At 42.0% G+C, this 57671-nt stretch carries 54 protein-coding genes and 2 pseudogenes (1 of these 56 running past the window's edge); 44 read left to right on the forward strand and 12 right to left on the reverse strand.

Features of this window, described 5'->3' with window-relative positions:
- Positions 1–219, forward strand: a 219-nt coding sequence (locus tag V7K49_RS18050; RefSeq protein WP_335206701.1) for a hypothetical protein, incomplete at its 5' end; no start/stop codon positions are given.
- Here V7K49_RS18050 and V7K49_RS18055 read toward each other — a convergent pair.
- The gene (locus V7K49_RS18055) at positions 216–2633 is read right to left on the reverse strand and encodes a sucrose synthase (protein WP_335206703.1); all 2418 of its coding nucleotides are present in this window, start codon (positions 2631–2633) and stop codon (positions 216–218) included. The genes V7K49_RS18050 and V7K49_RS18055 overlap by 4 nt on opposite strands.
- An 811-nt stretch (positions 2634–3444) precedes the next feature.
- Between V7K49_RS18055 and V7K49_RS18060 the strand changes: the two genes are divergently transcribed.
- Positions 3445–4677, forward strand: coding sequence for a cysteine desulfurase-like protein (locus V7K49_RS18060; RefSeq protein WP_334874707.1), 1233 nt, complete (start codon positions 3445–3447; stop codon positions 4675–4677).
- A gap of 134 nt (positions 4678–4811) precedes the next feature.
- Here V7K49_RS18060 and V7K49_RS18065 read toward each other — a convergent pair whose 3' ends face one another.
- Both V7K49_RS18065 and V7K49_RS18070 read right to left on the reverse strand, forming a co-directional pair.
- Positions 4812–6068 carry a molybdopterin molybdotransferase MoeA gene (locus V7K49_RS18065; protein WP_335206705.1) on the reverse strand — a complete coding sequence of 419 codons (1257 nt, stop codon included), beginning with the start codon at positions 6066–6068 and terminating at the stop codon, positions 4812–4814.
- A 443-nt stretch (positions 6069–6511) separates the two neighbouring features.
- Positions 6512–7129: a PEP-CTERM sorting domain-containing protein gene (locus V7K49_RS18070; RefSeq protein ID WP_335206706.1), complete on the reverse strand. Its 618-nt coding sequence runs from the start codon at positions 7127–7129 to the stop codon at positions 6512–6514.
- 352 nt (positions 7130–7481) lie between these two features.
- Here V7K49_RS18070 and V7K49_RS18075 point away from each other — a divergent pair, with 352 nt between their 5' ends.
- From V7K49_RS18075 to V7K49_RS18155, 17 genes and pseudogenes are all read left to right on the forward strand, one after another.
- Complete coding sequence (locus V7K49_RS18075) at positions 7482–8039, forward strand: RDD family protein (protein WP_334874713.1); 558 nt, start codon at positions 7482–7484, stop codon at positions 8037–8039.
- Between the two features lie 43 nt (positions 8040–8082).
- Positions 8083–8277, forward strand: coding sequence for a 50S ribosomal protein L33 (gene rpmG / locus V7K49_RS18080; protein WP_162397071.1), 195 nt, complete (start codon positions 8083–8085; stop codon positions 8275–8277).
- Between the two features lie 2 nt (positions 8278–8279).
- On the forward strand, positions 8280–8495 hold the full coding sequence (gene rpsR, locus V7K49_RS18085; RefSeq protein ID WP_012411240.1) for a 30S ribosomal protein S18: 216 nt from the start codon (positions 8280–8282) through the stop codon (positions 8493–8495).
- Positions 8496–8730: 235 nt separating this feature from the next.
- A complete protein-coding gene (locus tag V7K49_RS18090) occupies positions 8731–10776 on the forward strand; it encodes a ribonuclease catalytic domain-containing protein (RefSeq protein WP_334874715.1) in 2046 nt (681 codons plus the stop codon).
- A gap of 59 nt (positions 10777–10835) precedes the next feature.
- A pseudogene (locus V7K49_RS18095) lies at positions 10836–10994 on the forward strand (2-isopropylmalate synthase); the annotation flags it as partial.
- 61 nt (positions 10995–11055) lie between these two features.
- Positions 11056–11253 (forward strand): 50S ribosomal protein L35, encoded by a 198-nt coding sequence (rpmI, locus tag V7K49_RS18100; RefSeq protein WP_334874723.1) that lies wholly within the window; start codon positions 11056–11058, stop codon positions 11251–11253.
- Between the two features lie 19 nt (positions 11254–11272).
- Complete coding sequence (rplT, locus tag V7K49_RS18105) at positions 11273–11629, forward strand: 50S ribosomal protein L20 (RefSeq protein WP_069069781.1); 357 nt, start codon at positions 11273–11275, stop codon at positions 11627–11629.
- A gap of 12 nt (positions 11630–11641) precedes the next feature.
- Positions 11642–12457 carry a transporter substrate-binding domain-containing protein gene (locus V7K49_RS18110; protein WP_335206708.1) on the forward strand — a complete coding sequence of 272 codons (816 nt, stop codon included), beginning with the start codon at positions 11642–11644 and terminating at the stop codon, positions 12455–12457.
- Between the two features lie 133 nt (positions 12458–12590).
- Positions 12591–13115, forward strand: coding sequence for a tetratricopeptide repeat protein (locus V7K49_RS18115; RefSeq protein ID WP_335206710.1), 525 nt, complete (start codon positions 12591–12593; stop codon positions 13113–13115).
- A gap of 230 nt (positions 13116–13345) precedes the next feature.
- On the forward strand, positions 13346–15328 hold the full coding sequence (locus tag V7K49_RS18120; protein ID WP_335206711.1) for a primary-amine oxidase: 1983 nt from the start codon (positions 13346–13348) through the stop codon (positions 15326–15328).
- A 119-nt stretch (positions 15329–15447) separates the two neighbouring features.
- Positions 15448–16017, forward strand: a complete 570-nt coding sequence (locus V7K49_RS18125) for a peptidylprolyl isomerase (protein ID WP_334874731.1) — start codon at positions 15448–15450, stop codon at positions 16015–16017.
- A 485-nt stretch (positions 16018–16502) separates the two neighbouring features.
- Entirely contained in the window at positions 16503–18029 is a 1527-nt protein-coding gene (gene bchB, locus V7K49_RS18130) for a ferredoxin:protochlorophyllide reductase (ATP-dependent) subunit B (RefSeq protein WP_335206712.1), read from the forward strand.
- Between the two features lie 219 nt (positions 18030–18248).
- Positions 18249–18650 carry a hypothetical protein gene (locus V7K49_RS18135; RefSeq protein ID WP_335206713.1) on the forward strand — a complete coding sequence of 134 codons (402 nt, stop codon included), beginning with the start codon at positions 18249–18251 and terminating at the stop codon, positions 18648–18650.
- 233 nt (positions 18651–18883) lie between these two features.
- On the forward strand, positions 18884–19240 hold the full coding sequence (locus V7K49_RS18140; RefSeq protein ID WP_335206714.1) for a hypothetical protein: 357 nt from the start codon (positions 18884–18886) through the stop codon (positions 19238–19240).
- Positions 19241–19285: 45 nt separating this feature from the next.
- On the forward strand, positions 19286–19636 hold the full coding sequence (locus tag V7K49_RS18145) for a hypothetical protein (protein WP_335206716.1): 351 nt from the start codon (positions 19286–19288) through the stop codon (positions 19634–19636).
- Between the two features lie 249 nt (positions 19637–19885).
- Positions 19886–20245, forward strand: coding sequence for a hypothetical protein (locus V7K49_RS18150; protein ID WP_335206718.1), 360 nt, complete (start codon positions 19886–19888; stop codon positions 20243–20245).
- Between the two features lie 344 nt (positions 20246–20589).
- On the forward strand, positions 20590–23718 hold the full coding sequence (locus tag V7K49_RS18155) for a plasmid replication protein, CyRepA1 family (protein ID WP_335206719.1): 3129 nt from the start codon (positions 20590–20592) through the stop codon (positions 23716–23718).
- A 544-nt stretch (positions 23719–24262) separates the two neighbouring features.
- Here the strand turns inward: V7K49_RS18155 and V7K49_RS18160 are convergent.
- Positions 24263–24547, reverse strand: a complete 285-nt coding sequence (locus tag V7K49_RS18160) for a DUF2470 domain-containing protein (protein ID WP_334874745.1) — start codon at positions 24545–24547, stop codon at positions 24263–24265.
- Between the two features lie 258 nt (positions 24548–24805).
- On the opposite strand from V7K49_RS18160, the gene V7K49_RS18165 reads away from it, so the two are divergent.
- Entirely contained in the window at positions 24806–25561 is a 756-nt protein-coding gene (locus V7K49_RS18165; RefSeq protein ID WP_335206720.1) for a metallophosphoesterase family protein, read from the forward strand.
- 78 nt (positions 25562–25639) lie between these two features.
- Here V7K49_RS18165 and V7K49_RS18170 read toward each other — a convergent pair whose 3' ends face one another.
- Positions 25640–26503, reverse strand: a complete 864-nt coding sequence (locus tag V7K49_RS18170) for a M48 family metallopeptidase (RefSeq protein ID WP_335206721.1) — start codon at positions 26501–26503, stop codon at positions 25640–25642.
- Positions 26504–26895: 392 nt separating this feature from the next.
- Between V7K49_RS18170 and V7K49_RS18175 the strand changes: the two genes are divergently transcribed.
- Entirely contained in the window at positions 26896–27429 is a 534-nt protein-coding gene (locus V7K49_RS18175) for a DUF4330 domain-containing protein (RefSeq protein ID WP_334874751.1), read from the forward strand.
- A 96-nt stretch (positions 27430–27525) separates the two neighbouring features.
- Here the strand turns inward: V7K49_RS18175 and V7K49_RS18180 are convergent, their stop codons facing one another.
- The gene (locus V7K49_RS18180; RefSeq protein WP_335206723.1) at positions 27526–28518 is read right to left on the reverse strand and encodes a metal ABC transporter solute-binding protein, Zn/Mn family; all 993 of its coding nucleotides are present in this window, start codon (positions 28516–28518) and stop codon (positions 27526–27528) included.
- A gap of 543 nt (positions 28519–29061) precedes the next feature.
- Between V7K49_RS18180 and V7K49_RS18185 the strand changes: the two genes are divergently transcribed.
- The 6 genes from V7K49_RS18185 to V7K49_RS18210 all read left to right on the forward strand — a co-directional run bounded on the left by V7K49_RS18185 (position 29062) and on the right by V7K49_RS18210 (position 33959).
- Complete coding sequence (locus V7K49_RS18185; RefSeq protein ID WP_335206724.1) at positions 29062–29397, forward strand: hypothetical protein; 336 nt, start codon at positions 29062–29064, stop codon at positions 29395–29397.
- Between the two features lie 245 nt (positions 29398–29642).
- Positions 29643–29993, forward strand: coding sequence for a YtxH domain-containing protein (locus V7K49_RS18190; RefSeq protein WP_334874757.1), 351 nt, complete (start codon positions 29643–29645; stop codon positions 29991–29993).
- Between the two features lie 11 nt (positions 29994–30004).
- A complete protein-coding gene (locus V7K49_RS18195) occupies positions 30005–30544 on the forward strand; it encodes a DUF948 domain-containing protein (RefSeq protein ID WP_335206725.1) in 540 nt (179 codons plus the stop codon).
- A gap of 359 nt (positions 30545–30903) precedes the next feature.
- Positions 30904–31713 (forward strand): TPM domain-containing protein, encoded by an 810-nt coding sequence (locus tag V7K49_RS18200; protein ID WP_334874761.1) that lies wholly within the window; start codon positions 30904–30906, stop codon positions 31711–31713.
- Positions 31714–31816: 103 nt separating this feature from the next.
- On the forward strand, positions 31817–32446 hold the full coding sequence (locus tag V7K49_RS18205) for a precorrin-8X methylmutase (RefSeq protein ID WP_273762167.1): 630 nt from the start codon (positions 31817–31819) through the stop codon (positions 32444–32446).
- Positions 32447–32546: 100 nt separating this feature from the next.
- On the forward strand, positions 32547–33959 hold the full coding sequence (locus V7K49_RS18210) for a right-handed parallel beta-helix repeat-containing protein (protein ID WP_335206726.1): 1413 nt from the start codon (positions 32547–32549) through the stop codon (positions 33957–33959).
- Between the two features lie 208 nt (positions 33960–34167).
- Here the strand turns inward: V7K49_RS18210 and V7K49_RS18215 are convergent, their stop codons facing one another.
- From V7K49_RS18215 to V7K49_RS18225, 3 genes and pseudogenes are all read right to left on the reverse strand, one after another.
- Positions 34168–34854, reverse strand: coding sequence for a phosphate ABC transporter permease (locus tag V7K49_RS18215; RefSeq protein ID WP_335206728.1), 687 nt, complete (start codon positions 34852–34854; stop codon positions 34168–34170).
- A 39-nt stretch (positions 34855–34893) separates the two neighbouring features.
- Complete coding sequence (dapB, locus tag V7K49_RS18220; protein WP_335068636.1) at positions 34894–35730, reverse strand: 4-hydroxy-tetrahydrodipicolinate reductase; 837 nt, start codon at positions 35728–35730, stop codon at positions 34894–34896.
- Between the two features lie 752 nt (positions 35731–36482).
- Positions 36483–36632: pseudogene (locus V7K49_RS18225) on the reverse strand (transposase); the annotation flags it as partial.
- 313 nt (positions 36633–36945) lie between these two features.
- Here V7K49_RS18225 and psbP point away from each other — a divergent pair.
- From psbP to V7K49_RS18260, 7 genes are all read left to right on the forward strand, one after another.
- Positions 36946–37491, forward strand: a complete 546-nt coding sequence (gene psbP, locus V7K49_RS18230) for a photosystem II reaction center PsbP (RefSeq protein ID WP_335206730.1) — start codon at positions 36946–36948, stop codon at positions 37489–37491.
- Positions 37492–37641: 150 nt separating this feature from the next.
- Positions 37642–38235, forward strand: coding sequence for a Maf family protein (locus V7K49_RS18235; RefSeq protein ID WP_335206731.1), 594 nt, complete (start codon positions 37642–37644; stop codon positions 38233–38235).
- Positions 38213–38455: a hypothetical protein gene (locus V7K49_RS18240; RefSeq protein ID WP_335206734.1), complete on the forward strand. Its 243-nt coding sequence runs from the start codon at positions 38213–38215 to the stop codon at positions 38453–38455. Before V7K49_RS18235 ends, V7K49_RS18240 begins: the two co-directional genes overlap by 23 nt.
- A gap of 3 nt (positions 38456–38458) precedes the next feature.
- The gene (locus tag V7K49_RS18245) at positions 38459–39196 is read left to right on the forward strand and encodes a phycocyanobilin:ferredoxin oxidoreductase (protein ID WP_335206736.1); all 738 of its coding nucleotides are present in this window, start codon (positions 38459–38461) and stop codon (positions 39194–39196) included.
- Positions 39197–40122: 926 nt separating this feature from the next.
- Positions 40123–41562: an HlyD family efflux transporter periplasmic adaptor subunit gene (locus tag V7K49_RS18250; protein WP_335206737.1), complete on the forward strand. Its 1440-nt coding sequence runs from the start codon at positions 40123–40125 to the stop codon at positions 41560–41562.
- Between the two features lie 644 nt (positions 41563–42206).
- A complete protein-coding gene (gene devC, locus V7K49_RS18255) occupies positions 42207–43361 on the forward strand; it encodes an ABC transporter permease DevC (protein ID WP_334874780.1) in 1155 nt (384 codons plus the stop codon).
- Positions 43362–43487: 126 nt separating this feature from the next.
- Positions 43488–44198 carry a DevA family ABC transporter ATP-binding protein gene (locus V7K49_RS18260; protein ID WP_335206739.1) on the forward strand — a complete coding sequence of 237 codons (711 nt, stop codon included), beginning with the start codon at positions 43488–43490 and terminating at the stop codon, positions 44196–44198.
- A gap of 140 nt (positions 44199–44338) precedes the next feature.
- On the opposite strand, the gene V7K49_RS18265 is transcribed toward V7K49_RS18260, so the two are convergent.
- On the reverse strand, positions 44339–45160 hold the full coding sequence (locus V7K49_RS18265; protein WP_334874784.1) for a hypothetical protein: 822 nt from the start codon (positions 45158–45160) through the stop codon (positions 44339–44341).
- A 105-nt stretch (positions 45161–45265) separates the two neighbouring features.
- Here V7K49_RS18265 and V7K49_RS18270 point away from each other — a divergent pair, with 105 nt between their 5' ends.
- The 8 genes from V7K49_RS18270 (at position 45266) to recG (ending at position 53551) form a co-directional block, all read left to right on the forward strand.
- Positions 45266–46063, forward strand: coding sequence for an HAD family hydrolase (locus tag V7K49_RS18270; RefSeq protein WP_335206740.1), 798 nt, complete (start codon positions 45266–45268; stop codon positions 46061–46063).
- Positions 46064–46113: 50 nt separating this feature from the next.
- The gene (locus V7K49_RS18275; RefSeq protein ID WP_335206741.1) at positions 46114–46842 is read left to right on the forward strand and encodes a Uma2 family endonuclease; all 729 of its coding nucleotides are present in this window, start codon (positions 46114–46116) and stop codon (positions 46840–46842) included.
- Between the two features lie 21 nt (positions 46843–46863).
- On the forward strand, positions 46864–47025 hold the full coding sequence (locus V7K49_RS18280; RefSeq protein ID WP_335206743.1) for a hypothetical protein: 162 nt from the start codon (positions 46864–46866) through the stop codon (positions 47023–47025).
- A 174-nt stretch (positions 47026–47199) separates the two neighbouring features.
- Positions 47200–47367, forward strand: coding sequence for a hypothetical protein (locus V7K49_RS18285; RefSeq protein ID WP_334874788.1), 168 nt, complete (start codon positions 47200–47202; stop codon positions 47365–47367).
- Between the two features lie 454 nt (positions 47368–47821).
- Complete coding sequence (gene rpsB / locus V7K49_RS18290) at positions 47822–48616, forward strand: 30S ribosomal protein S2 (protein WP_334874790.1); 795 nt, start codon at positions 47822–47824, stop codon at positions 48614–48616.
- A 227-nt stretch (positions 48617–48843) separates the two neighbouring features.
- Entirely contained in the window at positions 48844–49788 is a 945-nt protein-coding gene (gene tsf / locus V7K49_RS18295) for a translation elongation factor Ts (RefSeq protein ID WP_334874791.1), read from the forward strand.
- Between the two features lie 265 nt (positions 49789–50053).
- Entirely contained in the window at positions 50054–50923 is an 870-nt protein-coding gene (locus V7K49_RS18300; protein WP_335206745.1) for a hypothetical protein, read from the forward strand.
- A gap of 84 nt (positions 50924–51007) precedes the next feature.
- Positions 51008–53551, forward strand: coding sequence for an ATP-dependent DNA helicase RecG (recG, locus tag V7K49_RS18305; RefSeq protein ID WP_335206746.1), 2544 nt, complete (start codon positions 51008–51010; stop codon positions 53549–53551).
- Between the two features lie 238 nt (positions 53552–53789).
- On the opposite strand, the gene V7K49_RS18310 is transcribed toward recG, so the two are convergent.
- Positions 53790–54365 carry a hypothetical protein gene (locus tag V7K49_RS18310; RefSeq protein ID WP_335206747.1) on the reverse strand — a complete coding sequence of 192 codons (576 nt, stop codon included), beginning with the start codon at positions 54363–54365 and terminating at the stop codon, positions 53790–53792.
- 344 nt (positions 54366–54709) lie between these two features.
- Here V7K49_RS18310 and V7K49_RS18315 point away from each other — a divergent pair, with 344 nt between their 5' ends.
- The gene (locus V7K49_RS18315; RefSeq protein ID WP_442948675.1) at positions 54710–55948 is read left to right on the forward strand and encodes a tetratricopeptide repeat protein; all 1239 of its coding nucleotides are present in this window, start codon (positions 54710–54712) and stop codon (positions 55946–55948) included.
- A gap of 232 nt (positions 55949–56180) precedes the next feature.
- Here the strand turns inward: V7K49_RS18315 and V7K49_RS18320 are convergent, their stop codons facing one another.
- On the reverse strand, positions 56181–57146 hold the full coding sequence (locus V7K49_RS18320) for a glycosyltransferase family 2 protein (protein WP_335206748.1): 966 nt from the start codon (positions 57144–57146) through the stop codon (positions 56181–56183).
- Positions 57147–57661: 515 nt separating this feature from the next.
- Between V7K49_RS18320 and V7K49_RS18325 the strand changes: the two genes are divergently transcribed.
- Positions 57662–57671 carry the beginning of a cation diffusion facilitator family transporter gene (locus tag V7K49_RS18325; RefSeq protein WP_335206750.1) on the forward strand. The gene runs 977 nt beyond the window's last position, so the window shows 10 of its 987 coding nt (coding positions 1–10); the start codon lies at positions 57662–57664; its stop codon lies off the right edge, out of view.

Consider the following 57671-nt stretch of genomic DNA (forward strand, 5'->3'; position numbering starts at 1 on the left):
GATGAACGAGTATCAAAGGTGGATGAACGGAGTTCCGAGGTGGATGAACGAGTATCAAAGGTGGATGAACGGAGTTCCGAGGTGGATGAACGAGTATCAAAGGTGGATGAACGGAGTTCCGAGGTGGATGAACGAGTCTTTGAGAGAGATGAATCAGTCTCTAATTCTCCTTGTCCCCTTGTCTTTTTGTCCTCTCATCCCCTACTCCCCATTCCCTAAGCACCGTGCCCCATGTGCTTTTCCAAAATCTTTTCGGCTCTAGGTTTATAAATGAGATGAAATAAGGCTTCCATATAGCGATCTCTGGCTTCGTTATTTTCTGGAGCAACAAAGTTCCAGAAACTAAACATTTTAGCTAACAATAGTAATTGATTGCTATGTAAACGCCAATTATATCTATTATGAATTCGCTGACTCATCCGTTCTGAGACTTCGTGCCAATGTTCAGGATGAGTATCGCATTGCTCAACGAAGTCTAAAATTTTCTTTGCTGTTCCTTCTAAATCTGTAGGATTAACATTAAATCCATTCTCTTGGTTCTCGATAATTTCTAAAGAGCCACCAAATTGAGTGGCGAAAGTTGGCAAGCCGGAAATCATCGCTTCCAAAATGCTCCGCCCGAAGGATTCAAAGAGAGCAAAATGGACATAAATTCCCTGAGAGTCTGCAACTACCCGGTAAGCTTCGCCGAGGTCGCAAGTCGGGATACGCATCCCTATCCAGCGAATATTACCATAGAGATGATATTGATCAATGATGTCGTGAAGTTTTTGAATTTCTTCTGCTTCTTCTGGGTTTGTAGCTTCATGCGGATGCAGTTTACCACTTAAGAGGATCAGGTTACAATGCTTTTGCAACGCCTGACTTTGACCAAAGCATTCAACTAACCCAGTGAGATTTTTGATTGAAGTGACGGAAGCAGCAGCAAAAATTGGTCGCTTATCAGGGTTCTCTAAGTGACCTAATATTTGGGGATCTTCGCGGATAAAGAGTAAGTCGTGAATTTGGGTGCCAAGGTTAATATCTCGGTCTTCTTTTTGGCTATAGGGAAAGAAAATATTCTCATTTACTCCCGGCGGTACCAAGTTGAATTTAGGACTAAACAAATCAATCCCATCAACCACATGATACAACTGCGGCATTGTAAACCACTTGTACGACTCGTATTGACCTATGGTGTCGGGTGTGCCGACAATTTCTTGGTAGGACGATGTGATGATGAAGTCAGCTGCATTCATGCTGATTAAATCGGCGGTGAATTGGGCCGAGAAGTGATATTGGTCTTCTAAATCTTGCCAATATAAATTACTAAATAGATATTTAGGTTTGTCCAAAGAATGGGCAATGTTGCACTGGGTAACTTTCATCCGGCGAGATAAAAGAAAGGCTACTAAGTTCCCATCGCTGTAGTTACCAACAATCAGATTAGGTTTGCCTTTGAATTGAGCTAGTAATTCTTTTTCTGCATCTAGAGCAAATGTTTCTAAATAGGGCCAAATCTCAAATTTAGAAATCCAATTGTTAGTGATTTCTGGATTGAATTCACCAAAAGGAACGCGCAATATCCAAGCATTTTCAGTATCTTGGACTTTTTCTAAGCGCAGGTTGCAAAATGTCTCTTCACAGTTAGGGATTAACCGGGTAAGAATAATCACATGTGGCTTAATGCCCAGCAGGTCCAGTCCAGCGAGTTTGATTTCTTCACGCAGTTTGTTTTCTAAGCTGCGAGCTTGTTCGAGGACGTAGACAACTTGACCGAGTGTTTCATCTCTTCCTAAAACATCTTCCTGTCCAACCCAGCCGTGGATGGAAATGAGGACGACGCGAAAGACGGCGGGGACACGGGCGACAAATGTTTCTAAGATGCCAGGTTCTGGAGAGAAAATGAGTCGGTCGAGCAGTTCTAAGGTTTGGGAGACTCGCACCGCAGTGTTACCCCAACCAGGCTCAAAGCCGAGTTTTTGGAGGTCAAAGCGGAATTTTTCATAGGGTTCATTAGGTTCAAGCTCACTCAGGAATTTGAGCGCTTGCTTAATTTGTTTGGCTAGCTGAATACCAGATGAAATGCGATTGTTCAACAGTAGGCGAATACCATCGTATTCCAGCCGATGTAAAGCTTGAAATAATATTTCTAACCAATGTTCGGGGTCAGTCAACAATTGACTGCACAGGTAACGGTTGAGGAAAGCAAAACCTTGACCAATATTTCTGGGGTCGTCGATTCTTGGGGAACCCTCGTAAAAGGGGTGGAGGTCAATTTCGAGAATGTGGTGTTGGTAGCGGTTGACTAAGCGATCTCTTACATCTAGCAGCGCTTGGGGTGTCATCTGCTCAAAACTATCAAAATCGGCTGTCAGTTGCCAAACTTGCTGGTTAGCAATCTTGGACCGAACCACGAACCAGGTACTTTCCTCTTCGAGAATTATTTCGTGGGTGTACTGGATCAGTTTGCCAACAGAAGAAGAGTAGTAAAAATAGGCTGGCTTTTGGGATTGATCACAGTAATCAGCAAAGAGGAGCAAAATCTCATTTCTTAGGAAGTAACGCTTACCTGAAGCATTCAACGTATAAATTAACTGATGTAGAGCAGTTTTTTCATCACTGTTGAAGACAGCTTGAACGAGTTCATGCATGATGACGAATTCCAGAACTTTAGCTAGGTCACGACCTCATTTTTATCTCCAGTATTGTGAGGCACATTTCCGTCTGTAATGGTATATAACCGTGAAAACCCCTCGCATCTAGCTCTGGGATGAAATGCTGCGAAGACTTCAAATTTATAGGATTAGGGAGTGGGGAGGTAGGAGGTTTAGTGTAATAGACCTCTTGCATAAATCAAAAATAAGAACCCCACCCCGCCAAAGCTACGCTTTGTCTCCCCTCCGCTTGGTACTACCGTGTATACACAAGTCTGAAATAAGTTTACTCAGCTGGTTTTTCGCGTCAGTTTTACCCCACCCTAACCCTCCCCTTAGAAAGGGGAGGGAACTAGATTCCTGTTTCCCCCCAATCTTCGGGGGGATTAAGGGGGGTAATTTGACTTGTGTATAACACGGTAGCCCCTTGGTAAGGGGAGGGGTTAGGGATGGGGTGTTAGGGACTTTTGCAAGAGGTCTAATTTGTCCAGCGATCGCTAACTCATGATTAATCTTTCTAACAATTATAGGACTTACGCAAAAAACCTCTCAAACTCTCATTCCTCCGTGTACTCTGTGTCTCTGTGGTTCGTTCTTCCATGACCCGTGCATAAGTCCTGGATTAATAACATGATTTAAGCTAGACAAATTAATTGAGTTCCCAAGTATACCCCCTCTAGAGAGATTATTGCAGAGCAAAAAGGCTGGCAAAACAAACTGTAAACACCAAAAGAGAATGTAGATGCTCTCTGGGCGACTCGCCAAAAGGTAGGCTAGGGTAAATAACATTCTCTAAAAAACTTATACTATGCTCCTGAATCTTGATAAAGTTCGCCAATATTTTCCTGCCCTAGCTGGTGAATGGACTTTTTTTGATAATGCTGGCGGCTCACAAACCCTAAAAAAAGTAGTAGATAGGATTAGCGAATTTCTCTTGAGTTCTGATGTCCAGTTGGGAGCTTCTTATGCGGTTTCTGAACTTGCAGGAGAACGATTAGCTCTAGCAACGAAGGGAATGGCTACTTTGATTAACGCCAATTCTTTTAAAGAAGTGGTCATGGGCCCATCTACTACAATGATGTTGAAAGTTCTCTCAATTTCTCTGGGTCAAACTTTCACCCCTGGTGATGAAATTATTGTTACTAATTGTGACCATGAGTCCAATATTGGTGCTTGGGTTGCTCTTGAAAAACAAGGAATGAAGGTTAAAGTGTGGCAAATTCGCCCAGACACCTTAGAACTTCATTTAGCAGATTTAGAACTCTTGATGAACCAGCGCACCAAACTAGTAGCCTTGACTCATGCTTCTAATGTTTTGGGAACCATCAACCCGATCAAAGAAATTGCTGCATTTGTCCACGATCGCAACGCGATGATTTGTGTAGATGGTGTAGCTTATGCACCCCACAGATTAGTTGATGTCCAAGATTTAGATGTTGATTTCTATACTTTGAGTTCTTATAAAGTCTATGGGCCACATCATGCCTTACTTTATGGGAAAGAAGAACATTTATTAAGATTGCCTAGTCTTAACCATTATTTTATTGAACAGACAGATATACCTTATAAATTTCAGTTAGGAAATGTCAATTTTGAATTAAGTTATGGAATGTTAGGTTTATGTGATTATCTAAGTGAGTTAGCACAACTGCACTACGGCAATCAAACTGCACCTGATTTGAGAAATCAAATGGTGCAAGCGTTTGATTTAATTAGCATCCATGAAGAAAAGATTAGCGATCGCCTCCTAAATTACCTCAACAGTAAGTCTAATGTGCGAGTGATTGGTCAATCAAAAGCTGATCGCCGATTCCGTGTACCAACTATATCTTTTGTAGTAGATGGAATGAATAGCTCAATCATTCCGGCAAAAATTGACCAACATTACATTGGAATTCGCTACGGGGACTTTTATGCTAAACGGCTGATTGAATACTTGGGGTTAGCATCGCAAGGTGGAATAGTCCGGGTAAGTATGGTGCATTACAACACCCTTGAGGAAGTTAACAGCTTGATTGAGGCTTTTGAGCAGATATTTTAACTACAGCAGATTTAAAGTAGGTGAAGTACAAAAATACCCCACCTGCGCTGTCGCGCACCCTCCCCTTGGCAAGGAGAGGGTTGGGGAGGGGTGTACTTAATTTACTTGCAAAGTGCTGTATTATTTTGACCTACTTACCCGTTAACAAGCTGCAAAACTTGCACCTCTTCTTGTGGAGAAATTAATGTTTTACCCATTGGCAGAACAGCTAAAGCATTGGTTTGAGCTAAATTAATTAAATTGCCGGAACTATTACTACCACCAGCTTTGTGAAATTCGTAAACCCCATCAATTAAATGCAATTTACCCCAAAGGTAAGTTTCACGCTTACCATCCGATCGCAACTCGTCATGCGATCGCACTTTCAAAAATACTGGTTCCCAACCTTCAGTAATTCCCGAAAGTTTCTTGATTGCTGGTAGCACAAACCGCCAAAAAGTTGCTAAAACAGAACCAGGGTTTCCTGGTAAACCAAAATAGAGGGCTGAGACGCGATTAATCGCGTCTCTACTGGGGAAAGTCGCGACAGTAAGGGGTTTCCCTGGCCTCATTTCCACAGCCTGAATGTGGATTTTTGCTTCTAGTGAGTCTAGAATTTTGTCCACATAATCATAATCTCCCACTGAGACACCACCAGAAGAGAGAACTATATCAGCGATCGCAATGGCGTGGGCAATGACTTTTTCAAGAGCAACTGGATCATCCTTCACAATACCTAAAATTAACGGTTCTGCCCCACTCTCCTTTACCAAAGCTGCCAGCGTATACTGATTAGAATCCACAATTTGCCCTGGTTGCAGCTGTTTCTCAACTGTCATCAGCTCATCACCAGTCGAAAAAATTGCCACCCGCGGACGGCGGTAAACACTTAATTGCGGACATTGTGCTGCTGCCAATACGGCAATTTCTGGGGCATTTAACTTAATTCCTGCTGGTAGTAGTTGTGTTCCAGCTTGATAAAAAGATGCTTTGTATCTGACAAATTCTTGGGGTTTTGGTGCAGCCAGGATAAATACGCGGTTTTCTTCCCGCCGTGTATTCTCTTGCATGACTACAGTATCCGCACCTGCTGGGATCACCGCACCTGTGAAAATCCGCGCGGCTTGCCCTAGTTGAATCGTAGACTTGGGCTGATACCCAGCCGGAATATTTTCAACAATTTCTAAAACGGCTGGTTGTTCGGCGTTAGAGTGCTGTACATCTTGATAGCGAACTGCGTAGCCATCCATTGCCGAATTATCCCAATGGGGAAAATCTAGCGGACTGGTGACAGGTGTTGCCAAAATCCGACTATCGGCTGCCAATAAATCGACAACTTCTGTATCTCGTTGATGATCCAACGGTTGGACTAAATTTAAAATAATTGCTTGTGCATCGCTGACTGGTAGCATAGCGATCGCCTCCGACTTTTTACCTTAATCTCTGTAAAGTAACATTAATCAATTTTAGATTTTAGTCGCACCTTTGGTGCGCTGGAAGCGCAACTTGGATTTTGGATTGAAGGATTCAAAATTAAAATCTGGTTTCACAGCCACCGTTATTTCAACTATGGAAAAATCTAAAATTCCTTTCCGAGCAATCCTACCTTTAGCTATGGGATTAATCTAAAATCCCAAATCCCAAATTGATTGACTTTTCACTTTATGTGGAAAATTCAGAAGTTTACCTACCTTTAAGACAAGGGGCAAAATCCCCAAATCTTGTTAAGGGACTTCCAGTTAAAAAAAACATCCCATCGTAGGGGCGCAAGGCCTTGCGCCCCTACAAATGTACAAATAATTTTGGATAATTTATTTTTTGTCAGTCCCTAATTGTGATAATAGCTGGATTTACGTCAAGCTGTGCTAGCTTTTTTATGCTTGAGGGTAAATCCTAAACTACACACTGCTAGTAAACCTACAATTATGCTTCCTTCGGGGACTTTGGATACCTGAACTGAATTGTTACTTAAATTTAGTATTTGCTCTTTGCCTGCTGCATCTCTCTTGATCAAATGAAATTCTTTAGCTAGAACCTGATCACTAAAGTTTTCATCTATGAGTGCGAGATTATTATTAAGCCATGTGTCACCAGGAAGGCTATTATCCTTGCCAACATCAAAGGGACCAATTTGCTGGGTAGTGCTATCAAAGTTGAATCTCAAATACTTGTAGTTAGATACACCACTAACCACTGGAGTGAAACTATTTATGAGAGTACTCAATGGATCAAAGAAGGAAATTGAGAGAGACTGCAAGTTCTTCGTCGCCCCTAAACCTGCTTCAGAAATGACGCTTGGAGCAGTTGTTGTATCATAGTTAAATGAACCTTTAGCTGAATAACCGGTGTCTCCTTTCCAGTTAAAGTTGAACTCAGCAGCATCAGCTAGGTCGTTAGTGGTTATGGCGATCGCTAATACTAAACTAGTAGTCGTCACTATCCTAAAAGCTGTTTTAGTAAACAGATGTTTCATGGATACAACTTCCAAATTAATTAAAATTAAGTTTCTACAACAATACAATATTTCCCAAAAACAGAATTAAAGCTTAAGTCATTCTGGGATTAGCAGTACGCTCCTACTGTATCTTGCATCCATGACGCGTAGCGGCTATTCTCCGAGAACGCCAAAGGCGAATCGGCAGGGGATGAGAACCCCTATAGCTGCTTAATCCTATTCTTGAGTCGTGCAGTTGGCAGTTTCATAAATATTATGCTGGCTGGTTTTTGTTCGTTTACAACGCAGCAAGTAGCCAAGTCATCATCTTAATATAAAAAACAGGAGCAATCATTATTCCCCAACCCCTAAATAAAAATACCTATTTTGTATGACAATCGAACGAGTTCCCCAAAAACACTATCCCAAGGCTGGTATTGGGCGGCGAGGTATGGCATTGGGACTTGATTTCCTTGGTGTCTGGTTAGTCAGTTCGCTACTGGGAGGCAGCGATATCGGGATTCAATTTGTTGAAATCTTAGTTTTCGTAATACTTTGGCTAGTTTTGCGGGTGCTACTGGTATACAACAATCAAGGGCAAAGTTTAGGGCGTTGGGCGTTCGATTTAAAGGTGTTGTCAGTCGAAGATGGGCAAGTGATGGGCAGAATTCCAGATTTGCTCTCACTGCTGAAGCGAGAGGCAATCATCGGCTTGGGTGCCCTTTTAGTGTCAATTGCCCTGAGCAATATTAGAGCCAATCCCACTGCTATACTGCTAGTACTTCCCTTAGCAATTGATTGTGGGACTGCCTTCTATGATGCCCAAATGCGGCAGGCTTTACACGATCGCTACTGCGGAACTTTCATAGTTTCGTCGCGTCGTGGCTACTCGCTCGATATAAAAGTCAAAAGATTAGTTGAAAATATGCGGCGGAATGTGAGAAGATAGTCATTTGTGTTAATTCTCTTCAGGCTTCACTGTTTGTAAGATTATGGCTAAGAGTAAAGGTGCCCGCATAATTGTGACACTAGAGTGTACCGAGTGTCGGACAAATTTAGATAAGCGTTCTGCTGGTGTTTCACGTTATACCAGTACCAAGAATCGCCGCAACACTACAAATCGGCTAGAACTGAAAAAGTTCTGCACCCACTGCAATAAACATACCGTTCACAAGGAAATTAAATAGAGATGAGTTATTTCCGTCGTCGTCTTTCTCCGATCAAGCCAGGAGAACCAATCGATTATAAAGATGTTGATTTATTGCGTAAGTTTGTCACAGAGCGGGGTAAAATACTGCCACGTCGGATAACTGGGCTGACATCTCAGCAACAGCGAGAGTTGACATTAGCAATTAAACGTTCGCGGATTGTGGCTTTGTTGCCATTTATCAACGCGGAAGGCTAGAGCAATTTTGGATTTTAGATTTTGGGTTATAAAGAGAAGCTGTATTTAAATAAACATTTGGCTTTATCTTTACTAAGACCAAAATCTCAAATCTGAAGAAGAGAGTGTAAAATGAATTGCTGCATCAAAAATGGTTGGATTTAGGATTTAATACCAGTTATGAAATCCAAAATCCAAGTTGCGCTTCCAGCGCACCTGTGCGACTAAAATCTAAAATTATTAGAGTGCGAGAGTTGTGGAGAAGGGGACGCTAGTTGAATTTAGGGTTCAAGGCGATCGCCGTCTGGGCATCGTAGAACGTCCAGACGGTAAAACCCGCTGGTTTGTGGTAGACGAACGTGGTCAATCCCACAGCCTCGCGCCTAAACAAATAACCTATACAGTTACCAAAGAGACTTACAAGCCGTCTGAGATTGCCAGCTTTTTGGAGCAGATCAAGCCTTATTTAGATCCATCTAGCTTAGAAGTGGCTTGGGAATTACTGGTTGAAGATGGGGAAACAGTCACCCCAGACCAAATGGCGAATCTGCTATTTTCAGAATCAGCCGCGCCTCTTTGTTACGCCGCCTATTGCTTGTTATCAGACGACAAACTTTATTTCAAGCAAAAAGGAGACGCTTACGAACCGCGAACTGCTGCTCAGGTGGCAGAACGCAAGCACCAGCTGGAAGTAGAGGCACTAAAAGCTAAGGGACAGCAGGAATTTTTAACTCGTATAGAGCAGGCGCTCAAAGGTGAAGTGGTAGAGTGGGGCCGCCACGATCGCCAACGCTTAGAAGGACTAGAAAAATACGCAGCGCTGATAGCTGACACCGTGCGGACGGGGGTTAATTATGACTCCTTGGCTCGTGCTTATCCGCCCAGCGCTCCAGTATTAGAAACTATGACCATGCTGGGACGGCCCACAACACCCCAAGGAGCCTTTCAACTGTTGGTGGATTTGGGTTGCTGGAGTCCTTATGAAAACTTGTTCCTGCGTCGTTCTTCAATTCCAATTCAATTTCCTCATAAGGTATTAGAAGTGGCGCAACAGCGTTTGGATTTCCCGCCGATTGACTCAGATACAAACCGTTTGGATCTGACTCACCTGAAGGTCTACACCATTGATGATGAAACTACCACAGAGATCGACGATGGTCTAAGTTGGGAAGTACTCGCTGATGGACGGGAACGCCTATGGGTGCATATCGCCGATCCCACGAGATGGTTAGTGCCGGAAGATGAATTAGATTTGGAAGCCAGAAAGCGGGGTAGTACAGTCTATTTACCTACGGGGATGATTCCCATGTTCCCAGAGGTATTGGCAACTGGGCCAATGAGTCTGATCCAGGGAAAAGTTTGTTGCGCCCTCAGTTTTGGGATTGTTTTAGGTACAACTGGAGTAGTAGAAGATTACAGCATTCATACCAGTTCGATTAAGCCGACTTATCGCCTCACCTACGAAGATGTAGATGAAATGCTGCAATTAAGGGTACAAGCAGAACCGGAAATTGCCGCGATCGCTACTTGGGCACAGCGGCGCAAAGCTTGGCGTTACGCCCAAGGGGCAATTAGCATCACTATGCCGGAAGCGACGATCAAAGTCAAAGGTGACGAGATCAACATTGACATTTTGGACGATTCCCCGTCGCGGCAACTGGTAGCAGAAATGATGATTCTTGCCGGTGAAGTTGCGGCTCGTTATGGTAAAGCTCATAACATACCTTTGCCCTTTCGCGGTCAGCCGCAACCGGAATTACCTCCAGATGAGGAATTGCTCCTACTTCCGGCTGGATTCGTTCGCGCCTGCGCCATGCGTCGTTGTATGCCCAAGAGTGAAATGAGCATCACGCCTTTGCGTCATGCTGGTTTAGGTTTGGATACCTACACCCAAGCAACCTCTCCCATCCGCCGCTACAGTGACTTGCTCACCCACTTTCAATTGAAAGCTCATTTGCGTGGTGAAGTTTTACCATTTTCCGCAGAACAACTAAAAGAAGTAATGATGACTGTTGCCAGTATCACCCAAGAAGTGACGATGGTGGAACGGCAAACTAATAGATATTATGCTCTAGAGTATTTACGCCGTCATCCAGAGGAAACTTGGGATGTGACAGTATTGATGTGGCTGCGGGAAGACAGCAACTTGGCACTAATTTTGCTAGAAGATTTGGGCTTGCAGTTGCCAATGACTTTCAAACGTTCTGTGAACTTGGGCGAACAGATATTAGTGAAAGTTAGCCACGCCGATCCGCAAAAAGATATGATCCAGTTTCAAGAAATAATTTATCAAGAAGCCTAAACAGCAGCGAATTATTTTAACCTTGCTCCAACCCCTGTCGGTTAGCATGTGGTGCTAACACTATTAGTATTCCTGATAGCTTAGGTTTGGCATCGCCAGAAGATTTTTCGCAACTTCTGCAAATGATTTTTAATCGAGTAGCAAATATTGATCAAACTGTTGTTTCAGTACACTGTCATGATGATTTGGGTATGGCGGTAGTTAAATCGTTTACTTAATTTCCATTCGAGCAATTTTTATAGTATATAATAATGGATCGTGTCGAATTAAAGCTAGACCATGCCTAAACTCAAGACTCGTAAAGCCGCAGCGAAGCGATTTCGTGCCACCGGCACCGGCAAAATTGTCCGTCGGAAAGCTGGCAAAAGCCACCTTTTAGAGCACAAATCTTCAGACAAAAAGCGTAGCATGTCCAAGACCGGACTTGTACATGAACGCGATGAACTCAACGTGCGCTTGATGCTCCCATATTTGTAAGTCCTTCAGGAAATAAGTTATGACACGGGTAAAACGCGGTAATGTAGCTCGGAAGCGCCGCAATAAAATTCTCAAACTAGCTAAAGGTTTTCGCGGTTCCCACTCAACTCTGTTTAGAACTGCCAACCAACAAGTGATGAAGGCACTAAGGAGTGCCTACCGCGATCGCAAAAAGAAAAAGCGCGATTTTCGTCGCCTCTGGATCACCCGCATCAACGCTGCTTCAAGGCAACACGGCTTGAGCTACAGCCAGTTGATCGGTAACTTGAAAAAAGCTGATATCCAACTAAATCGCAAGATGTTGGCGCAATTGGCAGTCCTCGATCCAGCTAGCTTCGGCAAAGTTGCTGAACTAGCAAATCAAGCTAAAGGATAAAGGTGGTAACGGATGTACAACGGATGTAACAGATGGCAAGTAATTACTCGGTTACATCTGGTATTATCCGCCACTATTTTTTGGATATCTTGCTTTTCCATAGTGGGGACAGGCTTAACTGCATCTGCCGCCGAAATGCCAGAAATTCAGCAGCGGGGCTATTTAACTGTTGCAGTTAAAGATAACTTGCGTCCCTTGGGATTTAAAGATACCAGTGGCAATTTGCAAGGCTTAGAAATTGACTTGGCACAGCGCTTGACAAGTGATTTGGTTGGGAAAGCAAAGGCTGTCAAATTGAAACCTGTAGCGAATCGCGATCGCCTGTCTGTAGTCTTAGACAAGAAAGTTGATTTTGCGATCGCTAGGGTAACAGCAACTGAATCTCGTAGCCGCATAGTTAGTTTCAGTGTTCCCTACTATTTGGATGGCACTGTATTAGTTACAAAAGATGCCTCTGTCCAGCAATTGAGTGATTTGGCAAAACAAAAAATTGCCGTACTGAATAACTCCAGCACGATCGCTAAAGTGCGGTACTATGTGCCAAATGGCGAGTTAGTAGGAGCGAATTCCTATGAGGAAGCGCGAGAGAAAATAGAAAGTAATGCCGCCGTAGCCTTTGCCGCAGATGCTAGCGTTCTGAGCGGTTGGGTGCAACAATATCCCCAATATCGGCTACTACCAACTAAGCTATCAACTGAACCCTTGTCTGTAGTCATGCCCAAGGGATTGCAGTACGATGAGTTAAGACGAAATGTGAATCAAGCGATCGCTCGTTACTTAGAAGAAGGTTGGCTCCAGCAACGCTCTCAATATTGGGGTTTACCTTAAGAGACGCGATTAATCGCGTCTGTACAGGAGTTAGGAGTAGAGACACGATTAATCGCGTCTGCCTCATCTCCCTCATGCCCAATAGGCTAATAATAGATTACAGAAGCAACTTTTAATATTTGTATTTGCAGCAATGGATAACAGTCTAGCCGTTGTTTATCTCTCAATTTTGGTGGTTCTACTCACAATTGCAGCCGTGGGTGTTTTTCGCCAGATTTTCAAAACTCGCAAGATTGAAGGCTCCTTTGGAAAATTGCGAAAGAAGTTAGAGAAAGAAAAGGGTACGACTCAAGAATATTATGAGTTAGCCAGTATTTATTCAGACAAAAAAATGTATTCCCAAGCGATCGCGCTGTTTCAAAAAGCTCTGAAAGCTGCCCCAGAAGAGGGAGAAGAAAATATTGCCCCCATCTACAATGGGCTGGGTTATGTTTATTTTATCCAAGAGCAATATGACTTAGCAATTCGTCAGTATAAAGAAGCCCTTAAATCTAAACCAGACTACGTAACAGGGTTGAATAATCTCGGTCATGCTTACGAGAAAAAAAAATTAACTGCTCAGGCGTTACAAACTTACGAAGAAGCACTAAAATTTGCTCCAAATAACTCTATTGCTAAACGCCGTGCTGAATCTTTACGCCGTTTGGTTTCTGCGTAAATTAAGACCTAACAAGAACAGCCCCTTCCTTACTAGCGTTGGGGAGTAAGATTCAAAGGAGAGAGGAATAGAAGTGAAGTCAGTGTGTATTGTATACAAACGAAAAACGCTATAGTCTTCAGTCCCCCCAACTATTAGCAAATTAATTTAGCTTTAGCTTCTTAATTTATCGGGTTTTAAGCTTCGGCTTAGAAATAGATAACTATACGTCTTTTGTAAGAATGTAAAAGATGATTAAGCGGCTAAGGCGTTTTTTGTGGCTAGCTATTCCCATCATTGTCGTCATTTCTCTCTCACTTGGATTAATGGGGAAATTAATGGCTCAACAGCCTTCGATTTCCCATCCTCTCACTTCGCTAACAGAGGCAGAAATTAGTACAGCTGTTTCGGTGATCAAAAGAGAAAAAACTTTGAGCGAAATGGCAGCTTTTCCACTTATTGCTTTACAAGAACCAGATAAAGAAGAAGTTCTGAAATTTACACCTGGTAAAGTCTTCCAGCGAAAAGCTTTTTTGGTAATCTATGAGCGATCGCAAAACAAAACCTTTGAGGGAATTGTTGATCTGACAAGCCAAACCTTAAGTTCTTGGAAAGAAATACCGTCTGTCCAACCTGCGATCGTCAATTCAGAATATGAACTAGCAACTCAAGTAGTCAAAGCCGATCCCCGATGGCAAAAAGCGATGCGAAGGCGGGGAATTACCGATTTCGATCAAGTCAAAATCAGTTCATGGGACCCAGGAATCCTGAGTCAACAGGAAGAAGCAACAGGTAATCGTCTTTGTCGGAGCTTATCTTACTACAAAGGTAAAGGCTGGAACTATTACGGTAGTCCGATTGAAGGAGTCGTAGCAACTGTCAATTTGAACACAGGTAAAATCGCCAGTTTTGTTGATAGAGGAAATGTCCCTTTCTCTAAGGAAAACTGGAACTATGATGTAAAGTCCTTGGGCAAATTACTTTCACCACTTAAAGCATTAAATATTCTGCAACCAAATGGTGTAAGTTTCCAAAGCAAAGACAATGAAATTAGCTGGCAAGGTTGGAAGTTTCGCTATTTAATGCATCCTCGGAATGGATTAATGCTATACCAAGTGACGCACAAGGACGGGGAAAATATCCGACCAGTTTTATACCGCGCTAGTCTATCGGAGATGGTAGTACCTTATGGCGATCCTGAGCCTACTTGGTCATTTAGGAATGCCTTTGATGTTGGAGAATATAACCTTGGTTTGCTAGCAAATACGATGGAGTTAAGTAAGGAAATTCCCGAAAACGGCCTGTTGCTAAATGCTGTATTTGCTAATGAGCAGGGAGAACCTTATGTAATGCCAGGGGTTATCGGTATCTACGAGCGCGATAACGGAATGCTTTGGAAGCACTATGAGTATAATACTCAGCGCAATGATGTCCGTCGCAGTCGAGAATTAGTGATGACAATGACTGCGGCGATTGACAACTATGATTACAGCATCAATTGGATCTTTCACCAGGATGGGACTTTGGAAGTCCAAAATGAATTAACGGGTATCGTCCTGGCGCAGGGAACGGCTTCTGAAAAGCAATCTGAAGGTAATTCCGATGGTCAGCTAATCACTAAGAATATTTTCGGAGTAAATCACCAGCACTTTTTCAACTACCGCTTAGATTTAGATGTAGATGGTCAAGCTAATTCTGTGATGGAAATGAACGTGAAAGCTTTGCCGATGGATGAGAAAAATCCATTAGGAAATGCGATCGCACTTGTAGAAACCCCATTAACAAATGAAACGGCTGCTGTGCGCGATTTGGATATGAAAAACAGCCGGGAATGGATGATTGTTAGTGCAGATAAGAAAAATCCGCTAGGGGCTGCACCTGGATATATGCTGATGCCTGGTGCAAACTCCATGTTTTTCCCAGTAGAAGGCTCGAAAATCCGTCAACGGGCAGAATTTGCGACTCACCACGTCTGGGTAACAAAATATAAATCTGCTGAACTTTATGCTGGTGGCGATTATCCCAACCAAACTCAACCAGGACAGGGTTTACCAAAATATATTGCTGACGATGAATCTTTGATGGGTAAAGATATCGTGCTGTGGTACACAATGGGCGTAACTCATATTCCGCGATCGGAAGATTGGCCTGTGATGCCTGTCCACCGAGTTGGCTTTAAGCTAGTCCCTAGAGGATTTTTTAGCCGGAATCCAGCAATAAATTTGCCTGAGTAAAATATTCGTTTGCTCAAGTTTCCTTCCTTCAGTTTTTTTGTCATGTCTAAAGGGAGCAACTTGAATGCTGATAAACTTATATAGGTCAAATACTGGCACTTGTTAAAGTAGGATATCTGATGAACTTTCCAGAAATTAATATTCCCGGTAATGGCAAGCTGCACGCTCGTTTAATTACTTCCTTGGGTGAAATCGTAGTTCGTTTGGAAGAAGAGCGAACCCCCAACACCGTCAAAAATTTTGTTGGTCTAGCAACCGGAACAATCGACTGGAAAGACCCTAAAACTGGTGAATCTGGTAAGGGAACTCCAGCCTACGATGGGGTTCGCTTTCACCGGGTCATCCCTGATTTTATGATTCAGTGTGGCGATCCTCTGAGTCGTTATCTAGATACCGCCAACCGCTGGGGTACTGGTGGCCCGGGATATCAATTTGAGGATGAGTTTAATCCTGAATTGAGACACACTGGTGCAGGTATCCTGTCGATGGCGAATGCCGGACGCGGTACAAATGGTTCGCAATGGTTCATTACAGAAGCACCAACGCCTCACCTTGATAACAAACACAGTGTTTTTGGTGAAGTTGTCCAAGGTCTAGATATAGTCAGCAAGATCGCCAAAGTGCCTACGACTAGAGATCGCCCCAATCAAGAGGTAGTGTTACAAAAAGTAGAAATTTTTCGGCAGTAATTAACACCTCTCTAGGTTAATTTTTACTCCCTCGAATGAACAAATTGCGCTAGTGTTATTCTCCCCTTTTTTCCTGGTTTAAGGAGGGTTAGGGAGAATCTTGATACAACCTGATTCTTTACAAAGATCCTCTGAGAGGATCTTTGTATTTTTGGAGAAGTTGTACATAAATTTTCTAAATTTATTGGTGATGCTTAACACACCGCCCCAAATTGAAAATAAATTTGCCGAAAAATTAAGATTTATTTTAAAAAATCAACAGTAATGTTGTTAAAGTTCAGAAGCTAGATTCCAATCAGGTACGAGGTTTGGGCGATGCCTACGCTGGACAAGCCTACGCACTTCAGACAAAATCCTTACAAGTCTTCACTTCATCAGGGCTACAAGTTTTGAGACAATCAGAAACGATTTAATAATAATCAAGCACTTATAGTCCACTCTTATCGGACTCCGTGTTATTTCTGTTGAAAAGGGAGAACACAAACATGAAATTGGCTTACTGGATGTATGCTGGGCCAGCCCACATCGGCACTCTGCGAATCGCTAGCTCTTTTAAAAATGTTCATGCGATCATGCACGCCCCCATTGGCGATGACTACTTTAATGTCATGCGCTCCATGCTATCGCGGGAGAGGGATTTCACTCCAGTGACAACCAGTGTGGTTGACCGCAACGTTTTGGCGCGTGGTTCCCAAGAGAAGGTAGTAGATAACATCATCCGTAAGGATGCCGAGGAACACCCGGATTTGATTGTGTTAACTCCCACCTGTACTTCCAGCATTTTGCAAGAAGACCTGCACAACTTTGTTGAACGGGCGCAGTTGGAAGCGAAAGGAGACGTAATGCTGGCGGATGTGAACCACTACCGCTACAACGAACTGCAAGCCGCCGATCGCACTCTCGATCAAATCGTCCAATACTACATTGAAAAAGCCCGGAAACGGGGCGAATTGGCAGAGGGCAAAACTGCAAAGCCCTCAGTTAACATTATCGGTACTACTACCCTTGGTTTCCACAATAATCACGACTGCACCGAACTCAAACGGTTGATGGCTGACTTGGGAATTGAGATAAATACCTTAATTCCCGAAGGTGCTTCGGTAAATGACTTGAAGAAAATGCCCAAAGCCTGGTTTAACCTGGTGCCTTACCGTGAACTTGGTTTGACCACAGCTCGTTACCTGGAAGAACAATTTGGCACACCTTATATAGACATTACTCCAATGGGTGTAGTGGAAACTGCCCGTTGTATTCGCAAGATTCAGCAGGTAATTAACGCTCAAGGTGCAGAAGTTGACTACGAAAACTTCATCAATGAGCAAACCCTGTATGTCTCTCAGGCTGCTTGGTTCTCCCGTTCTATTGACTGTCAAAACTTGACTGGCAAAAAAGCTGTGGTCTTTGGTGACAACACCCACGCCGCCGCCATCACCAAGATTCTGGCGCGAGAAATGGGGATTCATGTTGTTTGGGCTGGAACCTACTGCAAATATGATGCAGACTGGTTCCGCGAAGAGGTTAGCGAGTATTGCGATGAAGTGTTAATCTCCGAAGATCATGGTGCAATTGGGGATGCGATCGCTCGTGTCGAACCCTCTGCTATTTTCGGCACCCAAATGGAACGCCACGTTGGTAAGCGCTTGGATATTCCCTGCGGCGTAATTGCTGCACCAATTCATGTCCAAAACTTCCCCATTGGTTACAAACCATTTATGGGTTACGAAGGCACGAATCAGATTACAGATTTGATCTATAATTCCTTCACTTTGGGAATGGAAGATCATCTGTTAGAAATCTTCGGTGGTCACGATACCAAAGAAGTTATTACTAGGGGAATTTCTGCTGATTCTGACCTCAACTGGACAAAAGATGGTCAAGCAGAATTGAACAAAATTCCTGGATTTGTTCGCGGTAAAGTGAAGCGTAATACTGAAAAATTTGCCCGCGATCGCGGTTTCAAAGAAATCAACGCTGAGGTATTATACGCCGCGAAGGAAGCAGTGGGGGCTTAGGTTCGCGGTTTCAAAGAAGTTAACGCTGAGGTTTTGTACGCTGCCAAGGAGGCTGTAGGCGCGTAGATTTGAAGGTTGATTGAGAAGATTAAGGGGTAAGGATTTATTGAGGATCTTTACCCCTCAATTTTATTAACTAAAAGGCTTGATAAGCAGCTTGAATCTGAGATATTATTAAATTTATTATATAAATTATTATTTAAAATAACCAAATTAAATATGAATCAAGACACAGCGGGATTACTTGCGGCGCTCCTTGATGCTGGCGTTAAACACAGTCCTGAGAAAATTGTGCGGATTGCCAAACAAACTGATGGCAAAATCATATTTTTAGAAGAGGGAAATGCGGAAGCAGGACTGCAACATATATTGGAAGAACATTCTTTAGAGTTTGCAGATCAGGGAATCGAGCCAAACCAGATACCAGATGCAATTATCACCGCAGTGACCCAAGGTAAAATAATTGGTTATCAAGGAAGAAAAAAAACTCGCACTATTTATGAAGTTAATTTTAATGGCAAAACCCAATACATCTGTGTGACTGTAAGCGATAATGAATATATAGTGGGCGCTAATCCCAGAACTTCCTCTATAAATCTAATGCAGCACCAAGAAATTTAATTGCGATCGCGGTTTCAAAGAAATCAACGCTGAGGTTCTTTACGCCGCGAAGGAAGCAGTCGGGGCTTAGGTTAGCGGTTAATCGAGAAGATTGAGGGGTGAGGAGTTATGTATACTCTTTACCCCCATTTTTTTTTACTTTAGTGATAAAAATTAAATTATGAGATATCATAGATTTAATATTAATTTTTATATATTTCTTTCAATAACTATTTAAAATAACTAAATTAAATATGAACGATGACAAAGCGGCATTGTTTGCGGCACTGTGTCAGGCTGGTATTAAGCACAGTCCAGAAAAGGTTGTGCGGATTGCCAAGCAAGCTGATGGCAAAATCGTATTTTTAGAAGAGGGCAAAGCTGGTAAAAGAGGTAGCGGATTATCACACATTTTAAAGGAACATCAAGATGATTTTGCCAGACGCGGAATTTCCGAAAATGAAATCCCTGATGCTGTTATGGCTGCTGTGACAAGAGGAAAGTTTCTGGGTTATCAAGGAACAATAGAAGCTCACCGGGAAATCTATGAAGTAATTTTTAATGGACAAACACAATATATAGCAGTGACGATAAGCATAATGGTTATATAGTCGGAGCTAATCCCGCCTCGTTACCATAATTCCACCTGAATAGCTATGGCAGTAAAGATAAAACTAATGGCTGATTATGGGTGCGCTCCTTTATGGTGGGCAGATACTGATAAAGTTGGTAATATCGATCCAGCAAGACTGCCCCTCAGTCAAGAAACCATTAGCCATCTTAAAAAATGGGCATCTGCTTACAATGCAACATTAAATTGGCAAGATCCTGCTAACTCACCAGATTTGAGTGAAGAAGCTGAAGCGGCTTTTGAAGAAGAAGGAATTAGTCTGTGGAAGCAACTACAAACAGAACTTGCACCTAATTATCAAGTTGTTTATTTCAGCGAACCATTAGGCAAGGTTTTAACTCATCCTAGTGAATTAGAAGTTTTACGTCCTATTTAGCAATGATTTCACCTGACAGAAGATAAATTTAGTGCAGCACCAAGAAATTTAATCGCGATTGCGGTTTCCAGGAAATCAATCCTGAGGTGCTATAAGCCGCCAAGGAAGTCGTCGGGGTGTAGTTTCGGGGTTAATCGAGAAGATTTAGGGGTGAGGAGTCATGTATGCTCTTTACCCTCATGTTTTTTTTAATTATGAAATATGAGAAAGCTTCAATTGAACTAACGAAAATTTACCAAAGCAATAAGTATGAGTTACTCAGAACTATTAGAGATTTTTAAGTCATCTCTCATTCTAACTAATCAAATTTTTAATTTTTTGAATACAACTTATGAAAAATTAGATGATAAAAATAAACTAAGGCATCATATTTTATATAGAATGAAGTCTACTGGTACAACTATTTTGCACATCTTAAGTCAAAATATCGACAACCCAAATTTTGTTGATTTTTCATCAGCGGCAATTTTAACAAGAAGCATAATTGAGTCTTATAAAACGTTTTATTATTTAACATCTGAAGCTGGTATTGATGAAACTGAATTTAAATTTAGATATCTCATATTTCAATCATATGATATTTTTGAAAGGCAAGATATGATTAACTGAAATAGCACATAGCTACAAGCGACTGTGCGTCTACTATTCCTGACAAAAGCTTATCTTGGGATATGTTACCATATAGCGATGCCTGCGGCAACCCCTGGAGCGATCGCATTCCTTAACGCAGAAATTTACTGATAAATAAAAATTAATTGCGAACAAATATCACAATACAAAATTATTACTTTGGGGATCTAATAGGCAGAATAACCTACTAGAGGCTTAACCGATGTGTCTCCCATAACGAAGTAAAAAAAGCATCATAAAAGCCTCGCAATATCTCTTATAGAAAAAAAGCAGATGCATGTTAATGTTTTAATCTCATTGACTTTCCCTTCACACCTTTCCTTATGCATCTGCACTATTTACACCCTCAACACCTTGAAGAACTAGTCAAGAGTAGTGGTATAGACTTACACTTAGTGCAACTCAATTTTAGGTCACTCCAAGACGTAACTGCTTATGAGTACCTATTGATTTCTGAGCTACTCCCCCGCACCAATACCGGAATGGTGAAGAGTGGATGGTTGCAGCGTTATGCTCATATCACTGAAGGTGGTTGGTGGTGTTCGGGGTTAGACCCTTTGAATAATTGGCAAATGATGGAATGGGGATGCTTTAAGCCAAACCAACCCCGACAGAATCACAATGGTAAGTCCATCAAATACGAACATCCCCCCAGCACTCCAACGCGGGTGTTTTGTTTGCGGGTGACGCTGCAAGTGTGGCAGCAAGTCGCTGGACGTTATAATCTGGTCATGCCTGACAATATCACCATTACTGCTGATGGTGAAGTTAGAGGCTTTTGGCAATGGGTGATGCAAGAGAACATTCCCCTGATTCTCTGCGAGGGTGTGAAGAAAGCAGCCACACTGTTGACGCAAGGATATGCAGCTATTGCCATTCCCGGAATTAGCAGTGGTTATCGGGTTGTCAAAGATGAATTTGGTAAAGTTACCCGTCGTCAGCTGATTCCCGACTTAGCAGCGTTTGCAATTACAAAGCGTACCTTTTATATTTGCTTTGATTTTGAAACTCAACCTAAAAAAATTGCTGCTGTAAATAATGCTATTTCTCAGCTTGGTTGTTTATTCCAGCAAAAAAATTGCCCTGTTAAAGTCATTGAACTTCCAGGAATGGAAAAAGGGGTTGATGAGTTTATCGTTGCTAAAGGTGCAGGTAGTTTCGATAAAGTTTATCGTCAAAGTGTTGATTTAGAAATTTATCTTGCTCAAACCAAACCCCACACCGAGTTAAGCATTCCTGCTACACTCACTTTCAACCGCCCTTATATAAGTGAAATACCTTTCCCCACTTCTGGATTAGTAGGAGTCAAATCTGGCAAAGGAACAGGTAAAACTACAGCACTGCAAGCTGTTGTTCAGCAAGCAAAAAGTAGAAATCAACCCGTTTTATTAATTACTCACAGAATTCTACTAGGACGATTTTTGTGTGAAAAAATTGGGATTCAATGGGGAATAGATAAAAATTCCAAATTTCTAACTCCTAACTCCTGTACAGACGCGATTAATCGCGTCTCTCCTCCTCTGAAATCTTTTGGATTGTGTGTTGATTCCATTTGGAAACTTAACCCTGAAAATTGGCGGGGAGCAATAGTAATTTTGGATGAAGTAGAGCAATCTTTGTGGCATCTATTAAATAGTAATACTTGTAAACACAAGCGTGTAAAAATATTAAAATTATTCCAGCAATTAATTTCTACAGTTTTAACAACTGGAGGGTTAGTAATTGCCCAAGATGCTGATTTATCAGATGTGTCACTTGAATATTTACAGGGATTGGCAGGAATTAAATTAACACCTTGGGTAGTTCTCAACCAGTGGAAACCTCAGCATGGTTGGGACGTGACTTTTTATGATTCGCCCAACCCAACACCGCTAATTCACCAACTGGAATTGGATTTACTTGCTGGACGTAAATGTTACGTTACTACCGATAGTCGGGCTGGGCGTTACAGTTGTGAAACAATTGAACGTTATCTGAAAGAGCGGTTACAAAAATTACGACGGCAATTTCCCAAAACTCTTGTAGTTAGTAGCCACACTACAAACACACCTGGCCACGCAGCGGTTGATTTTATTGCAGCTATCAATCAAAAAATCTCTGAATATGACGGCGTTTTTGTTACGCCTAGCCTTGGTACGGGAATTAGTATTGATGTCCAACATTTCGACCGAGTTTATGGCATTTTTCAAGGGGTAATTCCTGACTCAGAAGCAAGACAAGCATTAGCGAGAGTGCGGGATGATGTTCCGCGTATTGTCTGGTGCGCTAAACGAGGTATTGGCTTAATTGGTAGTGGTAGTACAAATTATCGCTTGCTATCTGATTGGTATCAGGAAAATCAAAAAGAAAATTTAGCTTTGCTTAGTCCATTACATAAAATAGATGTGGATTTACCTTTAGTTCATGACCCGATTCATTTGCGAACTTGGGCTAAGTTATCTGCAAGGGTAAATGCTTCTATCCGCCTCTACCGTCAATCGATGCAAGACGGTTTGATTGCTGATGGGCATCAAATTCAGATGCGGAGTAATGCTGTTCACAATAATATTATTCGAGATTTACGCCTGGCCTTTTTGGCAACTGATGCTGATGATTCAGCTACTCGCAGAAGATTAATTTTAGAAATTGTCAAAGTTCAAAAAGATTGGGCGCAAAGCCGTCAAAAAGCTAAAGAAATTAAACGCAAAATTCAAGATATTAAGCAGCAAAATCAACTATCGCTAGCAACTGCTGTAGCTAATGCTCAAAATATCGATTATGTAGAATATGAGCAGCTATTAGTGAAGCATTCCCTAACTGATAAAGAACGCAACCAAATTAACAAATATGTTCTCAGGCAAAAATATGAGATAGAAGTTACTCCTTGCCTAAAGTTGCAGGATGACCACGGATATTATCCTCAACTGTTAATTCACTATTATTTAACTCACGAAAGCGAGTATTTTCATGTTAGAGATGAGCAAGAATGGCATCAGCAATTATCTTGGGGTGAAGGGAAAGTTTTCCTACCAGATTTAAAAACTTATACGCTCAAAGTTGAGGCGATGAGAGCCTTGGGAATGCTTCAGTTTCTTGAAGCAGAACGAGAATTTACCGAGAGTAATCCAGATTTGATATTACTTAAAAATGTTGTTTTTCAGCATAGTAAGCATATTAAAAGAGCGCTTGGTATTAACTTAGTTGGAGAGAAAGAGCAGGTTTCGGCAATAAAAATACTCAGCCGACTGTTAAATTTGTTGGGTTTGAAACTGAAGCGGGTAAATGAGGTTTATCAAATCGACCTGGAAACGCTTTATGATGGCAGAGAGAAAATATTTGCAGTTTGGCATCAACGGGATAAGTTGATGTTGGCTCATGTTAAGAGGGTTGGCTATGAGTTGCCTGATTATTCTTCAGACTGGAAGCTTGAAATTATTCAAACCAAGCCGTATGCCGCAGTGGTCAACAAATAATTACGAATTGTGAATATCCTGTAGCCTAATATATACTTAATATCTAGTAGTGATGCTGTCATACTTCTAAAATGCAGCATTTAAATCATTTCAAATAATACAGCACTTACGATGCCTGCGGCGGGCTACGGCTACGCACCTACAAAATGTGGGATTTACAGCAGCTTTCATTTCTTTGAACCACATAAATTGTAGGCACAGCATTGCTCATGCGTGTCAACTTAAGCTGAAAGCCAGTAAGCGAAAAAGCTTTTAGAGATTGTCTCGTTCCCAGTTTCTGACTGGGAATGCCTAATGTGAGGCTCCGCCTCAAGACTTGCGGCACCGCAATGAAAGAGCATTTCCAGCCAGAGGCTCTTAAGAGGTTTCAAAAGAGTTTTAGCTTAAGTTGACACCAATCAGCATTGCTGTGCCCCTACACCGTGGTCTATTTACCTGAAAATAACTGTAAGTACGATTGCTTTAAAAAATCAAGATTGTGAGACCAGATTACAACCTTAACTAATGGAAGCGATCGCTATATTTTACTTACCTATCCCAATTTCTACTTTGCCTTCACCCGCGCCTGCTTCACCATCGCAATTAGAGTTTGATGGGCATCTTCCGCATCTGCTAAAACATGATCAAACTGAATGCGGACTGGCACAGCTTCCCCATTCACTTGCGCTGTTAAATTCATACCTTGTGCATCAATTGACAGCATTTGTGCTGCGATCGCATCTGTTATACCGCCAAAAGCCTTAGCATAAATAACTATGGCATCAGCATGATCATCATTCATATGCTTGCAGATGCGCGAACTAATATCAGCAGAGAAATCCTTAGACATTGTTGAGATAAAAAGTTAGCAATACAGCAACAGCTTACATTTTAAGATTTTAAGCTAACGCGGGTGAAATTTGCTGATTTTCTTTCTTAGCAGTAAAAAGTATGCATCTTACCCTATCTTCATCATCAATATATTTTATTTTTAGGACAATAATTAAATTAAAATAAAACTTATTCAGTATTTTTACCTTCTATTACGGAAACCAAACAGCTTAAACTGTAGCAGAAGTATTAGCCAAACTATTGAAGCTAAGAGACAATGAGCGAAATTAGCCCCAGACGAATTGTAATTGGGGATGTGCATGGTCACTATGAAGGTTTGATGACATTGTTGGAGGCGATCGCCCCCGCCTCAGATGATCAAGTCTATTTTTTGGGAGACTTAATTGATCGCGGTCCTCATAGCGCACAAGTAGTGAATTTTGTCAAACGACATAACTACCCATGTTTGTTGGGAAATCATGAGCAGATGTTATTAAACATTCTGACCAATGAAAGAACCTCCTCCCCGACGATGCAAGCATGGTTGTATAGTGGGGGGCAAGCTACCGTAGCCAGTTACCACGAGGCTATAATTCCTGATGACCATCTAGATTGGTTGAAGACTTTGCCTACATATCTCGACTTGGGGGATATTTGGTTAACTCATGCTGGTGTTGACCCTTCCAAGTTGGTGACAGAACAAACTGCCGATCAACTGTGCTGGATACGAGAGGAATTTCATAGTATTGAAAAACCCTACTTTCCCGATAAGCTAATTATCATCGGTCACACCATTACCTTTACTCTGCCGGGTGTTTCTCCTGGTAAACTGGCACAAGGACAGGGATGGCTAGACATAGATACTGGCGCTTATCATCCCCGGAGTGGCTGGTTGACTGGACTGGATGTCACGAATAACTTAGTTTATCAAGTTAACATTTTTAAAGACTATCTTCGCGCCCTGCCCTTAAAAGATGTAGTGATCAGAGTTGATCCAGCCAAAATCAAAGTCGATCGCCGCTACAAGTATTGAGCATCATTCGAGATGGGAAGATAAGCGAGATAGGCTAGATCAAGGAGATAGGGCAGAAATGACCCTTGATTCTTGACTTTAAGACCGCACTAATGGTCGAATATTAGCTTTATAACTAGCATTATTCAAGCCATAATTTCCATTACTGGGTTGAGAGTTAATTGCACTTCTGAGGGCATCAATGCGATCGCTAGTTCCGGGGTGCGTACTCAAAAATGTTGGAGCAGAACCACCTTTTTTCAGCAGCTTTTGCATAAAGGAAACCATTGCAGACTGGTCGTAACCAGTTCGTGTCAAAGTTCGTAGTCCTCTTTGATCGGCCTCAAATTCATTTTTACGACTGCGTGGCAAGTCTCGCGCTAACTGGACACCAATTTGCACCGCCGTATTCCGGTCTAAGCCAGCAGCTGTTAATAGGCCACCTTCGAGCGCTTTTTGCTGCATCTGTTTGACTACGTGTTTCCCACCAATGTGACCAATTTCATGGGCGAGTACACTTGCCAATTGCGCTTCATTGTCTGCGGTTTTCAGCAAACCCGTGTGGACATAGACATAGCCGCCCAAGGTAGCAAAAGCATTAATACTGTCATCCTGAACTACTTGGAAGGTATAGGGGAGATCGGGGCGATCGCTATTAACTGCTAAACGCCGACCAACTTGTTCGACGTAACGATTAACTTCGGGATTGCGGTAAAGCCGGACTTGACTACCGACTAATTCCTGATTAATCTGCTTACCAAGATCAACCTCTTGGTTAGGAGATATATTAGAAAGCTGAAATGCCTGAACTCCTTGGAGTAGAAGAGGCAAGAAGTCTAAAGTTCTTCCAGGCAAGGGTGTACTTAGGCACAGACTCAGAGCAACTACCACTGAAATTAAAGGATAAAACCAGCGACGCCGCCATACACGGGAATTTGCAACAAAACTTTTCCAGTTGAACATAATACACTCTGAAGATTATTTTGGGAGAACATAAAATGATGGGACAAATTATCAGACGGATTTAGAGTATTCTAAGTTGCATTCTTAACTCAAGACCAAAGGAGTTGTTATACAGCTAATGTATAGGCAAAGCCACCGAATTGCGGGGGTTAGCGATTCCCTCTACAGATAGGCTTAAACACGAGATATTAATTTCTGCGTGCGTCAGTCCTAACAGGCAAAAGTTTGAGAGTCATCTGCCGCCACTCCAAACTTACGAACTCGTGATAAACTGTCGCATAACCGCAACCCCTAGATACTTTGAGTTATTATCAAATGGGGAAAATTGCCGTTACTACCGAAAACCTTCTTGCTACAATCAATTACTTCGCTATTACCTCGGAAAAATTTTTATGGCTATTTTAGATTCAAAAGGTCGTTTGTTTGGCAAAATCAACCTCCTAGATTTAGGTGCTGCGCTGGTAACTCTGCTAGTTATATTTGTCATCTCATCTAGCATCTTGTCTGGCTTGGGTGTTGCCCAAGTTGGTGAGAAAATAGTACCCATAGAAGTAGATTTAGTAGTCCGTGGTTTGAATGTCCGTGACCCTGAGCAATTATTCAATAACGGATTAAAAAAAGGCGGAAAAACTAATGTGATTATTCGCAATCAACCCCACGGAGAGATTGAGATTAAATCCATTCAACAGCTACCTAGAACAATCAATATTCCCCAACCTGATGGTACTGTTAAAGAATTGCCAGATCCAAAAACCAATAATTTTAGTACAGATTTGATTTTGACTTTAGATGGCAAAGCCCAACTCACTGAAAATGGGCCAGTTCTGGGTAACAGTAAAGTTAAAATTGGTATGCCATTTGAGTTAGAAGGCTTTAACTACAACTTCAATGCAACTGTTATTGATCTCAGATTAAAAGATAAATAGCAATCCCATTTTCATCTTAAAAAAAGAAGCTGATAAACCGAATTTTCTGTAATCTAAAAAAATTCGGTTTATCAGATTACTCAATTGAGGTTAGAACTACTGAGCAGCTTTTGGTTGAAACATTAAATACGTCCCTTCTAATCCCTCTACAATTGTGCGTGTATTGGCAATCATCATTTTCTGATAAGTGTCTGCCTCACTTCCTGGTTCACCAAGTCCCTGAGCATACAACTTCCTGTCAGAAATTTTCACTTCAGCAACTCTTGCTACAGATTGAAGTAAATTAGGGTTAATTGCCGTCTCAGCAAAAATTGTTGACACTTTAGCCCGTTTAATATTTGTAACCAAATTTTTCACTCTTGCAGCTGTTAGGTTTTTGTCAGTACTAATACCTTGTAATCCCCCTACTAATGAAATACCGTATGCTTTGGTGTAATAATTCAGTGCATCAGAGGTTGTAACTAACTTACGTTCTTTAGTAGGAATACTCGCAATTCTTGACTTAATCCACCTATCTAGTTGAGTGAGTTCATTTGTGATTTTTCTGGTATTGCTGGTATAAGTCGCGGCATCACTAGATTCTAATTTTCCCAGGTTGCTATTAATTACTTCTACCATCCTGATCGCATTCTTAGTATTGTGCCAAAGATAAGGATCGTTTACTTTCTTATCGCCTCGCTGAAATTTTTGTGGCTTAGGCACCGCAAGTTGACCGACGGCTATTTTCGGTGCAGAATTTTTAGTCGCTTTAATTAATTTGATCAGATTTGGTTCTAAATTATAGCCACTATAGAGAATAAGATTAGCTTGCTCAATGGCTTTACGATCCTCCGGTTTTGGTTTATAAAATTGGGCGTTGGCAGTAGGAGAAATCAAGCAGGTAAGGTTAACACTATTTCCGGCAACCTGTCTGGTTAAATCGCATAGTACACTTGTAGTTGCTACGACTTGGGGAAGATTCTCATTTACCTGCGTGGTAGTTTGAGTAAATGTAGTTCTTGCAGTTTGATTTACGCACCCAACAAATCCAATCGTCAAAGCAACAAGAATAGCTCGTAAGGAATTATTTGATGGTGGTTTTTTTGACATCCTAAACTCCTACTGGATGTATAAAAAAAGATAATCATTATTATTAAACAAGTCAGAATTTTGAATTCTGAATTCAGCTTAGGTAATTAGCGAACAGTCAGAGCTAGGGCTTTTAGCGATCGCTGTGCTAACACCAAAGGCGAACTGAACCTTTGAAGAGAATGGGGAAAAAAGACCCAGCAATTTTTGGTAAGTGAACTACAAATGAGGTTTTTGCAGGCAAAAACTTCGCTTCACGCGACAGGCTGCAAAACTGCTAGGGATAAAAGCACAATCAGCAAAGCGATGCTAGGGTGTCTTTGGTAAGAAGTGTAGTGCAGTTCTCTCACCATCTGCTGAAGCGGCTATACCATTGTGCTTATGTGCCGCCAAAGTCGCAAATTGACTAGAATTATCCGCTTAAGGAGAGAAACATAGTGATGATGGGGCCTATTGATCATACAAGTTGATTTCGCAAACCAAGTCGTGAATCTAAGGCAATTGTAACTGCGGTTTTGTGAGGTGTGGGCATATGCTTGTTACAAATATTGGTGAAGATAAACAATGGTAATTTTAGTTATCCTCGTTAACACCCTGATTTCACTGATACTACTCTATGTGGCTTGGCGGGTGTGGCAACTCAAGCAGCAGTTAGCATACATAGCAGATAGGTTAACCGTCTATGAAAGTTGTACCCATGCAGCACTGAATAAAGCACCCGAAAATATTTATCTTAGCCAGGAGAATATTTACAACTTACGCCAGAAAAATCAAGCACTACAAATGCAAATTCAACAAGTGCGGCAAATTATCAGTCTACTTTTGCTAGGACGGCAAATATGGGAGCGTTATTTTCGGAGGCTAGAGTTAACACCTGGGAAAAAAACAGTCGCAAAATGAGTCATGTCAAGTTCGGATGAACATTTATAATTAGGGCTGACACGGGGATGCGGTGGCACAAGGAGGTGAGGATACGGTGAGACGGTGACACTAGGAGTTTTGAATTATAAGTAATTAACAGTTTCAATATTAAAGCAACATTTTTGGCTGATATTTTGTCACGATAGATTAACTGGATAAAATCCTTTAAGTCTTGCAAGGGGAGAAAACCCACCTAAAATGGGTGTAAGGAGAGCAATAACAAGATGTCTAATAACCGTTCTGGAGTATTTATTGGCGGTTTGATGCTGGGAGCTACCATCGGTGCTTTGACCGGTTTGCTCGTAGCTCCACGCACAGGGCGCGAAACGCGTAAAATTTTGAAGAAATCTGCCAATGCTATCCCAGAATTGGCAGAAGATTTATCAACGAGTGTGCAAATCCAGGCAGATCGTCTCTCTGCCAGCGCACTGCGAAACTGGGATGAGACTTTAGATAGATTACGGGAAGCGATCGCAGCAGGTATAGATGCCAGTCAGCAAGAAAGCCAAGTCTTAAAGCGGCAAACATCTGTTGAAGACTCAGATTCTCTTGCCCAGCAATTAGAACGCTCATAAATAACATAACCGTGATTGACCCCCTGTTTTGGTTGGGACTTTCCTTACTCTTAGTCGCCACAAGTTTGACTGCGGTTTTAGTGGTGGCAATACCGGCTTTCCAGGAGTTAGCACGCGCTGCTCGCAGTGCAGAAAAGCTATTTGATACACTTTCACGGGATTTACCACCCACTCTAGAAGCTATCCGCGTCACTGGTTTGGAGATCACTGACTTAACTGATGATGTCGGTGAAGGTGTAAAAAGTGCCAGTCAAGTCATGAAACAAGTTGATCAAAGCCTTGATAGTGCAAGAATTCAGGCTCAAAATCTGCAAGTAGGTACACGCAGTATCTTTGTTGGCGCGAAAGCTGCTTGGAGAAACTTCACACGCCAAAAACCCGCGAGGCGAATAAGCGATCGCATCCCAAGCAATGAACAACCACCACTCACGTTGCGAGAACGAGAAGTGCTCAGGCAAGAAAATCGCCGGCTAAAAACAGAAGTATACCGCGCTAATGACGGTTACAACGACCCTGCTAACTGGGAAACCAATTTCGATGACGAAGATTGACTAAAAAAAGGCTGTGCATCTTCATACAGAATTGGTATTAGTCAATTTTGAGTTGTTAAAAACTTTGACGATAATGATAATCAAAAAGAGTGATCGTCGCTTGCCTCCTACCTTTCTCCCCTGCCACGACTATGATTTTTATTAAAAATATTTTGAGTATTTTAACTGATTGACAAAAGGCACTTTATTTAAAATTCTTCCGAATGCCACTCCCCAATCCCTAATACCCAAAAACGCTTTGCTTTGATCCCTTAGATTAGAGTAAAGTAAACAAGTGTAAAGAAGTATCACTTTTCCAGTACTCTTTTAAAACAACTTGTTCACTTCTACCGTTGATATTTATTTGTATAAAAACGTCCATGCAATCTTGTTTTTGGCGACGAATTCTGGTATCTATTGCAGTATTTTTCCTGGCTGGGACAATTTGGGTCATGCACTCTCCCCCAGCACTGGCTTATGACAATCCTGACTTACTCCCTAACACCTTTACCCCAGTTGTAGACTTAGCAAAATCTCTTCCTGTGCTGCAAGAAGAAAAGCTTGTCAAAGATTTAGAGCAGTTTGAAACCGATACGGGTTGGAAATTGCGAGTATTGACCCAGTATGACCGCACCCCAGGTCGGGCAGTCATAAAATATTGGGGTTTGGATGACAAAAGCATTCTACTAGTTGCCGATTCTCGTGGCGGTAACATCCTCAGTTTTAGCGTCGGCGATGCTGTTTATGAACTTTTACCCCGGACTTTCTGGATAGAACTACAAACCCGCTTTGGTAATTTGTACTTTGTCCGCGAACAAGGCGAAGACCAAGCCATTCTGCAAGCCTTAGAATCGGTTAAAGGCTGTTTACTCAAAGGTGGTTGCAATGTTGTCCCCGGACTTCCACGAGAGCAATGGATTCTCACCTTGATTAGCTCAATCATTGGTGGGGTGATTTGTGGATTTGCAGCTCAACCCCGCGAGAAAGGACAAGTTTTCGCTTGGCAATGGGCTTTAATTTTCTCACCTTTGTGGGGAATCTTGTTTATTGCCTTTGGTATTGGACCAGTGGTGACACGCACAAGCGACTGGTTACCTCTAGTTCGCAATATCTCTGGGTTTCTTATTGGCGTCTTGGTTGCCTACTTATCTCCTATTTTCAGTCGGTCTTCTTCTAATAATGAGTTATGAATGCTGAGTTAGAGTTATAAGTTTTTAATTAACTTATAACTCCTAACTCCTAACTCTCTGAAGCTGATAAGCTGAAAGCTAATATTTGAGAAGCTCAAGAAAAATGGAATGGCACGTAACTGATGCTCAAAGTTTAGCAATCATTGATAGTGAAATTGAAAATCATGTTTTTTCACCAGCAGAGTATGAGATTGTGCGTCGGGTAATATACTCTACAGCTGACTTTGAGTATAAGTCTTTGATTCGTTTCTCTGAGCGTGCCTTGCAAGCTGGAGCAGCAGCACTAGCCGCGCGTACCACGATTGTCGTAGATGTACCGATGGTACAAGTAGGTATTGCCTACGAGATTCAAAACACCTTTGCCAATCCGGTCTATTGCAGTATGGAAGCTCTGACACGCCCTCAAAAAGAAAAAACTCGGGCAGCATGGGGAATAGAAACCTTAGCAAAGCGTTATCCAGAGGGCATTTTTGTGGTGGGTCAAGCACAAACAGCACTAACAGCACTAGTGGATTTAATTGAAGCTGAGGAAATTAGACCTGCTTTGATAATTGCGACTCCAGTGGGATTTGTAAATGTTAATGAAGCAAAGGAGCGCTTACAAGACTCTCTAGTGCCTCACATTACAATTGATAGTCGTAAAGGTAATGCAGTTGTAGCAGCTGCGATCGTTGATGGATTGGTAGACTTGGCTTGGCAAGCCTATGGACAAGATGGAAATCGGGGGAGTTAGGAAAGTCGGCCGTATCGTTCCCTTTATGCCAAATAGGATTTAAAACTACTAAATAACCTGATATTTTTGTTAAGTAGTGCCGATAAAGGAGCCTTTTCCTGTGGTATTTCAACGTTTTGGTTTAATCGCATTTCTTGCAATTCCCGTGGTATTAAGTCTTTTGGGTGGGAAAGAAAGGATAAAAGTATCTTTAGTTGAAAACGCCCGTCAGGTATCCACTAACAAGGAAATCATCCTACCCAACCACAAACTAATCAGCATTAAGGCGACTCCGAAAACATATTATGTTAGTGGTAGGGGAGACGACACAAATAGTGGACTCTCTACTTCATCCGCCTTTAGGACAATTCAAAAGGCAGCAGATATAACTAACCCTGGCGATACAGTATTGATTATGAACGGAGTATATACAAACTTAGCCAAAGCTCCGAGTGTAGTAAGTATTAAACGTTCTGGAACCGCAAAAGCATGGATTAAGTATAAAGCCTATCCTGGGCATTACCCAAAAATTAAACACAATACATGGAACGGTATCCTGATTTCAAGTGGAGCTTCATATATCGAGATCAACAGGCTGGAAGTTATAGGAAACAATGCCAATATAACCCTTGCTTATGCATTAAGTCAAAAGACTAACAGATCAAATCCACTTACAAGCGGAAACTGCATAAACATGGACGGACGAGCCAATGGTCATGTTCGTCATATCCGTATTCTAAACAACAAAGTGCATGACTGTGGAGGAGCAGGTATCGGAGCATTGCAGGCTGATTATGTGAAGGTGGATAATAACACTGTGTTCAATAATGCCTGGTATGGTGTTTATGGTTGCAGTGGCATTTCGATGGCAAGCAATTGGAATTCTGACACCAACCGACGATACAAGATGTTCGTGACCAACAACAAGGTATATAACAATCGCATGTACATCCCTTGGATTGCGGTGGGAAAGATCACAGATGGTAATGGCATTATTATCGATACTTCCAGAAATGATCAGAACCCAAATTTGGATGCATATGTAGGACGGACTTTAATTCAAAACAATTTGACATTTAATAATGGTGGTTCAGGTATTCATACATTTTTAAGTGATCATGTTGATATCGTCAATAACACAGCTGTTTTAAATAATCAGAGTCCAGAAATTAAAGATGGGCAAATATTTGGCAATGTGTCATCTGATGTCAGAATTTTAAGGAACATTCTCTATGCTTTTCCTGGCAAGAATATCACCGGCCACAATAAAAATAAAAACGTTATTTATGATTATAATATCTACATCAATAGTTCTAAGGTGAGTGTTAAAGGATCTCACGATATTGTTGCAGACTCCGAGTTTTTAAGGAAGCATCCTACTCTAGAAAAAATATCTAGCAATTGGAAATCGCGGCTAGCTAAACAAAATCCGCCGAGGCGGACTTATGTAGAGCCTAAGTCGGGAGGTTTTGTTTGTGGGTCAATGACCTATCGTTTGAAAGGGAAACTCATCAAAGTGGGATGCTCCCGTTAGCAAGAAGGCAAAAGGCACAGGGCAGGAAATGATTTATGCTGAATCCAAATGCCCGAACCTCATGGGCGACCATTGGCGAATCTTGCGGTTGAGAGCAAACTACCAAAATCTCTGTAATAGGTGGGTCATAATTAATGTCGGTCTGTCCTTTGCATGTGTCTGAAACAGAAGCCTATACTGATTACATCCTCCTGCCTGCTTCACTTCTTTAATCCTCTACTCTCCGACGCCGCCGACGCGGCTTTTGTTGTTGGTCTTCACTCAAGCGGCGACCGATTTCGTTGAAGAAATCCCGCCGCAAATAAGGATAATCGCTAACCCACAGGTCACGACTGGGAAAGTATATATCGCTGAATTCTTCAATACTGCTCAAATCAGAGCGATTTGACATCACTACCATTTCTGCAATTTGACCACGAGTAATAACTTTGTGAGCAGGACGTAATGGTGCTACAAACTCAATGCTAAATCCTGTGTCATCACCCACCTCTAAGTTAATCTGTTTTTCTCGGTTTTCTACAATCACTAATTCGCCTTTGCTGTTGACTGTTTCGGTTTTACCCATCAACTGGTCTGTAATCCACCAATCTAGCACTCGACCACGGAAAAAGCCGCCATACTTATAACGGCGGCATTGCAAATTCCGCATACTTGCTTGAAACACTGGATACCACAGCCAAAAAAAAGCGCTAAGTATCCCCAGCACAAATACTATTGAAGCAAACTCAAGTTTAAAAACGACTGTCACAAGCAAAATAACAACTACGGCAACTACAGAAATTAACAGCCTTTGCAAAAAATTTGAGAACTTCCCCCAGTAGTACTTGTACTGCAAACCAGTGGCAATTAGAGGGACAACTTGTTCAAATTTCTGGCGAGTCAGTGGTACTAACATGAGTGCTGAGTGATGAATGCCCAATAGTGAGTTTAAAGTTTAAAGTATCTTTTCTAATCCATATACTAACGACTTTAGCGCTAAGACTTTGCGAATCGCTAGTAGCACTCCTGGCATATAGCAAGCGCGATCGCTCGTATCATGTCGTAAAGTATAAATCTGTCCTGCTGCGCCAAAAATAACTTCCTGATGGGCAATCAATCCTGGCAAGCGGACGCTATGAATTCTAATCCCTTCATCTGCTATACTGCCTCTAGCTCCTGGTAATTTCTCCGTTTCTTCTACAAGAGCAGGGTTAAAAGTTTTACCCAATTCTCCTAATAACTGCGCTGTTTGAATGGCAGTACCACTTGGAGCATCAGCTTTTTGGTTGTGATGCAGTTCGATAATTTCCACATGGTCAAAATATTTTGAGGCTGCAACTGCGGCTTGTTGCAACAGCACCATGCCAATGGAGAAGTTAGGAATAATTAGACAACCAGTGCTAGCTTTGTCGGCAAAGTCTGCCAAGTCTTGGATTTGTTCTGGACTTAACCCAGTGGTGCCGACTACAGGACGAATACCGTAAGCGATCGCACTACGAATATTGTCATAAACTGAATCGGGATGGGTAAAGTCTACAATCACCCCTGGAGGAGAGTGTCTGTCGCCAGCCACATACCCCAACATCGGTTCTAATTGATTGGTAATTGGCACTTCCAGAGGTTCGCTTAAACCCGCCAACTCTCCAGCGTCTTTATCTTGATGTTCCAAACTGTGGTCAATTGCACCCACTAGGTTTAAGTCAGGCGCTTGCGCCACCGCCTTAATCACCTCACGGCCCATTTTACCAGCAGCACCGTTGACAATAACCGGGATAGGAGCTTGATTCGTCATAGGTCGAGAAATACTTTTTGAGTCAACAAGGGAATTGTAAAGACTTTGGTGATCTAGTAGCTAGCTTTTCAAATCTCTGGCTTAATTCCGACTACCTTGATTTATGCAGCTAATCGCTCAGTTTTTCTACTCCCGAAAGCGGATGGGTTCTCATTTTCATCCCACTATCTTAGCCAGTAAGCCGTTTTATATTCCCTACTTCATTTACCACACCTCCAAAAATAATCTTATACTTACCTAATAAGTAGCTCTTATAAAAGCTATTAGTCTTTTTTTGTCAAGTCCAATTGACTATTTGTAATCTTTTTGCTAAATTTATTTACATAACTTAGCAAAGCCCAAACTTAACTACTTAACTGGTGTTAGCTAAGAAAATAAGATTTCTGTATCCCAATATCTCATCGACATTTAGACTTCTCCCATCTACCTCGGCTATCAAGTCGGGGTTTTTTATATTCTCGATTAACTTTTCTTTAGTAGTTATTATTGATTTAGTCATCTTTGAGATGACTTTCGCTATTAGCCGTAGGTTTCTAACCTATGGCGGGTGATGGTTCAGGCGCGAGATTGGACATTATGATAATTGCGGAATATTGGCTTGACTACAAGTCCGCTTCAGAATGAATTCTGAGGCTCATAGCTCAAGTCAGCTTAAGCTGACTAAGTACAGTTTTGCGTAAAAGCGTAGCGTTTTTAATGCAGGGGAACGCATTAACATTCCAAGGGAATGCATTGGCATTGCATAGTTTTCTTATTCCGCCCACAGGATGGATAATGCTACCAAGTGTATTGGCTTTGCCAATGATGTAACTATAAAGTTGGGTTTCGCCTTCAGGTGTAATAAGTGGCTGTCGCTCTTTTGTCACCCAAATAAGATGATAATAAAGTCGCCACAGAGCCATGTACCTGCTGTTTTTGATGAAATTTATTGCGTCTAGTATTCCCGCAATGGTTAAAAATTTTCCAGTCAGCTTGAGCTATTAGCCTTGGAATTCATTCCGAGGCGGGTAAGCGATGTCTCCGACGAGCTACGCTGACGCATTTCCCACCGCTTCATCAGTAAGGCGAGACACCAGGGAGTATTTGCCGACATTTGGGCATTGATCGATCCCTCCCCATCTAATGCGTCATCCGAAGCGTCCCGGTTGATGGGAGAATAAAAACGAGAAATGATGCTTGCTTGGTGTTGTCTCCAGCCCAAAGGAATCTGTAGAAATGTGGAAACGAATTGTATTAATTTTGCTATTGGTGTTGTGCTTCAGCCTGAGTAATTCTGGTGGAGCGGCTGCGGCTGGACTCAAAAGCTTTGTAGACACTAGTGATGGCTATCAGTTTTTATATCCTAACGGCTGGCTGCAAGTTAAAGTTGCCAACGGGCCAGATGTGGTTTTCCACGATTTGATTGAGGTATCTGAAAATGTTTCGGTTGTGATTAGCCCAGTTCCAGAAGGCAAAACTTTGTCAGAATTGGGAACCCCAACAGAAGTAGGATATAAGTTAGGAAAAGCTGCTCTTGCGCCTCCTGACTCTGGTCGTTCGGCTGAATTAGTTAATGCCGCACAGCGAGAAGTAGACGGTAAAATATACTACCTATTAGAGTATGAGGTTAAACTTCCCAATCAACAGGAACGACACAACATTGCCAGCGTCGCTGTTAGCCGTGGTAAGCTTTTTACCTTTAATGCCTCAATTCCTGAAAAACGCTGGCAGAGAGTTAAAGGAATGATTGATCAGGTTGTCAATTCTTTTTCTGTCTATTAATTGTGGAGTGGAGAATAGGGAATAGGGGATAGAGAAGAAACTTAATCACCAATCCCCAATGACGCCACTTGCTCCACTTGGGGAAACCCCAAGTGGAGCAAGTGGCTCCCCCATCCCCCATGCCCAATTAACAATTTTGTCAGAAATATCATGAAAATTCCACCTTTTGTACTTGCCTCAGCTTCCCCAGCCCGACGCCGCTTGCTGCAAAGTGTTGGTATTGAACCGATAGTTCGACCAAGTGACTTTGATGAGTCGCAAATCCAATTAAGTGAACCAGAAGAATTAGTCAAAACTCTTGCCCAATATAAGGCGGAAACTGTAGCCCCGCAGTTTGAATCGGCTTTGATTATGGGTTGTGATTCAGTTTTGTCTATCAATGGTGAAATTCACGGTAAACCAGCAGACTTCTCTGAAGCGATCGCTCGTTGGCAGATAATGCAGGGTAACTTTGGCGACTTGTACACAGGTCATGCCTTAATTGACCTTGACCAAAACCGCACTATAGTCAAGTCTCAAGTTACAAGAGTTCACTTTGCTCAAATGAGCGATCGCGCAATTAAAGCTTATGTTGCCACAGGTGAACCCCTCAAGTGTGCTGGAGCCTTTGCCATTGAGGGTTTTGGTAGTTTCTTTGTAGAAAAAATTGCAGGCTGTCACAGCAATGTAATTGGACTCAGTTTACCCTTGCTGCGGCACATGTTAGGGGAATTGGGATACGATGTCACTGATTTGTGGCAATAGTCCTTTGGCTTTTGTCATTTGCCCAATGACGCCACTTGCTTCTCCTGTTCGGAGACGCTTCTCTACCAGAGACTCCGCCAACGCGAACAACCGGGGGAACCCCGGAAACGCAGTGGCTGCCCAATGCCCGATGCCCATCAAGTGTTTGCTTATATTGCAGTCCACGACAGGTGTGGCACAACAGGTTGTAGACTGGCTACTAGATCGCATTCCCAACTAGAATATGTCATTTACTTCTATGCCCTCGCTGCGTGAGCAACAACATCCCCTAATTCGTCAGCTAGCTGATTGTATTGAGGCAGCTTGGCATCAGCACCTGGATCTATCGCCCTACCATTTGCCTGATGAGTTGGGGTATGTGGAAGGTAGACTAGAAGGCGAAAAACTGACAATTGAAAATCGCTGCTATCAAACGCCCCAGTTTCGGAAAATGCACTTGGAACTGGCGAAAATCGGAAATATGCTGGATATTTTGCACTGCGTCATGTTTCCCCGTCCAGAATACAACCTGCCGATGTTTGGTTGCGATTTAGTTGGGGGTAGAGGTCAAATTAGTGCAGCGATCGCAGACCTTTCTCCTATCCAAGTAGAGCGCACCTTACCAGAATCTTATACTACAGCACTGACACAGTTAACAGTGCTTAACTTTTCCCAACCCCGTGAATTACCTGAATGGGGAAATATTTTTTCGGATTTTTGCATCTTTGTGCGCCCTAGTTCCCCAGAAGAAGAAACAATGTTTCTCTCACGCGTGCGAGAATTTTTAGATATTCATTGTACCCAAGCGATCGCCTCACATCCTGTTTCAGTTGAACAAGTCACACAAAATATCGCCGGACAACACAACTACTGTACCAAACAGCAGCAAAACGATAAAACCCGCCGCGTACTAGAAAAAGCCTTTGGCCCAGCTTGGGCAGAACATTACATGACCACAGTTTTATTCGACCTGCCAAATTAATCATCCCCCTCATCGTTGTGATCTCCTTCCAGACTCACAGTTCCCCATCTGTAAGCTCTGTTACGTTTTCGGGTAACGGATAAATGTAGAATTCATTCAACGAGAGTTTAATGGAGTCCCAAAACAGCAGCAGGGAAAATAGTCAGGTCTTTGAAGCGAATATTACAAAATGGTTTGTTGTCTTGGTAGGTGCAAGCAACTAGAGACAGCTAACTCATTGACCAGAAAGTTAAGGAAACTCTGATGTTAAGAATGCTCAAGTTGACCCTTTCGACTTCGCTCAGGGTCAACAGATATTTTTTAGTCAGTTAATCGTTGATTCACTTAAGGAAGACTAACTTTTGTAGCAAGATTGTATCCCGCAAAGGCAACAGTCTATTTTTGATGTTTCTTTTCAATTTTGTGACTAACTGTAGCCGTAGTGAATGTAGCAGTACAGTACCGCATCATACCAATTTGGGATTTTGTGTAGAGACGCGATATATAACGTCTCTACATCTAGATTCATACTGCTTGTGAATTCTGCTAACTCCCATTGCACTCATGTCTCAATAATACTCAGAGTTATTAAATAGCCAGCTACTATAGCGCTTCTAGGTTTCAATACAGACCTAACCTCAGCCCCAACCCTTGTAGCGTTGGGAATAAGTAAGCCTCAAAGCCTCTCACTTTTTAGGAGAGAGGAATGGTAGTGAGGTCAGTGTATTGCATACAAACGAGCGTAGACGCAAAGTGGCTTGTCGTAAGACATCGCTATAGAAAACACCATTTTGCAAAACCATAGTGTTGAGCGTTCATCACACAATGGATTTTAAGCCATACCTAGCTTTAAACCACTGTTGTTTGTCCTAAACGGCTGGCTGTTAATTAAAAACCCTTTTATTTTTACTTCCATCAGCACAATTCAGGTAAACGGGCAACATACTATGTCAAGGGTGACTGAAAAGCCAAAGCCAAGTGAGCAGACACTTAATCATGAACAACCTAAGATTTGGTGGGGTATTGCTGTAGCTGTGCCAGTAGTAATAGCTGCTGGGATACTAGGTACAGCTAAAATCGAGCAGCTGAAAAAACTAACTACATCTGCACCCGTAATGCCATCTACCAATAGCATTAGTGCTCTAGGGCGTTTGGAACCGCGAGGCGAAGTTGTTAAATTGTCCGCTCCATCCTCAGGATTAGCGCCATCGTCACGAATTCAGCAACTTCTGGTGAGAGAGGGTGAACAGGTAAAGCGAGGCCAAATTGTGGCAATTTTGGATAACCGCGATACCCAAATAGCCGGACTAGAAGAGGCAAAAGCCAAGGTGCAAGAATCCCGTGCGAATTTAGCGCAAATCAGAGCCGGATCTCCAAGAGATATTCAAGCCCAAAGAGCAGTTATTGCTCGCCTACAAGCGCAGTTTGTTGGGGAAAGGGATGCTCAACAAGCGACGATCGCGCGGATTGCTGCTCAGTTAAGTGGGGGTAAACTCGTCCAACAAGCAACCGTGAATCGCCTAGAAGCTGAACTTAGTGGGCAAAGAGATGTCCTAAGAGCCACAGTTGGACGTGTTCGAGCCGAACAGCGCAATGCCCAAGTCGATGCCGGACGCTATGATTTTTTATACAGAGAAGGTGCAATTTCTCAGCAAGAGCGGGACAGGAGACGCTTGAGTGCAGTAACTTCTAATCAGCAAGTTGCTGAAAGCCAAGCTACGCTAAAGCAGACATTGGCAACCCTACGACAGCAAGTTGCTGAAGCTAGAGCTAACCAAATACAAAACTTAGCAACTTTGCAACAGCAGCTAATTGAAGCCAAAGTTAACCGTGACAAAACTTTAGCAACTTTGCAAAGACAAATCGATGAAGAAAAGGCCAAACTGAGCAAAATTTTAGATGTTAGTCCTACTGGTGTGCAAGTAGCGCAAGCCCAAGTTAGTAATGCGATCGCAAATATTAGAAAAGCCGAAGCAGAATTGAGGTTGAGCTACGTTCAAGCACCAATAGCTGGAGAGATTTTAAAGGTTTACACCAAGTCAGGCGAAGCCATCGGTGCAAATGGTATTGCTGAAATTGGACAAACCAGCCAAATGTTTGTGATTGCTGAAGTCGCCGAAGACAGTATTGGAAAAGTGCGTATTGGTCAAAACGCCACTATCAGCAGCGATAATGGAGCATTTAGCGACGAATTAAAGGGAACTGTTACTGAAATTGGTAGAAAAATTGGTAAAAAAGATGTGCTGAATACAGATCCAGCAGCAGATGTGGATGCCAGAGTAGTAGAAGTGAAAATTGCTCTACCTCCAGAAGATAGCCAGAAAGTTTCGGGTTTAACTTACGCTAAAGTTCTTGTCGAAATTAATAGCGAATCAAGTTATAGGTGAACAGTAATACAAATTTATGATTTGATATTTTGGATTAAGAATGTTTTTAATTAGGCTGTTTCATCAATAAATAATGTCTGATAAATTACAACAGGTTGCAATTAAGTGAGGTACAGAACCTAGTACCGCAAGGCGGAAGTCAAAAGTCACTTGTACTGAGTTTAGCCTGAGTTTAGCCTGAGCGTAGCCGAAGGGCGGCGTCGTTGGCGCAGCCTCTCTAAGAGTTGGGCGTAGCCGAAGTAAAAGTCAAAAGAATTGTATTCCGGGCTTTTGCACCATTTGAAATGGTATGTTTATTTACGCCGTGCTGTACTAGATTTAAAAGCCAATACAGTTCAGTTAAGCATTTTTCCTTCTCTCTGTGCCTCTGCGGTAGCCTGCGGCAATCCCTCCGGGTGACGCTCGTTCCGACGCTGTGCTATCGCCCTTGGCATCTCTCAATGTGAGAAGACGGCGCTGCTTCACCACTTTACATCTACGTTCAAAAAATAAAGATTTTTAGCCTTAACCCAAGCGTATTGAGATATAAAGACTGTTTTACTCCTGACTCTGCCAATTTTAGATTTTAGATTTCTCCCTCAATCAAAAATTGAATTATTTCTAAATTCTACTGTAATTGATAACTGTGCTTGGATACCTATAACATGAATCAAAAAATACCTCTGTCGTGGTTACAACTGACAAGGGAAAAAACTCGCCTAGCTGTGGCTTTGGCAGGAATTGCCTTTGCTGATATTTTGATGTTTATGCAACTCGGTTTCCGGGATGCTTTGTATTATAGTAACGTTCGATTTCATAGCAGCTTACAGGGCGATATTGTTTTAATCAATAGTCAATCTAGTGCTGTTCTGGCAATGAGGAGCTTTTCTCAACGACGGTTATATAAAGCTTTAGATTTACCCGCAGTCCAATCAGTACATCCTATATATTTGGACTATACAGTCTGGAAAAATCCTGTAACAGGCCGTCCTCGTAGTATCCTTATCTTTGGAATGAACCCAGAGAATAACCTAGTTAGCTTACCTGGAGTTCAGGAGAATTTAGATAAACTTAAACTGCCTGATGTAGTTTTATTTGACCGTTCTTCTAGAGTGGAGTATGGCCCAATCGCGACTAATTATGAGCAAGGAAAGACTGTAATAGCAGAAGTACGAAGGCGGCGAATTAAAGTAGGAGGACTATTTACATTAGGTGCATCATTTGGTGCAGATGGAAATTTAATTACAAGTGATATTAACTTTCTGCGAATATTTAACAATCGTCAACCAGGATTAATTGATATTGGGTTAATTAGATTAAAACCGGGAGCAGATGTTAAAGTTGTCGTCCAAGAATTGCAAAATTATTTACCTAATGAGGTAAATGTTTTAACTAAGCAAGAATTTATTGATTTTGAGCGGAATTATTGGGCAAATAGTACAGCTATTGGCTTTATTTTCACATTAGGGACTATCATGGGTTTCATTGTAGGGACTGTGATTGTTTATCAAATCCTTTATACAGAAGTTGCAGACCACTTAGCTGAGTACGCTACTCTCAAGGCAATAGGTTATACACAAAACTATTTATTGACAGTCATTCTTCAAGAGGCTTTGTTATTAGCAGTTTTAGGATATTTCCCTGGAATTATTTTTGCTTTATTTATGTATAAAACCGCCAGAGAGGCTACACTTTTACCAGTCTTTATGAGTTTTGATCGGGCGGTAATGGTGTTGATTCTGACAATGCTTATGTGTATTATCTCCGGTGCGATCGCAGTCCGAAAATTACGTTCTGCCGATCCAGCAGATATCTTTTAATTAATTAAATATTCACTAAGATATGTTATTAGTAATTATAGGTTATAATTAAAAGTTAATGAATCTTAATTTCTGGTAACCCCTACAGTTTTGTTTCAAAACTACTAACTTATAGTTAACAAATTTATGAACCAAAAAGAACCTGTTATTGCCATTAAAAACCTCAATCACTACTATGGCAAGGGCGCACTGAAAAAACAGATATTATTTGACATTAACCTAGAAATTTATTCTGGTGAGATTGTAATTATGACCGGGCCATCTGGTTCAGGTAAAACAACATTACTGAGCTTAATTGGTGGTTTGCGATCTGTACAAGAGGGAAGTTTGAAATTTTTAGGTGAAGAACTCGTTGGCGTCAGTCAAAATAAACTGGTGCAGATGCGACGCAGCATTGGTTATATTTTCCAAGCTCACAATTTGCTAGGGTTCTTGACTGCGAAGCAAAATGTGCAAATGGCGGTAGAATTGAATAATAATATTTCTAAAACAGAAGCAGTGGCTAAATCAAAAGCCATGCTGGGGTCTGTTGGTCTAGAAGAACGAGTTGATTACTACCCAGACAACCTTTCTGGTGGACAAAAACAAAGAATTGCGATCGCCCGCGCCTTGGTGAATCGTCCTCCACTGGTGCTAGCAGACGAACCAACAGCTGCATTAGACAAACAATCAGGACGCGATGTCGTGGAAATAATGCAGAGTCTTGCCAAAAATCAGGGAACTACTATCTTATTAGTGACACACGACAACCGCATTTTAGACATAGCCGATCGGATCGTAGAAATGGAAGATGGTCTTTTAACCCGTAATTCCCCCAATGCAGCTATTGGGTCATGATTTGGAAGTAATAAATCACAACTGATAACTAAGTTGTGACGCAAATAAATATTGCCTATTTACTCGTAAGGGTCATTTTTTGTCATTGGTCATTTGTATCTACAAAGGAAAAAGGACAAATGACTAATGACAGCCATAATTTATTGTCTAACCGAGCCTGATTTTTTCATTCCAAGTGGCTTTGGCGGAGTTGGGGCATTTGGTTGGCGACTAGTGCGAAAAGTCACATTCACGCCTTCATTCGATTGCTCTAGCACCAAGAGAGGCGTAGGTTTAGCCTTTTGATCCCAATGCATGGTAGCAATCCGACCTTGAATTGTTGGTTGCCAGCTATCTTCGTCTTCTATGGGGCTTAGGTAAGTTTCTATACAGTCAATAATCTGACTAATAGTCGCAGAACTTGCTTGCGTCGGTAACTTCATTAACCGGATTTGAATGCGAAACAGAACTCGCTTGGCAGAGTTTCCTGGACTACCAGTCTCATACTCTACATCAAAAATTTCATCTACTTGCCGTCCAGCGCTATTAGCAATTCCGACTGATCCAAGTTGTGCTTGATTTGGACGCAGGGCTTGAGAAACTTTATCTTTAATCTGAATCTTCACTTGATTAAGGATTGCAAAATGAAACACCTCCTCTGACATCCGCATTCGCAGATAATCCAGGTTAAAGTCCCGTGAGTTGACCAAATCGGGATTAGTTTCCATTTTGCGAATTGTTTCTAGTGCCAGCTTAAATTTTTTCTCTAATTCTCGTGCGCGGAATTGTTCAAACCTAAGTTTTTTCTCCAGCTTATTCATCTGGAGCTTACTATACACAATTAAAGCAATCACCGCTAAAGCCAGTCCTCCAGAAGTTACCAACAATAATGGTGGTATTTGAGGATTACTTGCTGGCACTTCCTGGGATGCTTTTTTAGGCTTTGACCCTGAGGATTGGGCAAGAAACATCGAAGTGGGCATGGTTGGGAAACTGAAAAACTTGACTCCTGATGTTTAGGATGCCCAAATCTTCAATGCCATCTTGCTGTATCATTAATATTTTTTACAACCTTTTACAAACTGCATATGTCCAGACATTTGAGCCTCCCTACCCTATCTGAGGTTTCATCTACAAGCTTTAGCAATATTCGTCTGATAGCCACAGATATGGATGGCACCCTGACTAGACGAGGAAAATTTACTCCCGCACTGCTGCAAGCTTTAGAGGATTTAGCGGCAGCTGACATTAAGGTGCTGATTGTCACAGGACGTTCTGCTGGGTGGGTGAGTGGATTGAGTAGTTTGATGCCAGTGGCAGGTGCTATGGCAGAAAATGGCGGTTTGTACTTTCCACCTGGAAACCAGAAACCAGTAGTCTTAATACCCATTCCCGATTTAGCTAAACATCGCCAGCACTTGGCTACGACTTTTGAGAATTTACAAACTAAATTTCCCCAAATCCAAGAATCTGCTGATAATCGCTTTCGCATCACGGACTGGACTTTTGATGTAGCTGCTTTGCGTCAAGACGAACTACAAACCCTAGACAATCTCTCTCAACAAATGGGCTGGGGATTTACCTATAGCAACGTGCAGTGTCATATTAAACCTCAAGGGCAAGATAAAGCTGTAGGATTATTGCAGGTATTGCGCGAATATTTACCTCAATACTCATCAGAACAAATTGTCACTGTTGGCGATAGCCCCAATGATGAAAGTTTATTTGATCGGCGTTATTTTCCTGTTTCTGTAGGCGTGGCAAACGTGCTGGAATATCTGAATCAGTTGAAATATCACCCTGCTTATATTACTAACGCTGCCGAAGGGGAAGGATTTTGTGAGTTATCTAGTTATATTTTGAAAAGCTTGCACATCCTAAGTTAGGCAGAGGCAGACTTGCTCTACAATAATCTCGTAGCACTGATTTTACAACCATGACGGCTACTCTAAGAGTTGATATCGAATCAGAAATCTTCTATCCCAGTGCTGATGGTCAACCAGTGGCAGAAACCTACGACCACCTTTATGCCTTGCTAACTACTTTGGAAGTACTGAAACAGTATCTGGCAGCTCATCAGGCAACAGTATTGGGAAATCAATTTCTTTATTATGCACAGGGTTTTCCTAAGTTGCGCCTAGCCCCAAATGTGATGGTGATTTTTGATGTTGCACCCGGCGGTCGGGACAACTACAAAATGTGGGAAGAGGGTCAAGTACCCACAGTTATTTTTGAAATGACATCTTTTGGTACTAAGGGACAAGACGAAATCTTCAAAAAGACCCTCTATGAGCAGCTAGGTGTCAAGGAATACTGGCTATTTGACCCTAAAGGTGAGTGGGTAGAACAACAGCTACGTGGCTATCGCCTGCGGGGAGAAATCTACGAACCTATACAAGATGGACGCAGTGAACCGTTACAACTGCGTTTGGTGGTTGAGGAAAGGCTAATTGGGTTTTATCGAGAGGATACAGGGGAAAAATTACTGATCCCTGATGAACTGGTACAGGCTTTACGGCAGGAAGTTTTAGCAAGGCAGCAAGCAGAAGAACTGGCAGAACAGGAACGCCAACGAGCAGAACAGGAACGCCAACGAGCAGAACAGGCAGAATTGCAGATAGAACAGTTAAAGGCAAGGTTACGTTCCCTCAATGCCTCAATGTAGACCCCGATACTATTGAGTAACATGCAAGGTGTAATTCTAGAAATTGCTTTAACTACGCCCATCGTAGACATCGCACCAAAGACACCAATGAGTGACCGTGAAATTGAAAAATTGTTACAAACAAGTAAACAATTTGTTACCTATATTTTTGCCACATTTATTACCTTAGACAGAATAGAATAGATGGGTGTCCACCGCGTTTCAATCTCGCAAGTCTCAACAGTAGTGATTTGATTTAAAAGACTGTTTTATAAAATCATTCGCAAGAGGTTAGCGTTTTATTTCCAGCTTCCACTAGAAAGTCCAAAATCAATGGTAGAGTCAAGAATTTACCTTTAAATACTGAGGTATTAAATTATGCAAGAAATTGAAAGATTCTTTGGCAACTTGTTCAGTAGCGTAATCAACCGCTTTAAGTATTCTGCGATGGACACTGCTGAACGGAAAATGAGAGAAACTATCGACGAGCAGATCGAACAACGGCGACAAAAACCCAAACCTAAGGATCAAGAAGACCGCGAGTAGATAGGTCTTTTGGGGTAGTTTAAAACTAGTCAGTTAAACACTAGTACATCACGGCGTAAATGCAGCTACCATCTCAATTAACAAGATTTGGGACAAAATCCCTTCTTTAAAGGTAGGCAAACTGACGCCATGTACTAGGGTGTAGCTCACCTGGCTTAAAACGCGTAACTTCAGCTTTTTTTACTGAGTATTTATTACTATAAAAAATGGGAGATCGCTGTTGAAGGCGTTTAAAACAGCAATATTTTTAGCCCTATCACTACAAGCATAGCGCTTCCCTATTGTTGAGTGGGCAGCGCTATTTTCTCGCCCTTATTTTTCAACAAACTACAACTCTTCCGAATATGCTAACCTAGTATGGTTAACTAATCTCGCACATCTGAGAATTCGGGTGTTTCCCTGTTGGGAAATGCACTTGGATGGAGGTTTAACCCGAATCGGAGTTAGAAAATATATGCCAGTAGTTTCATTGGCTCAGATGATGGAGTCAGGGGTTCACTTTGGGCATCAGACCCGGCGTTGGAACCCAAAAATGTCTCCTTACATTTACACTTCCCGCAATGGTGTACATATTATCGACTTGGTGCAGACTGCCCAGTTGATGGAAAATGCTTATGCGTACATGCGATCGCACGCTGAACAAGGGAAGAAATTTCTTTTTGTTGGCACCAAGCGCCAAGCAGCTGGAATTATTGCCCAAGAGGCCAGCCGTTGTGGTTCCCACTACATTAACCAACGCTGGTTGGGCGGAATGTTGACTAATTGGGCAACCATCAAAACACGGGTAGACCGTCTGAAAGATTTAGAACGCCGTGAGGAAACTGGCGCACTAGATTTATTACCGAAAAAAGAAGCATCAATGCTACGTCGGGAAATGACGAAGCTTCAGAAATACTTGGGCGGCATTAAAACAATGCGGAAAGTGCCCGATATCGTTGTAATCGTAGACCAACGGCGGGAATATAACGCAGTTCAAGAGTGCCAAAAGCTGAATATTCCGATTGTGTCCATGCTGGATACAAACTGTGACCCAGATGTAGTAGATATCCCCATCCCAGCAAACGACGATGCTATCAGGTCAATTAAGCTGATAGTCGGAAAATTGGCGGATGCCATTTATGAAGGTCGTCATGGTCAGCTGGATGCTGAAGAGGATTACGAAGATTACGAAGGTGGTGAGTATGACGAAGACTACGAAGAAAGCGAATATACTGACGCCGTAATTCCCGAGGAGGAAGCAGAGGAATAAGTAAAGCAGGGGTGAAGTAAGTGGACAAGGGAGGGCGGTGGATTGCAGAGTAGCAGCAAGCCGCCCTAGCCTGCGGCAAATCATAGGCAAAGGTGGAGGCAAAAAACTCATGCCTCATACATACCTTTGTACTTGATTATTTTTTCTTCCCCAGCCCTGAGTAAGATAGAAATACTCAACACCCGTGAGCGATTACAAATCGAGGTCAAGTTAGGAATTGAGACAACATGGCGGAAATATCTGCAAAACTCGTCCAAGAGCTACGCCAAAAAACTGGTGCCGGCATGATGGACTGCAAAAATGCGCTGAAAGAGACTGATGGCAACATAGAAGAAGCCGTAGACTGGCTACGGAAAAAGGGCATCTCTACGGCGGGAAAAAAAAGTGATCGCGTTGCGGCAGAAGGTCTAGTAGACACTTACATTCAGCCCGGAGGTAGAGTGGGTGTACTCATAGAAGTCAACTGCCAAACCGACTTTGTTGCTCGTAACGAGGCTTTTAAAGCTTTAGTTAAGAACCTAGCAAAGCAAGCAGCGACTGCTAATAGTGTTGAGTCTTTGTTAGCTCAACCCTATATTGATAATGAAAGTGGGACTGTAGAAGAATTCATCAAGCAAACTATTGCCACGCTCGGTGAAAACATCCAAGTGCGTCGCTTTAATAATTTTGCTTTAGCAGAAGGCACGCAAGGGATAGTAGACAGCTATATTCACACTGGCGGTCGAGTTGGTGTATTGGTAGAGTTGGGTTCCCAAACTGAGTCAGCGGCTACTAATCAAGAGTTCCAAACCTTGGCACGGAACACTGCTATGCAAGTTGCAGCTTGTCCAAATGTCGAGTATGTGAGCGTAGACCAAATCCCTAGCGAAATTGCCCAAAAGGAAAAAAACATTGAAATGGGCAAGGATGATTTGGCGAACAAGCCAGATAACATCAAAGAAAAGATTGTTCAGGGACGGATTGAAAAACGCTTGAAAGAATTGGCTTTGCTCGATCAGCCTTACATTCGTGATCAAAGTATTTCCGTGGAAGACTTGGTGAAGCAAGTGAAGGCGCAATTAGGCGAAGAGATTCAAGTGACTCGCTTTGTCCGCTATATACTGGGCGAAGGCATTGAAAAGCAAGAAAGTAACTTTGCTGATGAAGTCGCTGCACAAATTGGCAGCAAGTAATAATTAGTTAGGAGAGACGCGATTAATCGCGTCTGTACAGAAGTTAGGAGTTAATAGAAAGTTAGCTTCATAATTCGTCACTCATAATTCTTAACTCCTAACCTATTTAAGGACAGGTCAAGCAAATTGCCTGACCTGTATTTTATTAGTAGAGACGCGAAATATCGCATTTAATTTAAAATCTAAAATCCTCTGGAAAGTTATCCTCAAATAAATTCGTACATTTGTACTATGTAAGAGTTCACATGGGCAACAACGAAAAGATATGGCAAGAGCAATCGAGCGAATTGAACGGGATATTGCAGCATTGAAAGAAGCGATTCGGGCGATCGCAACAGAACTACAAAGCGCTTATGCTAGTTATCTAAACACCTTAGGGCTAGCTGTACGAAAACAGTTGATTCTGGCGAGTTACCACCTTTGTACCCAAGGGTATCCCGAAAGCTTTCTGCATTTGTCATTGAATCAGCGTCAACAATTGCAACAAGCCATCCGCAAGTTGGGTCAACTGGCATCTGAGCAATTACTCACTTGTATTAAAAGTGAGGAAGTAGGGGAAGATGGAACAGATGGAACAGATGGAACAGATGGAACAGATGAGGGAGATGGACAAGATGGGGGAGTAACATCCTCATCTCCTGTGATGCTGGACACATCTACTCCTGAACCTCTCACCCTCGACACCTCTAATCCTATTGAACTGGCAAAATGGCAACATAACTTAGAAGAGGTCACGCAAGAGATACTGAAAAAACTTTCGCATGATGCTAATCTTTTATTACAAAAAGCTGGGGTATTACCCAAAAAATTACCAGAACCGATTTTAGCGGCTGCGGCTGCGGCTGCATCAGAAGCCTCTGCCGAGGTTATGCCAGGGCCACCCAACTTATTAAACTTAGTAATTGAAATTGAAAATGAGCAGCAGTCAGAAGATTCTGAACTGGCGCAAATCATGGCTATTAACCTGCGGCTAGGGGAAATTGAATTTGCTGATGTGACACTCTCCTCTGAGCGCAGGCAAATCCGCAGTATTTTAGTTCAGATCAACAAGCTAGGACGAGAGTATCAAAAAAAACATCGAGAAAGAGCAATCGCTGAAGCTGAAGCTGCATGGCGTGCTAGTTGGTTTGAATAAAGTTATGAGTTATGAATTATGAATTATGAGTTATGAGTAATTTATTCCTAACTCCTCACTCCTAACTCCTCACTCTGCTGACCAATGACTAATGAAAAACCAGATTGGATACGATTGCACAAAGCCTTGGCAATAGAAGCTGAACATGGCTTTACAGACTTGGTGGGCAGACAGTACCGCTTCAGTGAATTTCTTAGCCTGACTTTGGGCAAATTCCCAACAGGCTTGCCCCAAACTGAACGCCGCCGTTGGCAAGGACTAGCGGTACAATTTGCTAGTTATCCACATCTAGCACTGGAAGAAAGACAACACTTAGTAGCAGATACTCGCAGGTATCTCTCCCAACTACAGCAGGGGGAGCAGGGGGAGCAGAGGAGCAGCACTTCGGCTACGCTCAGTGACCGGGGAGCAGGGGAGCAGGGGAAAAAAATCCAAAATCGTTCGACTGAGCGTTCGCGTAGCGTCTCGGAGAGAAGCCGAAGTCCAAAATCTCCAATTGTTGCTGAGGTGAGTCGGAGGCTTGCACCAAAAATTGAGCAAAAACTCAGTGATTTACCAGAAATAGGCTTCAAAAAAGCTGATAATTTGGCACGGCTTGGTTTACACACTGTCCGCGACTTGCTTTTCTACTATCCTCGTGACCACATTGATTATGCGCGTCAGGTGAATATCCGCGAGTTACAGGCGGGTGAGACGGTGACAATAGTGGCTACTGTGAAGCGTTGCAACTGCTTTACTAGCCCTAAGAATCAGAAATTATCAATTTTAGAACTGATCGTAAAAGATAACAGCGGTCAAATCAAAATTGGTCGTTTTTACGCAGGTACGCGCTTTAGCAGTCGGGCTTGGCAAGAAAGTTTAAAACGTCGTTATTCAGTAGGTAGTATTCTGGCGGCGTGTGGGTTGGTGAAAGAAAGTAAATACGGCTTGACACTGGATAATCCAGAACTAGAGGTTTTGGCAAATCCAGGAGATTCGATTGAGTCGCTGAATATTGGGCGGGTGGTGCCAATTTATGGACTGACTGAGGGTGTGGTGGCAAATACAGTGCGACAAGCAGTAATTGCTGCTTTACCCGCTGCAACTCACCTGAAAGACCCTCTGCCAAGTGGTTTGCGACAGAAGTATGGTTTGATGGAATTGAAAGATGCGATCGCTAACATTCATTTTCCCAGTGATAGCGCCGCCCTACAAGTTGCCCGTCGCCGCCTAGTCTTTGATGAATTTTTCTACCTACAACTTGGTTTACTGCAACGTCAGCAACAAGCAAGGGCGATTCAAACCAGCGCCATCCTTGTCCCACGAGGTCAACTTGTGGAGAAATTCCACGAAATACTGCCTTTTCAACTTACTGGCGCACAGCAACGAGTTCTCAACGACATTCTCAACGATTTACAAAAACCTGTGCCAATGAATCGTCTGGTGCAAGGCGATGTTGGTTCTGGTAAAACGGTTGTCGCCGTGCTGGCTATCCTCGCAGCAATTCAATCTGGCTACCAAGCGGCGCTGATGGCTCCCACAGAAGTTTTGGCAGAACAACATTATCGCAAGTTAGTTAGCTGGTTTAACCTGCTACATTTACCAGTGGAATTATTGACAGGTTCTACTAAAACTGCTAAACGAAGACAAATACATTCTCAGTTAGGCACTGGTGAATTGCCTCTGTTAGTGGGAACTCATGCCTTAATTCAAGACCCAGTAAACTTCCAGCAATTGGGGTTAGTGGTGATAGATGAACAGCATCGTTTTGGGGTAGAACAACGGGCGCGTTTACAGCAAAAAGGCGAGCAACCACATGTGTTAACTATGACAGCTACCCCGATTCCCCGAACACTGGCACTGACGATACACGGGGATTTGGATGTGAGCCAAATTGATGAGTTACCACCAGGACGACAAAAGATTCAGACAACAGTATTGTCAGGTCAGCAACGCAACCATGCTTACGACCTCATCCGCCGAGAAATTGCCCAAGGTAGACAAGTTTACGTGGTTTTGCCGTTAGTGGAAGAATCAGAAAAACTGGATTTGCGATCGGCTGTGGAGGAGCATCAAAAGTTACAAGAAAGCGTTTTTCCCGACTTTCAAGTTGGGTTGCTACACGGTCGCATGAGTTCAGCCGATAAGGACGAAGCAATAACCAAATTCCGTGATAACCAAACACAGGTTCTAGTTTCTACTACCGTTATTGAGGTTGGTGTAGACGTACCTAATGCTACAGTAATGCTCATTGAAAATGCAGAGCGATTTGGCTTATCACAACTGCACCAACTGCGGGGGCGTGTCGGTCGGGGCGCGGCTCAGTCCTACTGTCTGCTGATGAGCAGTTCTAGAAGTCCTGATGCTCAACAACGCTTGAAGGTGTTGGAACAATCTCAGGATGGCTTTTTCATATCTGAAATGGATATGCGTTTTCGTGGGCCTGGGCAAGTACTGGGAACTCGGCAATCGGGAGTGCCAGATTTTACCCTAGCGAGTTTGGTTGAGGATGAGGAAGTTTTACTTTTGGCACGGCAAGCAGCGGAGAAAATTATAGAGATGGATGTTACTTTAGAGCGTTGGTATTTGATGAAGGAAGAGTTGAAATATCGGTATGAGCGGTTGATGGGTGGGGCGATTTTGACTTAATTTATCTTGTCTTGATGATCAACAGCTACTAGATATAGATGGCACTACAGTTTCTGATAGCTGGGACGATCGCAGAAGTGAAACGGTAATTCGCAAGTTGGAGCAGGAATACAATTTGCAATCGGTGCAACCAAGTTAGGAAAAAGAATAAGCACAATCCAACTACTGGCGAACGTAGGCACATTGCTAGAAGTGGAGAGGAAAGCGTTAGGATCAAACTTCAGCGATCGCTCCAAATTCACAGACAGTAACGTGTGAAGAATTCTTTCAACTCTGTCTTACCGTCTTGAGTAAAGGGATTATAAAACACCTCATCGCTATTACCCTGACTCCAAAAACGCAAAATTCTAGGGTAGTCGGCATAACGAACGTAAATTAGAGGGGTTTTTGTAGAAGCGATCATATTAAATTTGGTGTGATCGCGCCTTTGAGTATCTTCCAGGTCATGCCAGGGAGACTGACATTCCAACATTAGACAAGCTTTACGGCAGTGTTCACCCAAGTTAGGGTTCATCACAATGATGTCTACCCTAGAGTTAACCCAGAATTGCCACAAGGTTTTGTCTTCTAAGTAAACCGCTTCCCGTTTAGGGCAGGCTATTTGCAAAGGAAATTCGGCGAAGTACCAGTAGTTTTCGCCCAAAATACCACGCACCAATTCCATGATAGACAGGGCGTAACCACTTATCAGTTCTCCTCGCTCAAAGTCGGCAGTGAACAAATGCGTATCTCCACCAAAGAATTCAGATTGGTGAAAATCTGCTTGGTTGGATCTTACATAGCTAGTGTAGACTGCGTTGTAATGATCGGTCATTTAACTTTCTCCAGATTCGTTTATTTATATGTTTACAACCTATCTGGAAAACCCTAACCAAGTCTCCACACAAGCGTGGGCAATTTTGTGGGTAATTTTGTGGGTAGTCTATCACCCCAAGAAATTGATAACCTTGAGCGAGTCAATAAAAACATATTTAACTAATGCTAAACTTTGCAACTAACTTAAACGAGGAGTTCTTAGAGGTTTCCCAGTGGTACGATTGGTAACAATTTCGATTAGACCTACTGGCAGGCAATAGTGGCGATGGATTAAGCCCTCAAGAAGAACGATGTTTACGAGCTATTGCTCTCGATTTAGATCGGAGGCAAATAGCTAAAAAGTTGACTATTCAGCCCCGCACTGTGAGTGACTATTTAAGGAAGCCATACGAGCTGATTAAAATCCTCTTCGCCATAGAAGGCAAGATGACGGAGAGAAAAGCTCGTCGTCTAATCCTGAGCAAGTACAAGAAATCAACACTAAGCAGTTCTACTTCTGTGCAGCAATTTAAAGCTGATTATGAAATTAATGAAGATGAAAGTTTAGAAGATATAAGCTCAACCAACGAGTATGCTTGGCAGACACTTGATGAAGTTCAACCGTATATTGATAATTTTCACAAGCTCTGTGAAGCAGAAGATTATACGGAAGCTTTTTACACAATTTTTGACACTGATAATTACGAAAATTGTGTTTATAAATTCTTGAGTTTGCATGGCTACCTAAACATTGTAATTTTTATTTATGAGCGATTGATAGAATCTTGGATTCCACGAAAAGGCGAAAAATGGGAATTTATAACTACACTTGCTTGTTTAGGTGATGCTCATGATCGGATGGGAAATCACGAAATAGCCATTGGACATTATCAAAATTGCTTGGAAATTGCTGAGGAAATTGATGATATAGATAACATTGCTGGTTCTCTTGTAAATTTGGGTCTCGCCTATTTTTCTTTAGAAAACTATGAAGAAGCACTTGACTATAGCCGACTTGGTTTAGAAATCGCTAGAAAAATTGGAAACAGGGAGTTTGAGGCTCACGCATTAAATAACTTAGGCATGATTTACAGTGATCTTGAAGAGTACCAATTAGCTATTGATTATTATCATTTTTCGTTAGAAGTTAAATCAAAGCTTAATGATCCTCAAGGAGCAGCAGGGTCATTAATTAATATAGGCAACACATACCGCCAGCTAGAAAAGTATGAACAAGCTATTTCTTACCTTCAACACGGAATAGAAGCTGCTCACCATAGTCATCATAATGAATTTGAAGCTAATGGCTGGTTTAATTTAGCATTGGCTCTAAAGTCTCTACACCATTATTCAGATGCTATTTCTGCTTATGAAGAAGCTTTTAATCTGTATCAGCAAATGGAGATGATTGAAAATGCAAAAGATTGTAGAAAAGCGATTACCCAGATGACCAAAGGTATTAAAGACGACATTGGTGATTTCATAGAGAATGGCTGCAATACAGATGATTTTAAGAACGTTGATTTAAAAAACGATTTCGATGCAGAAACCAGGGATAAATTGGACGATGAGGTATATGATGACTTTGATAATAAGGAGTGAAGACGTGGTCTATAAAGAAATAGCTCCCAATTCCGTCTCTATATTGGGTGAAGTCTTGCTGTGAGCATCACCCAAGGAGCGTTGGCAAGGCGATCGTGCATGGTTTGCTCATCTTTTGCTTTAGTTAATATCTTTGTACTTGAATTGTTGATATCATAGGCTTTGCTTTCCCATTTTTGGTAAATAAGACTGACGATAATTGTTCTTAATTATGCCCAAATGAAATCCAAAATCACGATACTTGCTGCATTTCGGCATAGGCTTGATAAACACCCTTCACGTTGTACCAGTTAAGAAAAATTCGGGCAATTTCTAAAGCCAGTTGAGGTTTACCTAAATCAATTAACCATTGCAAAAATGGAGCCATTGTCCGTTCATTAAGTGCGCCATTGAGTGACAGAATTCCCCAAAGTAAGCGATGCAGCCAAGTCATTTGAATCATCATTCGCACTTCCCATGTGGGATGCTTTTGATAAAACAAAACTCCCATACGTCCACGTTGAATTTCTTGGTCAATCAATCGGGGAATTTGCTCTAATTTAAATGGTGGATGCCAATGATAGCCGACGGCTTCTGGACATTTAATTAGTGTCAAACCTAGTTTTTTCAGCCTCACACCTAGTTCTAAATCTTCCCAGCCATAGAGTTGGAAACTGGTATCAAAAAGTCCCGCTTTCTCTAGCCAATGTTTGGGAATTGCCACATTTCCGGTAGCAAAAAAAGCTGCTGAAAAATCTGTAACCTTGTAGGATTCAGCAGTTGGGTTATCGAAATTACAAGTATTAATAACTGCACCGTAAGTGAAAAAGCGATCGCTCCTCAATTTCTCCTGTCCCTGCATTAGTGCATCTGCGTGAGCTTGCAAGAAATTATCCAGCACTACTAAATCACTATCAATAAAGATAATTGTATCTCCCAGCGCCTGTTCTACACCCAAATTCCGAGCCGCAGCTGGGCCAGCATGGTCTTGCTGAAACCATCGCACATGGGGAAACTCCTCTTTGTGTTCTGCCAACCACTCCAATGTGCCATCAGTAGAACCATCATCCACTAAGACAATCTCGTAACCAGAAACTGCACTTGGCTGACTCAACTCCTGCATCTCCAACGCACGGAGGCACTTTTCTAAAATCGGTTGGCGATTATAAGTCGGTATCACAACGCTGAAAAACACATTCTCACCCACAACACTACTCATCTCCAGGATAGGACAGATGGAGCGCTGACACTGTTCCTTAGCTGATTCTGGTCACGAAAACAGTAAGGGTTAATTATTAGTTAATTAATACATAAGTGGATAGGTGTAAATAAATATAATATGGACTGTCATTTAACGTAAACATTACCATTCCTTAAATTAACCAGGATAAATTTTATATAGTCTTAAATATATTCTAGTGTTCAAAAATTAGTGCATTTAATATTATGTATCTCTAGAATAAAAAGTTAGTGAGTAATTTGCCGAAATATATCTATAACTCCAATTTTAATTTGGAAAATATTCTGAAGAATGAAAAGCACATTTTATTAAGGTTTTATCTAAAGTATTGTTTATAAATCAGAAGTTTGATAGGAAACAAAAATCTTTAATCACAGCCTATTTGAGGATAATTTGTGAGGATGTAGCATTCTAAATTAAAAACAGACTCATCACAAATCTTGAGGTGGATATTTTTCAGGCTAATAATGTAGATTTAAAGGGTTTTTTGGGTAATGCTTTCAC

The organism is Nostoc sp. (assembly GCF_036919675.1).
Classification (GTDB): domain Bacteria; phylum Cyanobacteriota; class Cyanobacteriia; order Cyanobacteriales; family Nostocaceae; genus Nostoc.

Bases quoted from the DNA above. Each gene is read 5' to 3' on its own strand.
- V7K49_RS18055 (WP_335206703.1), bottom strand. From the start codon at position 2,633: ATGCATGAACTCGTTCAAGCTGTCTTCAACAGTGATGAAAAAACTGCT.
- V7K49_RS18060 (WP_334874707.1), top strand. From the start codon at position 3,445: ATGCTCCTGAATCTTGATAAAGTTCGCCAATATTTTCCTGCCCTAGCT.
- V7K49_RS18065 (WP_335206705.1), bottom strand. From the start codon at position 6,068: ATGCTACCAGTCAGCGATGCACAAGCAATTATTTTAAATTTAGTCCAA.
- V7K49_RS18070 (WP_335206706.1), bottom strand. From the start codon at position 7,129: ATGAAACATCTGTTTACTAAAACAGCTTTTAGGATAGTGACGACTACT.
- V7K49_RS18075 (WP_334874713.1), top strand. From the start codon at position 7,482: ATGACAATCGAACGAGTTCCCCAAAAACACTATCCCAAGGCTGGTATT.
- rpmG (WP_162397071.1), top strand. From the start codon at position 8,083: ATGGCTAAGAGTAAAGGTGCCCGCATAATTGTGACACTAGAGTGTACC.
- rpsR (WP_012411240.1), top strand. From the start codon at position 8,280: ATGAGTTATTTCCGTCGTCGTCTTTCTCCGATCAAGCCAGGAGAACCA.
- rpmI (WP_334874723.1), top strand. From the start codon at position 11,056: ATGCCTAAACTCAAGACTCGTAAAGCCGCAGCGAAGCGATTTCGTGCC.
- rplT (WP_069069781.1), top strand. From the start codon at position 11,273: ATGACACGGGTAAAACGCGGTAATGTAGCTCGGAAGCGCCGCAATAAA.
- V7K49_RS18110 (WP_335206708.1), top strand. From the start codon at position 11,642: ATGTACAACGGATGTAACAGATGGCAAGTAATTACTCGGTTACATCTG.
- V7K49_RS18115 (WP_335206710.1), top strand. From the start codon at position 12,591: ATGGATAACAGTCTAGCCGTTGTTTATCTCTCAATTTTGGTGGTTCTA.
- V7K49_RS18120 (WP_335206711.1), top strand. From the start codon at position 13,346: ATGATTAAGCGGCTAAGGCGTTTTTTGTGGCTAGCTATTCCCATCATT.
- V7K49_RS18125 (WP_334874731.1), top strand. From the start codon at position 15,448: ATGAACTTTCCAGAAATTAATATTCCCGGTAATGGCAAGCTGCACGCT.
- bchB (WP_335206712.1), top strand. From the start codon at position 16,503: ATGAAATTGGCTTACTGGATGTATGCTGGGCCAGCCCACATCGGCACT.
- V7K49_RS18135 (WP_335206713.1), top strand. From the start codon at position 18,249: ATGAATCAAGACACAGCGGGATTACTTGCGGCGCTCCTTGATGCTGGC.
- V7K49_RS18140 (WP_335206714.1), top strand. From the start codon at position 18,884: ATGAACGATGACAAAGCGGCATTGTTTGCGGCACTGTGTCAGGCTGGT.
- V7K49_RS18145 (WP_335206716.1), top strand. From the start codon at position 19,286: ATGGCAGTAAAGATAAAACTAATGGCTGATTATGGGTGCGCTCCTTTA.
- V7K49_RS18150 (WP_335206718.1), top strand. From the start codon at position 19,886: ATGAGTTACTCAGAACTATTAGAGATTTTTAAGTCATCTCTCATTCTA.
- V7K49_RS18155 (WP_335206719.1), top strand. From the start codon at position 20,590: ATGCATCTGCACTATTTACACCCTCAACACCTTGAAGAACTAGTCAAG.
- V7K49_RS18160 (WP_334874745.1), bottom strand. From the start codon at position 24,547: ATGTCTAAGGATTTCTCTGCTGATATTAGTTCGCGCATCTGCAAGCAT.
- V7K49_RS18165 (WP_335206720.1), top strand. From the start codon at position 24,806: ATGAGCGAAATTAGCCCCAGACGAATTGTAATTGGGGATGTGCATGGT.
- V7K49_RS18170 (WP_335206721.1), bottom strand. From the start codon at position 26,503: ATGTTCAACTGGAAAAGTTTTGTTGCAAATTCCCGTGTATGGCGGCGT.
- V7K49_RS18175 (WP_334874751.1), top strand. From the start codon at position 26,896: ATGGCTATTTTAGATTCAAAAGGTCGTTTGTTTGGCAAAATCAACCTC.
- V7K49_RS18180 (WP_335206723.1), bottom strand. From the start codon at position 28,518: ATGTCAAAAAAACCACCATCAAATAATTCCTTACGAGCTATTCTTGTT.
- V7K49_RS18185 (WP_335206724.1), top strand. From the start codon at position 29,062: ATGGTAATTTTAGTTATCCTCGTTAACACCCTGATTTCACTGATACTA.
- V7K49_RS18190 (WP_334874757.1), top strand. From the start codon at position 29,643: ATGTCTAATAACCGTTCTGGAGTATTTATTGGCGGTTTGATGCTGGGA.
- V7K49_RS18200 (WP_334874761.1), top strand. From the start codon at position 30,904: ATGCAATCTTGTTTTTGGCGACGAATTCTGGTATCTATTGCAGTATTT.
- V7K49_RS18205 (WP_273762167.1), top strand. From the start codon at position 31,817: ATGGAATGGCACGTAACTGATGCTCAAAGTTTAGCAATCATTGATAGT.
- V7K49_RS18215 (WP_335206728.1), bottom strand. From the start codon at position 34,854: ATGTTAGTACCACTGACTCGCCAGAAATTTGAACAAGTTGTCCCTCTA.
- dapB (WP_335068636.1), bottom strand. From the start codon at position 35,730: ATGACGAATCAAGCTCCTATCCCGGTTATTGTCAACGGTGCTGCTGGT.
- psbP (WP_335206730.1), top strand. From the start codon at position 36,946: ATGTGGAAACGAATTGTATTAATTTTGCTATTGGTGTTGTGCTTCAGC.
- V7K49_RS18235 (WP_335206731.1), top strand. From the start codon at position 37,642: ATGAAAATTCCACCTTTTGTACTTGCCTCAGCTTCCCCAGCCCGACGC.
- V7K49_RS18240 (WP_335206734.1), top strand. From the start codon at position 38,213: ATGTCACTGATTTGTGGCAATAGTCCTTTGGCTTTTGTCATTTGCCCA.
- V7K49_RS18245 (WP_335206736.1), top strand. From the start codon at position 38,459: ATGTCATTTACTTCTATGCCCTCGCTGCGTGAGCAACAACATCCCCTA.
- V7K49_RS18250 (WP_335206737.1), top strand. From the start codon at position 40,123: ATGTCAAGGGTGACTGAAAAGCCAAAGCCAAGTGAGCAGACACTTAAT.
- devC (WP_334874780.1), top strand. From the start codon at position 42,207: ATGAATCAAAAAATACCTCTGTCGTGGTTACAACTGACAAGGGAAAAA.
- V7K49_RS18260 (WP_335206739.1), top strand. From the start codon at position 43,488: ATGAACCAAAAAGAACCTGTTATTGCCATTAAAAACCTCAATCACTAC.
- V7K49_RS18265 (WP_334874784.1), bottom strand. From the start codon at position 45,160: ATGCCCACTTCGATGTTTCTTGCCCAATCCTCAGGGTCAAAGCCTAAA.
- V7K49_RS18270 (WP_335206740.1), top strand. From the start codon at position 45,266: ATGTCCAGACATTTGAGCCTCCCTACCCTATCTGAGGTTTCATCTACA.
- V7K49_RS18275 (WP_335206741.1), top strand. From the start codon at position 46,114: ATGACGGCTACTCTAAGAGTTGATATCGAATCAGAAATCTTCTATCCC.
- V7K49_RS18280 (WP_335206743.1), top strand. From the start codon at position 46,864: ATGCAAGGTGTAATTCTAGAAATTGCTTTAACTACGCCCATCGTAGAC.
- V7K49_RS18285 (WP_334874788.1), top strand. From the start codon at position 47,200: ATGCAAGAAATTGAAAGATTCTTTGGCAACTTGTTCAGTAGCGTAATC.
- rpsB (WP_334874790.1), top strand. From the start codon at position 47,822: ATGCCAGTAGTTTCATTGGCTCAGATGATGGAGTCAGGGGTTCACTTT.
- tsf (WP_334874791.1), top strand. From the start codon at position 48,844: ATGGCGGAAATATCTGCAAAACTCGTCCAAGAGCTACGCCAAAAAACT.
- V7K49_RS18300 (WP_335206745.1), top strand. From the start codon at position 50,054: ATGGCAAGAGCAATCGAGCGAATTGAACGGGATATTGCAGCATTGAAA.
- recG (WP_335206746.1), top strand. From the start codon at position 51,008: ATGACTAATGAAAAACCAGATTGGATACGATTGCACAAAGCCTTGGCA.
- V7K49_RS18310 (WP_335206747.1), bottom strand. From the start codon at position 54,365: ATGACCGATCATTACAACGCAGTCTACACTAGCTATGTAAGATCCAAC.
- V7K49_RS18320 (WP_335206748.1), bottom strand. From the start codon at position 57,146: ATGAGTAGTGTTGTGGGTGAGAATGTGTTTTTCAGCGTTGTGATACCG.